This window comes from Streptomyces sp. NPDC016459, assembly GCF_040632845.1.
In the GTDB taxonomy this organism is placed as follows: domain Bacteria; phylum Actinomycetota; class Actinomycetes; order Streptomycetales; family Streptomycetaceae; genus Streptomyces.
This window is the reverse complement of sequence record NZ_JBEYCR010000004.1, coordinates 399,207-455,098: the sequence shown is the minus strand read 5'-3', so window position 1 is coordinate 455,098 and position 55,892 is coordinate 399,207. Positions and strand designations below refer to the sequence as shown.

52 protein-coding genes, 1 tRNA gene and 1 pseudogene (1 of these 54 only partly in view) are annotated in these 55,892 nt (G+C 71.4%); 24 read left to right on the top strand and 30 right to left on the bottom strand.

The window, feature by feature from the left end; translation table 11 throughout:
• Positions 1-174: 174 nt before the first annotated feature.
• The 11 genes from ABZ567_RS14505 to ABZ567_RS14455 form a co-directional block, all read right to left on the bottom strand.
• The gene (locus ABZ567_RS14505) at positions 175-588 is read right to left on the bottom strand and encodes a DUF3151 domain-containing protein (protein ID WP_360788675.1); all 414 of its coding nucleotides are present in this window, start codon (positions 586-588) and stop codon (positions 175-177) included.
• Between the two features lie 169 nt (positions 589-757).
• A complete protein-coding gene (locus ABZ567_RS14500) occupies positions 758-2,212 on the bottom strand; it encodes an MFS transporter (protein ID WP_360788673.1) in 1,455 nt (484 codons plus the stop codon).
• Between the two features lie 81 nt (positions 2,213-2,293).
• The gene (locus tag ABZ567_RS14495; protein ID WP_360788670.1) at positions 2,294-4,288 is read right to left on the bottom strand and encodes an Ig-like domain repeat protein; all 1,995 of its coding nucleotides are present in this window, start codon (positions 4,286-4,288) and stop codon (positions 2,294-2,296) included.
• A 132-nt stretch (positions 4,289-4,420) separates the two neighbouring features.
• Positions 4,421-5,581, bottom strand: coding sequence for a MalY/PatB family protein (locus tag ABZ567_RS14490; protein ID WP_360788667.1), 1,161 nt, complete (start codon positions 5,579-5,581; stop codon positions 4,421-4,423).
• A gap of 73 nt (positions 5,582-5,654) precedes the next feature.
• The gene (gene fbaA, locus ABZ567_RS14485) at positions 5,655-6,677 is read right to left on the bottom strand and encodes a class II fructose-bisphosphate aldolase (protein ID WP_360788664.1); all 1,023 of its coding nucleotides are present in this window, start codon (positions 6,675-6,677) and stop codon (positions 5,655-5,657) included.
• A gap of 222 nt (positions 6,678-6,899) precedes the next feature.
• Positions 6,900-7,439 (bottom strand): orotate phosphoribosyltransferase, encoded by a 540-nt coding sequence (gene pyrE, locus ABZ567_RS14480; RefSeq protein ID WP_360788661.1) that lies wholly within the window; start codon positions 7,437-7,439, stop codon positions 6,900-6,902.
• Positions 7,440-7,462: 23 nt separating this feature from the next.
• The gene (locus tag ABZ567_RS14475) at positions 7,463-8,248 is read right to left on the bottom strand and encodes an aldose 1-epimerase (protein WP_360788834.1); all 786 of its coding nucleotides are present in this window, start codon (positions 8,246-8,248) and stop codon (positions 7,463-7,465) included.
• Positions 8,249-8,310: 62 nt separating this feature from the next.
• Positions 8,311-9,324 (bottom strand): SRPBCC domain-containing protein, encoded by a 1,014-nt coding sequence (locus ABZ567_RS14470; protein ID WP_360788658.1) that lies wholly within the window; start codon positions 9,322-9,324, stop codon positions 8,311-8,313.
• A gap of 86 nt (positions 9,325-9,410) precedes the next feature.
• Positions 9,411-11,246, bottom strand: coding sequence for a spermidine synthase (locus ABZ567_RS14465; protein ID WP_360788655.1), 1,836 nt, complete (start codon positions 11,244-11,246; stop codon positions 9,411-9,413).
• Between the two features lie 75 nt (positions 11,247-11,321).
• Positions 11,322-11,840, bottom strand: a complete 519-nt coding sequence (locus ABZ567_RS14460; RefSeq protein WP_360788652.1) for a DUF2617 family protein — start codon at positions 11,838-11,840, stop codon at positions 11,322-11,324.
• A gap of 263 nt (positions 11,841-12,103) precedes the next feature.
• Complete coding sequence (locus tag ABZ567_RS14455) at positions 12,104-12,328, bottom strand: hypothetical protein (protein ID WP_360788649.1); 225 nt, start codon at positions 12,326-12,328, stop codon at positions 12,104-12,106.
• Positions 12,329-12,419: 91 nt separating this feature from the next.
• Between ABZ567_RS14455 and ABZ567_RS14450 the strand changes: the two genes are divergently transcribed.
• Complete coding sequence (locus tag ABZ567_RS14450) at positions 12,420-13,598, top strand: pyridoxal phosphate-dependent aminotransferase (protein WP_360788646.1); 1,179 nt, start codon at positions 12,420-12,422, stop codon at positions 13,596-13,598.
• Positions 13,599-13,688: 90 nt separating this feature from the next.
• Here ABZ567_RS14450 and ABZ567_RS14445 read toward each other — a convergent pair whose 3' ends face one another.
• Together ABZ567_RS14445 and clpB are read right to left on the bottom strand one after the other, a co-directional pair.
• A complete protein-coding gene (locus ABZ567_RS14445; protein WP_360788643.1) occupies positions 13,689-14,222 on the bottom strand; it encodes a YbjN domain-containing protein in 534 nt (177 codons plus the stop codon).
• Positions 14,223-14,315: 93 nt separating this feature from the next.
• On the bottom strand, positions 14,316-16,910 hold the full coding sequence (gene clpB, locus ABZ567_RS14440; protein ID WP_360788640.1) for an ATP-dependent chaperone ClpB: 2,595 nt from the start codon (positions 16,908-16,910) through the stop codon (positions 14,316-14,318).
• 123 nt (positions 16,911-17,033) lie between these two features.
• Here clpB and ABZ567_RS14435 point away from each other — a divergent pair, with 123 nt between their 5' ends.
• Complete coding sequence (locus ABZ567_RS14435) at positions 17,034-17,438, top strand: TIGR03618 family F420-dependent PPOX class oxidoreductase (protein ID WP_360788638.1); 405 nt, start codon at positions 17,034-17,036, stop codon at positions 17,436-17,438.
• Between the two features lie 149 nt (positions 17,439-17,587).
• Here ABZ567_RS14435 and ABZ567_RS14430 read toward each other — a convergent pair whose 3' ends face one another.
• Positions 17,588-17,908, bottom strand: a complete 321-nt coding sequence (locus ABZ567_RS14430) for a (2Fe-2S)-binding protein (protein WP_360788635.1) — start codon at positions 17,906-17,908, stop codon at positions 17,588-17,590.
• Entirely contained in the window at positions 17,905-18,165 is a 261-nt protein-coding gene (locus ABZ567_RS14425; RefSeq protein ID WP_360788632.1) for a hypothetical protein, read from the bottom strand. The genes ABZ567_RS14430 and ABZ567_RS14425 overlap by 4 nt, the downstream gene beginning before the upstream one ends.
• A 107-nt stretch (positions 18,166-18,272) precedes the next feature.
• On the opposite strand from ABZ567_RS14425, the gene ABZ567_RS14420 reads away from it, so the two are divergent.
• Both ABZ567_RS14420 and ABZ567_RS14415 read left to right on the top strand, forming a co-directional pair.
• A complete protein-coding gene (locus ABZ567_RS14420) occupies positions 18,273-19,316 on the top strand; it encodes a helix-turn-helix transcriptional regulator (RefSeq protein WP_360788629.1) in 1,044 nt (347 codons plus the stop codon).
• A 5-nt stretch (positions 19,317-19,321) separates the two neighbouring features.
• Complete coding sequence (locus tag ABZ567_RS14415; RefSeq protein WP_360788626.1) at positions 19,322-19,789, top strand: hypothetical protein; 468 nt, start codon at positions 19,322-19,324, stop codon at positions 19,787-19,789.
• Between the two features lie 64 nt (positions 19,790-19,853).
• Here ABZ567_RS14415 and ABZ567_RS14410 read toward each other — a convergent pair whose 3' ends face one another.
• From ABZ567_RS14410 to dnaK, 4 genes are all read right to left on the bottom strand, one after another.
• On the bottom strand, positions 19,854-20,297 hold the full coding sequence (locus tag ABZ567_RS14410; RefSeq protein ID WP_360788623.1) for a helix-turn-helix domain-containing protein: 444 nt from the start codon (positions 20,295-20,297) through the stop codon (positions 19,854-19,856).
• Positions 20,298-20,300: 3 nt separating this feature from the next.
• On the bottom strand, positions 20,301-21,479 hold the full coding sequence (gene dnaJ / locus ABZ567_RS14405; protein WP_360788621.1) for a molecular chaperone DnaJ: 1,179 nt from the start codon (positions 21,477-21,479) through the stop codon (positions 20,301-20,303).
• Between the two features lie 90 nt (positions 21,480-21,569).
• Positions 21,570-22,238, bottom strand: coding sequence for a nucleotide exchange factor GrpE (gene grpE, locus ABZ567_RS14400; protein ID WP_360788618.1), 669 nt, complete (start codon positions 22,236-22,238; stop codon positions 21,570-21,572).
• Positions 22,235-24,082 carry a molecular chaperone DnaK gene (gene dnaK / locus ABZ567_RS14395; RefSeq protein WP_360788615.1) on the bottom strand — a complete coding sequence of 616 codons (1,848 nt, stop codon included), beginning with the start codon at positions 24,080-24,082 and terminating at the stop codon, positions 22,235-22,237. The genes grpE and dnaK overlap by 4 nt, the downstream gene beginning before the upstream one ends.
• A 342-nt stretch (positions 24,083-24,424) precedes the next feature.
• Between dnaK and ABZ567_RS14390 the strand changes: the two genes are divergently transcribed.
• The 3 genes from ABZ567_RS14390 to ABZ567_RS14380 all read left to right on the top strand — a co-directional run bounded on the left by ABZ567_RS14390 (position 24,425) and on the right by ABZ567_RS14380 (position 28,358).
• Entirely contained in the window at positions 24,425-24,913 is a 489-nt protein-coding gene (locus ABZ567_RS14390) for a sugar transferase (protein WP_360788613.1), read from the top strand.
• A 107-nt stretch (positions 24,914-25,020) separates the two neighbouring features.
• On the top strand, positions 25,021-27,279 hold the full coding sequence (locus tag ABZ567_RS14385) for a (Fe-S)-binding protein (RefSeq protein ID WP_360788610.1): 2,259 nt from the start codon (positions 25,021-25,023) through the stop codon (positions 27,277-27,279).
• A gap of 146 nt (positions 27,280-27,425) precedes the next feature.
• Positions 27,426-28,358, top strand: coding sequence for a Yip1 family protein (locus ABZ567_RS14380; protein WP_360788608.1), 933 nt, complete (start codon positions 27,426-27,428; stop codon positions 28,356-28,358).
• 70 nt (positions 28,359-28,428) lie between these two features.
• On the opposite strand, the gene ABZ567_RS14375 is transcribed toward ABZ567_RS14380, so the two are convergent.
• Both ABZ567_RS14375 and dcd read right to left on the bottom strand, forming a co-directional pair.
• Complete coding sequence (locus ABZ567_RS14375; protein ID WP_360788606.1) at positions 28,429-28,926, bottom strand: phosphoribosyltransferase; 498 nt, start codon at positions 28,924-28,926, stop codon at positions 28,429-28,431.
• Between the two features lie 13 nt (positions 28,927-28,939).
• Positions 28,940-29,515, bottom strand: coding sequence for a dCTP deaminase (dcd, locus tag ABZ567_RS14370; protein WP_360788604.1), 576 nt, complete (start codon positions 29,513-29,515; stop codon positions 28,940-28,942).
• Between the two features lie 402 nt (positions 29,516-29,917).
• Between dcd and ABZ567_RS14365 the strand changes: the two genes are divergently transcribed.
• From ABZ567_RS14365 to ABZ567_RS14340, 6 genes are all read left to right on the top strand, one after another.
• Positions 29,918-29,988 (top strand) — tRNA-Gly (locus ABZ567_RS14365).
• Between the two features lie 334 nt (positions 29,989-30,322).
• The gene (locus tag ABZ567_RS14360; RefSeq protein ID WP_360788601.1) at positions 30,323-31,918 is read left to right on the top strand and encodes a sigma-70 family RNA polymerase sigma factor; all 1,596 of its coding nucleotides are present in this window, start codon (positions 30,323-30,325) and stop codon (positions 31,916-31,918) included.
• A 380-nt stretch (positions 31,919-32,298) separates the two neighbouring features.
• Positions 32,299-34,677 carry a non-reducing end alpha-L-arabinofuranosidase family hydrolase gene (locus ABZ567_RS14355; RefSeq protein ID WP_360788598.1) on the top strand — a complete coding sequence of 793 codons (2,379 nt, stop codon included), beginning with the start codon at positions 32,299-32,301 and terminating at the stop codon, positions 34,675-34,677.
• Between the two features lie 41 nt (positions 34,678-34,718).
• Positions 34,719-37,343 (top strand): RICIN domain-containing protein, encoded by a 2,625-nt coding sequence (locus ABZ567_RS14350; RefSeq protein WP_360788595.1) that lies wholly within the window; start codon positions 34,719-34,721, stop codon positions 37,341-37,343.
• A gap of 381 nt (positions 37,344-37,724) precedes the next feature.
• Positions 37,725-37,946, top strand: coding sequence for a hypothetical protein (locus ABZ567_RS14345; RefSeq protein WP_360788592.1), 222 nt, complete (start codon positions 37,725-37,727; stop codon positions 37,944-37,946).
• A gap of 48 nt (positions 37,947-37,994) precedes the next feature.
• Positions 37,995-38,198 (top strand): hypothetical protein, encoded by a 204-nt coding sequence (locus ABZ567_RS14340; protein ID WP_360788589.1) that lies wholly within the window; start codon positions 37,995-37,997, stop codon positions 38,196-38,198.
• Positions 38,199-38,346: 148 nt separating this feature from the next.
• Here ABZ567_RS14340 and ABZ567_RS14335 read toward each other — a convergent pair whose 3' ends face one another.
• Positions 38,347-39,051 (bottom strand): DUF4386 domain-containing protein, encoded by a 705-nt coding sequence (locus tag ABZ567_RS14335; protein WP_360788587.1) that lies wholly within the window; start codon positions 39,049-39,051, stop codon positions 38,347-38,349.
• A gap of 118 nt (positions 39,052-39,169) precedes the next feature.
• Between ABZ567_RS14335 and ABZ567_RS14330 the strand changes: the two genes are divergently transcribed.
• Positions 39,170-39,853, top strand: coding sequence for a TetR/AcrR family transcriptional regulator C-terminal domain-containing protein (locus ABZ567_RS14330; protein WP_360788584.1), 684 nt, complete (start codon positions 39,170-39,172; stop codon positions 39,851-39,853).
• 454 nt (positions 39,854-40,307) lie between these two features.
• Here the strand turns inward: ABZ567_RS14330 and ABZ567_RS14325 are convergent, their stop codons facing one another.
• Entirely contained in the window at positions 40,308-40,523 is a 216-nt protein-coding gene (locus tag ABZ567_RS14325; RefSeq protein ID WP_360788581.1) for a DUF6243 family protein, read from the bottom strand.
• A gap of 327 nt (positions 40,524-40,850) precedes the next feature.
• Positions 40,851-41,735: a LysR substrate-binding domain-containing protein gene (locus ABZ567_RS14320; RefSeq protein ID WP_360788578.1), complete on the bottom strand. Its 885-nt coding sequence runs from the start codon at positions 41,733-41,735 to the stop codon at positions 40,851-40,853.
• Positions 41,736-41,840: 105 nt separating this feature from the next.
• Here ABZ567_RS14320 and mgrA point away from each other — a divergent pair, with 105 nt between their 5' ends.
• Entirely contained in the window at positions 41,841-42,833 is a 993-nt protein-coding gene (mgrA, locus tag ABZ567_RS14315) for an L-glyceraldehyde 3-phosphate reductase (protein WP_360788575.1), read from the top strand.
• A gap of 195 nt (positions 42,834-43,028) precedes the next feature.
• Entirely contained in the window at positions 43,029-43,391 is a 363-nt protein-coding gene (locus ABZ567_RS14310) for a DUF952 domain-containing protein (protein ID WP_360788572.1), read from the top strand.
• A gap of 3 nt (positions 43,392-43,394) precedes the next feature.
• On the opposite strand, the gene ABZ567_RS14305 is transcribed toward ABZ567_RS14310, so the two are convergent.
• Positions 43,395-43,697 carry a DUF6213 family protein gene (locus ABZ567_RS14305; RefSeq protein WP_360788569.1) on the bottom strand — a complete coding sequence of 101 codons (303 nt, stop codon included), beginning with the start codon at positions 43,695-43,697 and terminating at the stop codon, positions 43,395-43,397.
• Positions 43,698-43,856: 159 nt separating this feature from the next.
• Between ABZ567_RS14305 and ABZ567_RS14300 the strand changes: the two genes are divergently transcribed.
• The 4 genes from ABZ567_RS14300 to ABZ567_RS14285 all read left to right on the top strand — a co-directional run bounded on the left by ABZ567_RS14300 (position 43,857) and on the right by ABZ567_RS14285 (position 45,974).
• Positions 43,857-44,267: a VOC family protein gene (locus tag ABZ567_RS14300; RefSeq protein ID WP_360788566.1), complete on the top strand. Its 411-nt coding sequence runs from the start codon at positions 43,857-43,859 to the stop codon at positions 44,265-44,267.
• A 79-nt stretch (positions 44,268-44,346) separates the two neighbouring features.
• Entirely contained in the window at positions 44,347-44,793 is a 447-nt protein-coding gene (locus tag ABZ567_RS14295) for an AraC family transcriptional regulator (protein ID WP_360788563.1), read from the top strand.
• Positions 44,794-44,798: 5 nt separating this feature from the next.
• Entirely contained in the window at positions 44,799-45,428 is a 630-nt protein-coding gene (locus ABZ567_RS14290) for a glyoxalase (RefSeq protein WP_360788560.1), read from the top strand.
• 54 nt (positions 45,429-45,482) lie between these two features.
• Complete coding sequence (locus tag ABZ567_RS14285; protein WP_360788557.1) at positions 45,483-45,974, top strand: DUF1801 domain-containing protein; 492 nt, start codon at positions 45,483-45,485, stop codon at positions 45,972-45,974.
• Here the strand turns inward: ABZ567_RS14285 and ABZ567_RS14280 are convergent.
• Positions 45,967-46,731, bottom strand: a complete 765-nt coding sequence (locus tag ABZ567_RS14280; RefSeq protein ID WP_360788554.1) for a DUF998 domain-containing protein — start codon at positions 46,729-46,731, stop codon at positions 45,967-45,969. The two genes, ABZ567_RS14285 and ABZ567_RS14280, sit on opposite strands and share 8 nt — an antisense overlap.
• A gap of 451 nt (positions 46,732-47,182) precedes the next feature.
• On the opposite strand from ABZ567_RS14280, the gene ABZ567_RS14275 reads away from it, so the two are divergent.
• Positions 47,183-47,386 carry a cold-shock protein gene (locus tag ABZ567_RS14275; RefSeq protein WP_030210008.1) on the top strand — a complete coding sequence of 68 codons (204 nt, stop codon included), beginning with the start codon at positions 47,183-47,185 and terminating at the stop codon, positions 47,384-47,386.
• A gap of 154 nt (positions 47,387-47,540) precedes the next feature.
• On the top strand, positions 47,541-47,819 hold the full coding sequence (locus ABZ567_RS14270) for an SCO5918 family protein (protein ID WP_360788550.1): 279 nt from the start codon (positions 47,541-47,543) through the stop codon (positions 47,817-47,819).
• A gap of 152 nt (positions 47,820-47,971) precedes the next feature.
• Here the strand turns inward: ABZ567_RS14270 and ABZ567_RS14265 are convergent, their stop codons facing one another.
• Both ABZ567_RS14265 and ABZ567_RS14260 read right to left on the bottom strand, forming a co-directional pair.
• Positions 47,972-48,331: a hypothetical protein gene (locus ABZ567_RS14265; protein ID WP_360788547.1), complete on the bottom strand. Its 360-nt coding sequence runs from the start codon at positions 48,329-48,331 to the stop codon at positions 47,972-47,974.
• 70 nt (positions 48,332-48,401) lie between these two features.
• Positions 48,402-49,004 (bottom strand): MBL fold metallo-hydrolase, encoded by a 603-nt coding sequence (locus tag ABZ567_RS14260; protein ID WP_360788545.1) that lies wholly within the window; start codon positions 49,002-49,004, stop codon positions 48,402-48,404.
• Positions 49,005-49,312: 308 nt separating this feature from the next.
• Here ABZ567_RS14260 and ABZ567_RS14255 point away from each other — a divergent pair, with 308 nt between their 5' ends.
• Positions 49,313-50,278 (top strand): helix-turn-helix domain-containing protein, encoded by a 966-nt coding sequence (locus tag ABZ567_RS14255; RefSeq protein ID WP_360788543.1) that lies wholly within the window; start codon positions 49,313-49,315, stop codon positions 50,276-50,278.
• Positions 50,279-50,404: 126 nt separating this feature from the next.
• Here the strand turns inward: ABZ567_RS14255 and ABZ567_RS14250 are convergent, their stop codons facing one another.
• Entirely contained in the window at positions 50,405-51,280 is an 876-nt protein-coding gene (locus tag ABZ567_RS14250) for an alpha/beta hydrolase (RefSeq protein ID WP_360788540.1), read from the bottom strand.
• Between the two features lie 189 nt (positions 51,281-51,469).
• Between ABZ567_RS14250 and ABZ567_RS14245 the strand changes: the two are divergent.
• Positions 51,470-52,376 (top strand): annotated as a pseudogene (locus ABZ567_RS14245) (ATP-binding cassette domain-containing protein).
• Positions 52,377-52,420: 44 nt separating this feature from the next.
• Here ABZ567_RS14245 and cobN read toward each other — a convergent pair.
• Positions 52,421-55,892, bottom strand: the 3' portion of a protein-coding gene (gene cobN / locus ABZ567_RS14240) for a cobaltochelatase subunit CobN (protein ID WP_360788537.1). It continues 146 nt past the right edge of the window; the window shows 3,472 of its 3,618 coding nt (coding positions 147-3,618); its start codon lies beyond the right edge, outside the window — the gene reads right to left on this strand; its stop codon occupies positions 52,421-52,423.

Here is a 55,892-nt window from a genome sequence, read left to right as displayed (position 1 = left end):
TCGGCCGGCGGTGGGGGAGAGGAGGTCGGGCCTCGGTACCGGCGTCTTCGGTCTGCGGTTCCCGGGATCGTACCGGCCCAGTCGAACAACATCGAACATCTGGGAGACGCTGGCCGGATTTCCCCCCTGACCCACGCTCGGGCAGGGGGAAAACACGGAGGCGTCAGGACGACGTCAGCCGAGCGTCTCCGCCGCGGTCTCCGAGGAGTCCCGCAGGAACGTCGTGCAGCGCTCGTACTCGTCCTTCTCACCGATCTCGCCGGCCGCGCGGGCCAGCGAGTGCAGCGCGCGCAGGAAACCCCGGTTCGGCTCGTGCTCCCACGGCACCGGACCGTGGCCCTTCCAGCCGTTGCGGCGCAGCGAGTCGAGGCCGCGGTGGTAGCCGGTACGGGCGTAGGCGTACGACTCGACGACCGAGCCGCGCTCGTACGCGTCGTCGGCGAGCTGGGCCCAGGCGAGCGAGGAGGTCGGGTACTTCGCGGCGACGTCCGCGGGCGCCGTACCGTTCGCGAGCAGCTCGCGCGGACCCGGGTCGTCGGGCAGGAGGGTGGGGGCCGGTCCCCCCAGAAGGTTCTCGTGGATGGCCATGGGGTCAGTCTGCCTCAGTCACGGCGGCCCGAAGGCCCCGCCCGGGACTCCCGCCCCGCCTCTCCCCCACCGGGCTCCCGCTCACGCCGCCGCGTCCCGCCGCCTCTCCCCCACCGGGCTCCCCTTCACGCCGCCGCGTCCCGCCGCCTCTCCCCCACCCGGCTCTCCTTCACGCCGACGCGTCCCGCTCCCCCGGTTCCAGCGGCGGCGACGTCACCCCGCAGTGCACCCGGCACCCCGGATGGCAGCCCGCCCGCGCCGGGGTGCGCATCGTCGTCCAGGCGAGCACCGCGCCCACCACCAGGATCCCCGCGCACATCGGCATCGCCCGTCGGAACGTGTCCCCGAACTCCGCCGCCGAGCGGTACGCCTCCGGGCCCATCCCCGCCAGCATCGGCAGCGCCGCCACCGCCAGCAGCCCGGCCGCCCGCGCCGCCGCGTTGTTGATACCGCTCGCGAGGCCCGCCCGCGCCACGTCCACCGAGGCTAGGACGGTCGCGGTCAGCGGGGCGACCAGGGCCGTCATCCCGAGCCCGAGCACCAGCAGGGCGGGCAGCACGTCCCGTACGTACGAGGCGTCCTCACCGACCCGCAGCATCAGGAGCATCCCCGCGGCGCACAGCAGCGGCCCCACGGTGAGCGGGATCCGGGGGCCGATCCGCTCCCCCAGCTCCCCGGACTTCGCCGAGAGCAGCAGCATGAGGACGGTCGTGGGCAGCAGGGCCGTACCGGCGCCGAGGGCCGAGTAGCCGGACACCACCTGGAGCTGGAGGGCCGCCAGGAAGAAGAAACCGCCGAACGCCGCGTACACGCAGAGCGTGACCAGGTTGACCGCCGTGAAGATGCGGGACGCGAAGATCGACGGCGGCACCATCGCGGACCCGCCGCGCCGCCGCTCCACCACCACGAACCCGGCCCCGACGACGATCCCGGCCGCCCCCGCCCACCAGGCCTCACCGATCAGCCCGTACGTCACGAACGCGAGCGCCGCCGCGCCCAGGACCGCGCCGAGGACGTCGAACCGGCCGCGCGCGGTCTCGTCGCGCGACTCCGGCACGTGCCGCAGGGCGACCGGTACGCAGAGGGCGGCGAGCGGCACGTTGAGCAGGAACACCCACCGCCAGCCGGGGCCGTCCACCAGCCAGCCCCCCACGAACGGGCCGATCGCCGCGCCGACCCCGCCGAAGCCGGACCAGAGCCCGACCGCCCTGGCCCGGTCGTCCTCGTGGAAACTGGCCTGGATCAGCGCGAGCGACCCGGGCGTGAGCAGCGCCCCGCCGACGCCCTGGAGGGCGCGGGCGGCGATCAGCACCCCGGCGTTCGGCGCGAGCCCGCACAGCAGCGAGGCGAGCGCGAACCACACCACCCCGATCACGAAGACCCGGCGCCGCCCGTACCGGTCACCGAGTGCCCCGCCGAGCAGGATCAGCCCGGCCAGCGTCAGCATGTACGCGTTGACCGTCCACTGGAGCGCGCCGAGGTCGGCGTCGAGGTCCTCCCCGATGTGCGGCAGGGCGACGTTGACGACGGTGGAGTCGAGCAGCGCCATCCCCGAGCCGAGGACGGTCGTGAACAGGATCCACCGCCCGGTCCCCGAGGCCATCCGCACGTCCCGCTCTCCCATGCCTGCATGGTCCCGCGAACGACGGAGCCCCGCCCGCCGGAATCCGAGGAGACGGCGGACGGGGCAGCGGTGACCGACGGGTCAGCGGGTGATGTTGAAGTACTTCCACGCGCCGTGGACCGTGGTGTTCACGTTGTCGCCGGAGACGCCGTCCACGTACGCCGTGCGGACCCGGGCGCGGATGCCGGCCGCTCCCGCGCCGTCGAACACGACGTACGCCATGCCGCCGCTGTTCAGCCGGACGAAGTCCTCGGAGCCGGTGCGCCAGGCGCCCGCGTACCAGACCTGGACCTCGTACTTGGTCTCGCGGCCCGGGTACGGGTTGTTCCACGCGGTGACCAGCACGTCGCCGGTCTGGTGGTACGACTGGTACCAGATGGTGCCGATCTTCGACCACTTGTAGTGCCGGGACAGCGAGGTCGCCACGCCGGCCCGGGTGTACACGGTCGACCCGACGTAGGCACTGCCGGAGCGGGTGTCACCGGCGAAGTACGCGGTCACCCAGGCGTCGCGGGTCATCCTGGTCGTCACCGACAGCTTGCCCGCCGAGTTGACCGTGCCGCGCTTGAGCAGCCGCTTGGGCTCCGTCCCGTACGGGTCGGCCCAGATCTCCACCACCCGGTTCCGGTACGACCAGCCGAGGGACGCCGTGTACGTCACGTCGGTGCCGTAGTTGACGGTGAGCCTGTTCCGGTCCAGCGTCAGCGGGGTCTTGAACGGGGTCACCTTGACGACCGCCGTGCCGCTCGCGCCCACGTGCGTGGCGTCGCCCGTGTACGCCACCCTGTACGTGACGTTCCCCGCCGCGGTCGGGGTGTCGGCGAACGAGAACGTGCCGTTCGCCCCGAGCTTCCTCGTCCCGAGCGCCTTGCCCTTCGGGAACTCGGCGTCGTACCGCGTCACGGTGAGCGGCGTGCCGGCCGGCAGCCCCAGCGTCGCCGCGACCGTGCCGGAGACGGTGACCGGCTTGAGGACCGCCACGGTGGCCGGGACCTTCACGGTGACCGTCGGCAGGGACTTGGTGGGCGTGTCCAGGACGTGCAGGCGGACGCTGTTGCCGCTGGAGGCCGAGGTCACCGCGAACAGGCGGCTGCCGCCCGGCTCCCAGGCGAGGGCACTCTGGGCGAGGCCGTCACCGCCGCTGCTGGTCCCGGTGCTGGGGAAGTCGTACTGCCGCACGGCCTTCGTCTCGCCCGGCCGGTAGACGAACACGTCCGGGTTGTACGGGGCGTCGGAGCCGGCCGCCACGGTGCCGTCGGGGGCGACGGCCACGGCGACGCCGTGGTACTCGCTGGCATAGGACGGCAGCTCGGCCATGTCGGTGGTCCGCCACACCCGGTGACGGTTGCCGGCGGTGGCCGTGATGAGCCTGCCGCCGTCCGGGGTGTAGGCGAGGTCGTTGGCCATGCCCACCGAACCGACGTCGGCTGCGGTCCGCGCGGTACGGGTCGCGGTCCCCGTGGACGCGTCGTACGCGCCGACCAGGAACCGGTGGTAGTACGAGGACATCGCCGCGAAGGCGTTCGGGTCCGTCGGCGAGGAGACGAGCCTCGGGGCGCCCGAGTAGCGCAGCTCGGAGTCCTGGGCCAGTGCCACCACGGGTTCGGCACCGGAGGTGTCGACCGACCCGATGTCGCCGTGGTCGCCGTTGCCGTAGCCGAACCAGATCTTGCCGCCCGCGAGAGCGACGTACTGCGGGTCGGTGCCCTCGCCCGTGGCGTACCGGGCCCGCTCGGTCACGGCCTGCGCGTCGAGGGCGACGACGGCGTCGGCGCCCGGGACCGCGGCGTACAGGCTCCCCGCGTCGGCGGAGAGCGCGAGCCCCGTGACCCCGGGCAGGCCGGTGACGGTGCTCAGCACCGTGCCCGCGAAGTCGGTCGCGACGACCTTCCCGAGGTACGGGTCGCTGATGAAGATCTTCCTGTGGACACCGTCCACCACCATGTCGCCCACGGACGACATCGGAAGGGCCTTACTGCTGTCGGCGGCCGCCTGGCCCGCCGTGCCCGCGACCAGCGCCGCGGAGCTGACAAGGACCGCGAGCGACGTCGCGGCCGAGAGAGTGCGCTTGCGCACGATGAAAGAGCCCCCCAAAGGCATGGTTCCGGCCCTCGGACTCGGGGCGCGGTGCACGCAGACTAGAACACGCCTGCGACACCCCGCCTCCCGGTATCCGCACCTCGCGTGACCGGGGCCGCAGCCGCCCCCTCAGGACTTCCGCAGCCGCCCCGCCGCCCGGACCAGGGCGTCCACTCCCCGCTCCGCCTTCTCCCGGGGGCAGCCGACGTTGAGCCGGACGAAGCCGGGCGTGCCGTACACCCCGCCCGGCATGATCGCGACCCTCTCCACCCGCACCAGCTCCTCCTGGAGCCGGGCCTCCTCGATGCCCAGCGGCCGGAGGTCGATCCAGGCCAGGTAACCGGCCTGCGGGGGCGTCCAGTCGACCTCCGGAAGGCCCGCCGCGAGGCGCTCCCCGACCATGCTCATCGTGCCCGCCACGTACCCGCGCAGGGCGTCCAGCCAGGCCGCGCCCTGCCGGTACGCCGCGATGTGGGCGGTCAGGGAGAGCACGGCGGGCGAGGCCAGACCCTCGCCCGTCTCCATCCGCCGGACGAAGGCCGCGCGCTCGTCGGGGTCGCCGATCAGCCCGTACGAGCCGGAGAGGGCCGGGAAGTTGAAGGCCTTCGTGCCCGAGGTGACCAGGGCCCAGCGGCGGCCCCGGCCGGCCCGCGCGATCCGGGTCCACGGGATGTGGCGGTGGCCGTCGGTGGTCAGGTCGGCGTGGATCTCGTCGCTGACGACGGCCGCGCCGTGGCGCTCGGCCAGTTCGGCGAAGACGGTGAGCTCCTCTTCCGTCCACACCCGGCCGGTCGGGTTGTGGGGCGAGCAGAGCAGCAGCATCCGGCTGTCCGGCCGGGCCAGCTCCCGTTCGAGGGCTTCGAGGTCCCCGACGGTCACGCCGCGCAGCTCGCGCCCGAGTCCGGCGACGGCCTTGCGGAAGCCGTCGTAGGCGGGGGTGTGCACGACGACCCCGTCGCCGGGTTCCGTCCACATGCGCAGGAGCTGCGAGAGCTGGTTGAGCACGGAGGGCGCGTACACCAGCGCGTCGGTGTCGATCTCGGTGGCGTACCGGCTCGCGTACCAGTGCCGGATCGCCCCACGGAACTCGCCGAGCCGCCAGTCGGTGTAGCCGAACACCCCGTGGTCGACCCGCTCGCGCAGGGCGGCGAGCACCTCGGGCGGGGAGGCGAAGTCCATGTCGGAGATGGTGAACGGAAGCAGGTCGGGCACGCCGAAGCGGTCCGCGATCCCGTCCCACTGGACCGACCAGGTGCCGTGCCGGTCTATCTCACGGTCGAAGTCGTACATCGGGCCTCCCCTCGACACGCGAAGGGCCCGGCACCTGAGAGGTGCCGGGCCCTTCGCTCACACGATCACGTCGTTACTTCAGCTTGGTGCCGGTCGAGCGCAGCGCCGCGCACGCCTCGGTCACGCGGACGGCCATGCCGGCCTCGGCCAGCTTGCCCCAGGTGCGCGGGTCGTAGGTCGACTTGATGCCGACCTCGCCGTCGACCTTCAGGACGCCGTCGTAGTTCTTGAACATGTGGTTGGCCACCGGACGCGTGAACGCGTACTGGGTGTCGGTGTCCAGGTTCATCTTCACGACGCCGTTCTCCAGCGCGGTGGCGATCTCCTCGGCCGTGGAGCCCGAACCGCCGTGGAAGACGAAGTCGAACGGAGAGGCCTTGCCGTACTTCTCGGACACGCCCGCCTGGAGGTCCTTGAGGAGCTCGGGGCGGAGCACGACGTTGCCCGGCTTGTAGACACCGTGCACGTTGCCGAAGGAGGCGGCGAGCAGGTAGCGGCCCTTCTCGCCCAGGCCGAGGGCCTCGGCGGTGCGGAGGGCGTCGTCGACGGTGGTGTACAGCTCGTCGTTGATCTCGTGGGTGACGCCGTCCTCCTCGCCACCGGTCGGGGTGATCTCGACCTCAAGAATGATCTTGGCGGCGGCGGCCTTGGTCAGCAGCTCCTGACCGATGGCCAGGTTGTCGGCCAGGGTCTCGGCGGAGCCGTCCCACATGTGCGACTGGAACAGCGGGTTGCGACCGGCCTTGACGCGCTCGGCGGAGACGTCGAGCAGCGGACGGACGTAACCGTCCAGCTTGTCCTTCGGGCAGTGGTCGGTGTGCAGCGCGACCGTGATGTCGTACTTCGCGGCGACGATGTGCGCGAACTCGGCCAGGGCTACGGCGCCCGTGACCATGTCCTTGTTGTACTGGCCGCCCAGGAACTCGGCTCCGCCGGTCGAGATCTGGATGATGCCGTCGCTCTCGGCCTCCGCGAAGCCGCGCAGAGCAGCGTGCAGGGTCTGGGACGAGGTCACGTTGATGGCCGGGTAGGCGAACTTGCCTGCCTTCGCCCGGTCGAGCATCTCGTTGTAGACCTCGGGGGTTGCGATGGGCATTCGTCCGCTCCTTGTGATGTGCGGGGTGTGTGCGTTGCTGTCCCTGACCTGGGGGCGACGTCATCGTCGACGCCCATCCTTCCAGACTCTCGTCCGGGCTCCCACGGGCATGGCACACCAAGGGGCGGAGTGTTTCACGTGAAACACTCCGCCCCTCGGCGAAAACGCAGGTCAGGACACCTGTCACCAGGGTCAGGTACCTAAGTCACGACTTCGCGGCGGTTACGCCAGGCCGAGATCGGCCAGCTGGTAGCCGGTGAGGTACGTCAGACCCGCCCGGGAGATGGCATCGGCGGCACCCCGGTCCACGATCGTGGCCACGGCGACGACCTCGCCACCGGCCTCGCGAACGGCCTCCACCGCGGTCAGCGGCGAACCGCCGGTGGTCGAGGTGTCCTCGACCACGAGACAGCGACGGCCCTTGACCTCCGTGCCCTCGATCCGGCGCTGCATCCCGTGCGCCTTCTGCGCCTTCCGTACGACGAAGGCGTCGAGGCGCTGCCCGCGCGCGGCGGAGGCGTGCAGCATCGAGGTCGCGACCGGGTCGGCGCCCAGGGTCAGCCCGCCGACACAGTCGAAGTCCAGGTCGGCCGTGAGGTCGAGCATGACCTGACCCACCATCGGCGCGGCCTCGCCGTCCAGCGTGATCCGGCGCAGGTCGATGTAGTAGTCGGCTTCCAGACCCGACGAGAGGGTCACCTTGCCGTGCACCACGGCCTTGTCCTTGATCTGTTGGAGCAGCTCAGCGCGTACGTCAGTCATGCCCCGAGCTTAAAGGGCACTGCTCACAGGCGGCGCCAGCTCCAAGTGCTCTCGACCTCCAGGGGGTCGATCGGGGTGACCAGGCGCGGGTGGGTGTTGAGGCCGTTCGGCGGGCCGGACTGCGGCTCGACGCAGACGGCTTCCTCGGGCTCGTCGTAGATCACGACCCAGGGCTCCCGGCTGGTGACCTTCAGCTCCAGCTCCTCCGGCCAGGTGAGGGTGACATCGACACCGTCGGGCATGCCGAAGCAGTCGTCCCACGGGCCGGGCAGGGGGTCGATCCGACGTCCGGTGGGGAGGTGGTCGTCACCACGCTCCTCCTGCCAGGCGGCGGTGAAACCGATGCGCACGTCCTGGCCGCCCTCGCCGAGGTTGCGCCGGAACCAGGGGTGCCAGCCCGCCTGGGCCGGGAAGGAGTCGTCGTAGGTCTCGATCCCGAAGCGCAGGGTGAGCGAGTCCTCGGCCAGCTCGAAGACCTGCGTCACCGTGCCCTTGTACGGCCAGGGGTCCCCGAGCTCACAGGTGAAGACGGCCTCGGTGTCGGACGTCCTGGCGGTCTTCCAGGCGAGGTCGCGGACGGTGCCGTGGATGGCGTGCGGGGCCGCGTTGACCGGCAGTCGGTGGGTGGTGGCCCCGTTGCGGAAGAGGCCGTTCCCGGTCCGGCCGCACCAGGGCACCATCGGGAAGCTCCCGTACCGCTCACCCTGGCGCAGCACCTCGGTGCCGCCGAGGCGCAGGCTCTCGATCCGGCAGCCGTTCTCGGGGCTGATGGTCAACTCGGCGTCGCCCGCCGTCAGTCGCGTCTGCATGCTCACCCCCCGACCCTAATCGTGCGGGGCCCCCTCCGTGGGCGACCCCTTCCGGACAGGTTTCAGCGGCGCCGGCGCAGCGCCCTGCCGACGACGACGGCGGAGGCGAGCGCGAGGGCCGCGGCGGGGGCGATCCACCGCAGGGTGGCACCGGCGCTCGACGCGTCGGGCGCGGGCACGGGGGCGTACCGCCCGCGCGGCGGGGCGTGGTCGACCTCCTCGGCGCTGCGCCCGATCATCGTCCGGCGGGCGTGGGCGGCCTCGGCGGCGGGCTGCGGGGCGGGGAAGGCGAGGGGGGTGTCGCCGAAGTCCTGGCCGAGGAGGGGGTCGAGGGAGGGCGGCGGAACGGGCGCGTCGAGGCCGGAATCCCGACGGGGCTCCTCGACCCCGTCGTCGACCCCGTCGTCGTCGGTATCGGGCTCGGGGGTGGTCTCCGCCTCGGGAGCGGGGGCAGAGGCGGGCTCGACGACGGGGGCGGTCTCGGGCTCAGCCGTGGAGACGGGCGCGGCCTCGGAGGCGGGCTCGGCCTCGCCCCCGGAGGAAGCCTCGGCCTCGGATACGGCCTCGGAGACGCCCTCGGAGGCACGCTCAGCCTCGGAAGCCGCTTCCGTCTCGGCCTCGGAGGCGGGCTCCGGTTCGCCCTCCCGTTCCTCCGCCATCGTCGTCAGCGCCTCCGCGAACCGGTCCAACAGGCGGGTGCCCGTCGTGGTGCGGGCCTCGTCCGGGGCCTCGGCCAGCCGGCCGTCCGCCGTCACGGCACCGGTGAAGCTCAGGGTGGTCCCCTCCGCCACCGGGGTGAGGACGACGGTGAGCGTCAGCTCCACCGTGCCCTTGCCCCGGGCCTCGGTGCCCTGGCCCCCGTAGGTGACGGCGTCGTCCTTCTCGACGATCGTCAGGGCGCCCCGGTAGGTGATGGTGTGGCCGCCGACCCGCACCTTGAGCCGCCCCGTGAGGGGGCCCGCCTCCGCGTCGGCGTCCCGCTGGAGGCCGGGTACGCAGCGCGCCACCCGGCCCGGGTCCGTGAGCGTCGCGCGCAGAACCTCGGCCGGGACCGGGACGAACACCTCATGCTCCATGGAAGCCGAGCCTACTCAGGCCGGGGCGCGGCGTCGCCTCTTCGGTGCCGGGCCAGACATCGGGGGCCCCACGCCCGCGGGACCCGTCAGCCCCCGTACCGCGGATGCACCAGCGTCGACGGCGGCAGTCCGCCGCTCCGGCGGCGCTCCGCGTGGCGGGCGGCCGTGTCCAGAAGGTCATCGTCGAGGGACCGCAGCCGGGGCGCGTCGGGGGCGAGGCCGAGGGCGGGCGGGCGGCTGCCCGGGACGGCCAGGAGGAAGCCCCAGTCGACGGGCCCCCGTCCCGTACCCCTGGCGCGGTCGGCGCGGTCCGGGCCGGCGGTGAAGACGGGGGCGCGGCCGCTCGCGCTGTACGGGCGGGTCGCGAAGCCGGCCGCGTGCAGGGTGGCGTCCACGGTCCAGTAGGTGCGGGGCCGGTCGGTGACGGACCCGGCGTGCACGGCGAGGCGTCCGGAGCGGGTGAGGACCTGGGACACGAGGCCGTAGAACTCCTGCGCGTACAGCTTGGTGCTGCGGGTGATCCCGGGGTCGGGCAGGTCGGAGATCACCACGTCGTACCGGTCCCGCACGGCCGTGGCGGCGTCCCGGAGCCAGTGGAAGGCGTCCGCGTGGACCACCCGGACGCGGGGGTCACGGAACGCCCGCGCGTTCAGCCGGGCGAGCGCCGGGTCCGTACGGGCGAGGCGGACGACCCCCGGGTCGAGTTCGACGACGGTGACGGAGCGGACCCCGGGGTAGCGCAGCACCTCGCGGGCGGCCATGCCGTCCCCGCCCCCGACGATGAGCACGCGCGTGTGCCCGCCGTTCATCGAGGGATGGACGAGCGCCTCGTGGTAGCGGTACTCGTCCCGACCGGAGACCCGGAGGCGTCCGTCGAGAAAGAGGTCGGGCGGGCCCCCGACGCCTCCCGTGACGACCACTTCCTGGAGTTCGGTGTGGACGGCGATCCGCACGTGATCGCCGTAGACCGCGCGGCGCGCCGCCTGTTCGAAGTCGTCGACGAGCACGGTCGCCGTGGCGAGGACGGCGAGGACCGACACGTTCACGGCCACGAGGAGGGTTCTGGAGCGGGGGGTGAGCTCGTGGTGGAACACCCACAGGACGAGGCCGCCGCCCGCCACCGCGTTGACCGCGCCGGTGACGAGGGCGCCGGTGAGCTGGCCGAGCCAGGGCAGCAGCAGGAAGGGGAAGGCGAGGCCGCCGACGAGCGCGCCGACGTAGTCGGCGGCGAAGAGGTCGGCGACCGTCCCGGCGGCGTCGTCCTGCTCCCCGGGCGGATCCTGCCGCCCGGAGCGTCCCGACCGTTCGGCCCGCACGGAACGGACGGAGGAGGCGGGAGAACGGACGGAGGAGGCGGCAGAGCGAACGGGGGAGCGGGCGGGCGAGCGGACGGAGGGACGGACGGGGGAACGGGCTGAGGGACGGACGGAGGACCGGCCGGCGCCCCCGGTCGCCCCGGCGGACCGCTGTAGCAGCGACATCAGGAGCGGGATCTCCGCGCCGATGAGCACCCCGATGGCGAGCGAGAACGCCACCACCACGTACCGCGGTTCGCCGAACCAGGCGAAGGCCGCGTACAGGACCATCGCCGAGCAGCCGCCGACGAGCGCGAGTCCCGCCTCGACCAGGCCGAAGCCGACGGCGGCCCGGCAGCGCAGCCGCTTGGCGAGGAGCGAGCCCACGCCCATCGCGAACACCATCACGGAGAGCACGACGGAGGCCTGGGTGACCGACTCGCCCGTCAAGGAGGAGGCGAGCGCGACCAGTTCGAGTTCGTAGACCAGACCGCAGGCGGCGCAGACGAAGGCGACCGCGAGGACCGGGAACCGTACCGCCCCGGGCGTCCCGCGCGGCGGTTCGGACCGCCGCACGGGCGCCCGCCGCACCCTCTTGGGTGGCATGGTCACGGTCGGCTCGATCATGCCCGTAACGCTACGTCACGACTCTCGCACCCTTTGTCACCCACACGAGTGCACCTGGGGCGTCGAGAGGGCGCATCAGAGCGTTGCGGGCATACGTGCGCCGATACGGGTCCTGGTCACCACCAACTGTCCCTCCTGCGGGTAGGCGTGCCAGGTGCGCCAGCGCACCTGACCCTCGTGACGCTGTGCCAGCATCGCCGTGAAGGCGTGCGGGGAGCCCGGGAAGGTGCCCGCGAGCCCGTTGGGATGGTCCGCGACGAGGGCGAGCAACTCCTGTGCGCGGCCCGCGAAGGAGCCGTGCGACAGCGTCTCGACGCGTGCGGCGAATTCGTACTCCCATCCACCGACGCGCCTGGAGACGCCGAGCGGGAGCGGGGTACTGCTGCCCGGCATGCAGGCGACGGTCTCCGAGCAGCTGCGGCCCTCCTCTTCCAGGAGGACTTGATGGGAGGCGCCGAGCAGTCTCAACTGGAGCTCGGCGCCGCCGAGTCGCAAGTCGAGCGTGGCCAGGGCGGGGAGCGGCTCGCGCCCGAGGGCCCAGGCCAGGTCGGCCGCGCGTGTGTCGGTGTAGGAGGTCTTCAGGGTGGTGAGCATGGGTCGGCTCCGCAAACACGGTTTGACGGGTGGGCCGGGGGCGCCCCGGAGAGGGTTCAGCGGGAGTGGGGATTCGCCGGCTCGGGTCCACACACGGTCCGAGGGCTGTCTCTGTCAGGAGCGAGAGAACCACGGACCCCGAGCGACTCGCAGCGGTTTTACCCAACTTGCTGTGTTTTCCAACCCCTTCGGGGAGCCCACAGTTCACTTGTTCAATCGAACTCGACCGACCGGTTCACACGGACCGCCCCCGTCCTGTGCTTTCAGTTCCCGCCGCCGCAGCCACCACCCCCGCAGCTCGACCCCCCGGAACCGCAGGAGCTGCTGCCCCCGCAGCCACCGCCCCCGCCGCCGTCGGCCCAGGTGCTGTGCCCCGACCGGCCGCCGCGCGGCCGGACGGCGCCTCGCGTGCTGTGGACGGCGGCCGCCACGCCGATGACGACCGCGATCACGAAGAGAGCGATGCCGGTCACGATGAAGAATTCCATCTGTACTACCCCCGTTCTTGTGTGCGGGGGAGATGCCCGATCCACCGGCGCGCCAAAGCGCACTTGAGCAAGTCCAGAGCTTGGCTTCAGGATGGCCGTCATGACACGACCGCCGCTCAACCGCCGCCTCGCCGAGTTCGGGACGACGATCTTCGCCGAGATGTCCGCGCTCGCCGCCAGGACCGGGGCGATCAACCTCGGTCAGGGCTTCCCCGACACCGACGGTCCCGAGGAGATCCGGGAGGCCGCGGTCCGCGCGCTGCGGGACGGTCGCGGCAACCAGTACCCGCCCGGCCCCGGCGTCCCCGAGCTGCGCTCGGCGATCGCCGACCACCAGCGGGAGCGGTACGGCCTGCCGTACGACCCGGACACGGAGGTGCTCGTGACCGCGGGCGCCACCGAGGCGATCGCGGCGGCGCTGCTCGCCCTGGTCGAGCCGGGTGACGAGGTGATCGCCCTGGAGCCGTACTACGACTCGTACGCCGCCTGCGTCGCGATGGCCGGCGGGACCAGGGTCCCCGTCACCCTCCGCCCGCACGAGGGGTCCTACGTCCTCGACCTGGACGAGCTGCGGGCCGCCGTCACCGACCGGACCCGGCTGATCCTCCTCAACACCCCGCACAACCCGACCGGCACCGTCCTCAGCCGGGCCGAACTGACCGCCGTCGCGGAGCTGGCGATCGAACGGGACCTGCTCGTCGTCACCGACGAGGTGTACGAGCACCTGGTCTTCGACGGGGCCGAGCACCTCCCGATCGCGAGCCTCCCGGGCATGCGGGAGCGCACGGTCACCATCGGCTCCGCGGGCAAGACCTTCTCGTTCACCGGATGGAAGGTCGGCTGGGTCACCGCGAGCCCCGAACTGACCTCCGCCGTCCGCTCGGCCAAGCAGTTCCTCACGTACGTCTCCTCGGGCCCGTTCCAGTACGCGATCGCCGAGGCCCTGCGGCTCCCGGCCGCCTACTTCGACACGCTCCGCGCCGACCTCCAGGCCAAGCGGGACCTGCTGAGCGAGGGCCTCGCGCAGGCGGGCTTCGAGGTCTACCGGCCGGCCGGCACCTACTTCGTCACCACCGACATCCGCCCGCTCGGCACCGACGACGGCTTCGCCTTCTGCCGCTCGCTGCCGGAGCGCGCCGGGGTCGTCGCCATCCCCAACGCCGTCTTCTACGACCACCGCGAGGCCGGCGCCCCCTTCGTCCGCTTCGCCTTCTGCAAGAAGACCGAGGTCCTGGAGGAGGCCGTCTCCCGGCTCAAGCGGCTGGGCTGAGCGACCGCGGCCGCGCGGCCCCGGACGTACGGGAGCCCGGCCCCCCTCTGGTGAGGGGGGCCGGGCTCCCGTGGGCGGTTCGGGGGAGGCTCAGGCCTCCTCGTCGCCGGCCTTCTCCTGGGGGGTCTCCAGACCGAACTGCTCGACGATCCACTTGTCGAACTCGATGGAGGCACGGACCCAGCTGACCGTGGAGGACACGAAGTGCTCCAGGGCGACGCCGGTGCCGATCAGCATCTGCGCCTCACCGATGAGGCGGAGGGTGGCGGAGCCGTCCTCCTCCTCGTGCAGGTGCGTGTAGACCTTCGGCCACAGGGTGCGGCGGTTCCAGTCGTCGATCGCGTCGAGGATCCGCGCGCGGTCGTCGGCCGAGTGCGGGCGGTCGTAGAACGTCCGCACCGAGAAGACCTGCTGCTCGTCCTCACCGCGGAACATGAAGTACGTGCGGAATTCCTCCCACGGCGCCGCGAGGTCACCCTCGTCGTCGACGACGTACTTCAGCTCCATCTGCTCGAGGAGCTGCTTGACGAGGTCCTGGTCGGGGACGACGGGGCCCGCCGGTCCTGCGGCCTGAGGCTGGGGCTGGCCCCCGAAATTCGGAATCGAGGACGGGTCGATGCTCACCGTGTATTTCCCTTCGTACGGATGCTCGCCATCCTCCCCCATCCCGGGCGGGTTGTGGCAACCCCGGGCCGGTCGGATGGCCGAGCATGACCGTCAGCGTCCCGCCGGTCCCACGGTCAGGCCGTCCCCGACACGGTCCACGCGGACCGTGTCGCCGTCCCGGACCTCGCCCGCGAGGATCTCCTTGGCGAGCCGGTCGCCGATCGCCGTCTGGATCAGACGGCGCAGCGGACGGGCGCCGTACGCGGGGTCGTTGCCCTCCTCGGCGAGCCACTCCAGGGCCTCATGGGTGACGTCCAGGGTGAGCCGGCGCTCGGCGAGCCGCTGCGCGAGGCGGTCGATCTGGAGCCGCGCGATCCGGCCGAGCTCGGCCCGGTCGAGGGCGGAGAAGATCACGAGGTCGTCGAGCCGGTTGAGGAACTCCGGCTTGAAGCTCGCCCGGACCACGTCCATGACCTGCTGCTTCTTGACCTCCTCCGAGGTCAGCGGGTCCACCAGGTACTGGCTGCCGAGGTTCGACGTGAGGACCAGGATGGTGTTGCGGAAGTCCACCGTCCGGCCCTGGCCGTCGGTGAGGCGCCCGTCGTCCAGGACCTGGAGCAGGACGTCGAAGACCTCCGGGTGCGCCTTCTCCACCTCGTCGAGCAGGACCACGCTGTACGGGCGGCGGCGGACCGCCTCCGTGAGCTGGCCGCCCTCCTCGTACCCCACGTAGCCGGGGGGCGCGCCGACCAGGCGGGCGACGCTGTGCTTCTCGCCGTACTCCGACATGTCGATGCGGATCATCGCCCGCTCGTCGTCGAAGAGGAAGTCGGCGAGCGCCTTCGCCAGCTCGGTCTTGCCGACGCCCGTCGGGCCGAGGAAGAGGAAGGAACCGGTGGGCCGGTCGGGGTCGGCGATGCCCGCGCGGGTCCGGCGCACGGCGTCGGAGACCGCCTGCACGGCCTCGGACTGGCCGATCAGCCGCCTGCCGAGCTCGTCCTCCATGCGGAGCAGCTTCTGCGTCTCGCCCTCCAGGAGCCGTCCGGCGGGGATGCCGGTCCAGGCGCCGACGACGTCCGCGATGTCGTCCGGGCCGACCTCCTCCTTGACCATGGTGTCTTTCGAGGACTCCTGCTGGGCCTCGGCCTCGCTCGCCTCCTCCAGCTCCCGCTCCAGGGCCGGGATCTCCCCGTACAGCAGCTTGGACGCGGTGTCGAAGTCGCCGTCTCGCTGGGCGCGCTCGGCGCGGCCGCGCGTCTCGTCGAGGCGCTCCTTCAGCTCACCGACCCGGTTGAGGGACTGCTTCTCCTTCTCCCACCGGGCGGTGAGGCCGCGCAGCTCCTCCTCGCGGTCCGCGAGGTCGCGGCGCAGCTTCTCCAGGCGCTGCTTGCTCGCCACGTCCGTCTCGTTCTTCAGGGCCAGCTCCTCCATGCGGAGCCGGTCGACCGAGCGCTGGAGCTCGTCGATCTCGACGGGCGAGGAGTCGATCTCCATGCGGAGCCGGGAGGCGGCCTCGTCGACGAGGTCGATGGCCTTGTCGGGGAGGAAGCGGGAGGTGATGTACCGGTCGGAGAGGGTGGCCGCGGCCACCAGGGCGGAGTCGTTGATCTGCACCTTGTGGTGGGCCTCGTACCGGCCCTTGAGGCCGCGGAGGATCGCGATGGTGTCCTCGACCGTCGGCTCGGCGACCAGGACCTGCTGGAAGCGGCGCTCCAGGGCGGGGTCCTTCTCGATCCGCTCGCGGTACTCGTCGAGGGTGGTCGCGCCGACCATGCGCAGCTCGCCGCGGGCCAGCATGGGCTTGAGCATGTTGCCCGCGTCCATGGCGGAGTCGCCGCCGGCGCCCGCGCCGACGACCGTGTGCAGCTCGTCGATGAAGGTGATGATCTGGCCGTCGCTCGCCTTGATCTCGGAAAGGACGGTCTTCAGGCGCTCCTCGAACTCGCCGCGGTACTTGGCCCCGGCGACCATCGCGCCGAGGTCGAGCGAGACCAGCCGCTTGTTCTTCAGCGACTCGGGCACGTCGCCCTTCACGATCCGCTGGGCGAGGCCCTCGACGACGGCGGTCTTGCCGACGCCGGGCTCACCGATGAGGACCGGGTTGTTCTTGGTGCGGCGGGACAGCACCTGCACGACACGCCGGATCTCGTGGTCGCGGCCGATGACCGGGTCCAGCTTGCCCTCGCGTGCGGCGGCCGTGAAGTCCGTACCGAACTTCTCCAGCGCCTTGTACTGCCCCTCCGGGTCGGCTGTGGTCACCCGGCGTCCCCCCCTGCTCTTCTCGAACGCGTCGAGCAGCTTCTTCGCGCTCGCGCCCTGCCGGTCGAGGATCTCACCGGCGGGGCCGCCCTTGGCCGCGATCGCGATGAGGAGGTGCTCGGTGGACAGGTAGTCGTCGCCGAGTTCCTTGGCCCGCCGGTCGGCGTCGGCGATCACCGCGAGGAAGTCCCGGTTGGGCTGCGGGGGCGCGACCGTGGACCCCGTGACGCTCGGCAGGGCGGCGGTCAGCCGCTCCGCGCCGGCGCGGACGACCGCCTGGTCGGCCTCGACGGCGGCGAGCAGGTCGGTGATGTTCTCGTTGTCCTGACCCGTGAGCAGCGCGAGCAGCAGGTGGGCGGGGGTCAGGTCCGCGTGCCCCTCGGACACGGCGCGGCTGCTGGCCGCGTTGATCGCGTCCCGGCTCCGGTTGGTCAGTTCGGCGTCCACGTGCGGTGCTCCTCCTCGAACGTCGTGGGTCCTCTCCCTTTATGACCTCTCCAGAGTACACAAAGTTGAGTCGGCACCGCTCAAGGTGTCACCCGGGGCTCCGCCCCGGGTAGTTTCCGGGGCATGGCGACCGACCCGAGGAACCCCACCGACTCGTACCTCAGCTTCTGGCGCGAGTACCACATGTGCACCCTGACCACCCCGCGCCCGGACGGCACCCCGCACGTCGTGGCGGTGGGCGTCACGTACGACCCGGAGAACGGGTACGCGCGGGTCATCACCAACAAGCACAGCCGGAAGGTCGCCAACGTCCTGGCGGCGGGCGCGGAGGGCGCGCGGGTCGCGGTCTGCCAGGTCGACAGGGGGCGCTGGGCCACCCTGGAGGGCGTCGCCCGCATCCGCACGGAGACGGAGGTCGTCGCGGACGCCGTGAACCGCTACGCGGAACGCTACGGACGGACGCCGGCCCCGAACCCGGACCGGGTCGTCATCGAGATCGCCCTCACGCGCGCGATGGGCCGCGCCTGATCCCGTACGGGAAGCCCCCCGCCGTCCGGCGAGTCCCCCGTCCGGGAGAAGTCCGGGGACAGCACAGCGGCGCCATCGCGTTTCAGGTCCGCGATGGCGCCGCTGTGTGGGGGAAGTGCCTGAGCGATCTACAACGACGGGGGAATCGCTCAGGCACTGCGGGGGGTGGCGGTGATGGTCTCGGGCTCGATCAGCCGGTGGTCCCGCTGGTCGAGGTTGACGAAGATCATGCCGTACCGGATGGCACAGCGGATGGGCTGCGGGGCGCCGCGGGGGCGGCGGAGGCAGCGGTAGGCGCGGACGTCCTCGTCCTGCTCCCGTGCCACCACGATCGGCTCCCCGAAGAGGGTGACCTTCAGCGAGTCGCCACGGTGGGGGATGGCCGTGGCGAGGTCGACGAAGTGCCATCCGGATCGGTAGGCCGAAGCCATCTCCCGGCGGAACCTGGGGTCGTCCGGCGGCACGGTCACGCGCCCGCGCCCTTGGGAGCGATCTCCCAGGACGGCTCGTAGGGGGCCGCGAGCACGACGCCTTCGGCGGAGCTCTCCCACGAGGGCTCGTCCGGGCCCGCCGGAACGGAGCGCGCCGGAGCGATCTCCCACGAGGGCTCGTCCCCCGCCACGGAGTGCGCCGGTGCGACCTCCCACGAGGGCTCGCCTACGGCGAGTGCGCCGAGAGCAGCCGCCGCAACGGCTATGGCGCTAAGTGCACGAACCATCCTGGTCATGGCCGATCTCCACCTCTTTTGATCACTACCTCCCCCCCGCGAGTAAGACGATGGCTCACGCACGCCCCCTTTCACCAGCCAAGCCGGGCATCATGTTCCTGTAATTCATGACCCTGAGGGGGGTGCAAATGAGGCGAGAGTGCGACGAGTCCGGTCATAAGCACAGTCACGGTGACCTATGCGACGTGGGCAAGGAGCTCTATGCGAACGCTCTCCGCACCGGGCGCATAGCCCGCGCGGACGCCGAAGCCGCCCCCTGCCTGAGGGCGCTCTCCCTCCTGCACCCGGACCCGGACGACAGCCAGTGGCTGCGTCCCGTACCGCCGGCGATCGCCCTCAGCCAGCTCGTGCACCCCATCGAGCAGGAGATACAGACCCGCCGTCAGCACGCCATCGCGCTCGCCGACGCTTTCGAGCCGTTCATGGCCCTCCACACGCAGGATCCTTCCGGCGTCCAGTCCATCACCGTCCTCGAAGGCCTCAGCGTCATCAACGCCGCCCTCGACCGCGCCATCAACGAGTGCACCGAGGAACTCCTCACCATCCAGCCCGGCAGCGGCCGCCGCCCCGAGACCCTCGAAGCGGCCCTGCGCCGCATGGAGCCCCTCCTCGACCGCGGTGTCCGGATGCGCACCCTCTACCAGCACACCGCCCGGCACCACCCCGCCACCCTCGCCTACGTCGAACGGGTCGCCCCCTACGGGCTGGAACTGCGCACCCTGGAAGAGATCGTCGACCGGCTGATCATCGTCGACCGCAAGGTCGCCTTCGTGCCCGCCCGCAGCGACCGCCAGGTCGCCCTCGAACTGCGCCACGAAGGCCTCGTCCAGTACCTCGTCGGCGTCTTCGACCAGTTCTGGCTGCACGGCGTGCCCTGGGAGGAGGAGATCCCCTACAGCCCCTCCGTCGACGGCATAGGGGGCGTCCAGCGCTCCATCGCCAAGCTCCTCGTCGAGGGCCATGTCGACGAGGCCATCGCCCGCCGCCTCGGCATGAACGTGCGCACCTGCCGCGCCCACATCGCCAAACTCGCCGCCACCCTCGGCAGCGGCAGCCGGGCCCAGCTCGGCTACCTCATCGCCCGGTCGGGCATCCTCGAAGGGGACGACCGGCCGGCGCGCCACCTGACCGGCATCGAACGGAACGCCTGACCACCGTGTACGTACAGATCGACCTCGACGCCCCCGCCGGGACCCTGCGGGTCTCCGGATACGGGCTGCCCACCGTGGAGCTCGTACGGGCCGCCGGGACCCGCCCCGACGCCCACACCCCCATCGGGACCCGCAGGGCCGCCCTCCTCGCGCTCACCGTGGACGGGGAGCCCGCCACCGTCCGGCCGGCCCGCGGACGGCTCCTGCGGCGCTCCTACCGGGTCGACGTACGGACCGGGGGCACGCGCTACCGGCTGATCCCCTGCGGGTACACCGAAAGCCGCCTCACCCGCGGCCGGCGACGGATCGGCACCCTCCTCAGCACGGGCGACGGCCGGGTCGTCGACACCTGGGAGCCCGGCGCGACCCCCCGCGACATCGCCCTCGGCACCGCCCTCGCCGCGGCCTTCGGGACGGGCGCCGCACCCTGGTTCGAGACCGTCGGCGACATCGTCTCCGAACTGATCCCCTGACCCCGTGACACGACGAGGCCCCCTCCGCCGGAACGGAAGGGGCCTCACCCACGGGGACACGCGCCTACTCGCCGCGCTTGGGGCGCCACACCACCAGGGCGCTCGCCTGCTGCACGTCCTGGTACGGCACCAGATCGCGCCGGTACGAGGCGTGCACCTGCGCCTCGCGCTGCCGCATCGCCGCCGCCGCGCCGTCGACCGCGGCCGACAGCTCGGCGATCCGGTTCTGCAACGCCGCGACCTGGTTCTCCAGCTCGATGATCCGCTTGATCCCGGCCAGGTTGATGCCCTCGTCCTGCGACAGCTGCTGCACCTGACGGAGCAGCTCGATGTCACGGGCCGAGTAGCGCCGCCCCCGGCCGGCCGTACGGTCCGGGGAGACCAGACCGAGACGGTCGTACTGCCGCAGGGTCTGCGGGTGCAGACCCGAGAGCTGGGCCGCCACCGAGATGACGTACACCGGCGACTCGTCGGTCAGTTGATACGGATTGCGTCGGCGCCCGTCCACGGGTCACGCTCCCTTCGCGGCCTGGAACAGCTCCGCCCGCGGATCCTCGGAGGCGGTCGCCTCGCGGTAGGTCTCCAGGGCGTCACGTGCCTTGTCGTCCAGTTCCTTCGGCACCGCGACCTCGACCGTCACGAGGAGGTCTCCGCGGGTGCCGTCCTTGCGGACCGCGCCCTTCCCCCGGGCGCGCATGGTCCGCCCGTTCGGGGTGCCGGCGGGCAGCTTCAGGGTGACCGGGGGGCCGCCGAGGGTCGGCACCTTGATCTCGCCGCCGAGCGCCGCCTCCGTGAAGGAGACCGGCACGGTGACGGTGAGGTTGTCGTCCTTGCGGCCGAAGACCGGGTGGGCGTCGACGTGGACGACGACGTACAGATCGCCGTTCTGCCCGCCGCGCTCGCCCGGCGCTCCCTTGCCGCGCAGTCGGATCTTCTGGTTGTCGCTCACGCCCGCGGGGATGCGGACCTGCATGGTGCGGGAGGACTTGGCCCGGCCGCTGCCCTTGCAGACCTCGCAGGGGTTCTCCGCGATCAGACCGCGGCCCTTGCAGTCCACGCACGGGTCGGTGAGCGAGAAGCCGCCGCCGCTGCCGCGCGAGACCTGCCCGGTGCCGACGCAGGTCGGGCACACCCGGGGGGTGCCGTTCTTGTCGCCGGTGCCCGAACACACCGTGCACGGCTGCTGGCTCGACATCCGCAGCGGTACGGTCGCGCCCTCGATGGCCTCGGTGAAGCTGAGCGTCACCTCGGACTCGATGTCCTGGCCGCGCCGCGGCTGGGTACGGGCCCCCGCACCCCCGCCGCGGTTGAACAGGCCGCCGAAGACGTCCCCGATCCCGCCGCCGCCGAAGCCGCCCGCTCCGGCGGGGCCTCCCTGGGCGCCGCCGAAGAGGTCGCCCAGGTCGAAGTTGAACGAGCCACCGCCCGGACCGCCGGCCCGGAGGCCGCCGTTCCCGAAGAGGGCGCGGGCCTCGTCGTACTCCTTGCGCTTCTTCGGGTCGCCGAGGACGTCGTTCGCCTCGGAGATCTCCTTGAAGCGTGACTCCGCCTTGCTGTCGCCCTTGTTGGCGTCCGGGTGGTTCTCGCGGGCGAGCTTCCGGTACGCCTTCTTGATCTCGGCGTCCGTGGCGTCCTTGGGGACGCCGAGGACCTTGTAGTAGTCCTTCTCGACGAAGTCCTTCGTGCTCATCGACGTCCCTCCTTCCGGACTGCTCCGGTGTGCGTCACTGGTCCGGTGACCGCCGGCGATCCGGCGGTCACCCCTGCTCCGACCGGCGCGTCACCCCTCGTCGGGGGCACCGCTCTCCTCGTCGGCCGACGTGCCGTCCTCCTTGGCCGGAGCCGCGCCCGGCTGGGGCTCGGCGACGGCCACGCGGGCGGGCCTGATGGTCCGCTCGCCGATCCGGTACCCGGGCTGCAGGATCGCCACGCAGGTCGTCTCGGTGACGTCCGGCGCGTACGAGTGCATCAGGGCCTCGTGGATCGTCGGGTCGAAGGGCTCGCCCTCCTTGCCGAACTGCTGCAGACCCATCTTGGCGACGACGGTCTCCAGCGATTCGGCCACCGACTTGAACCCGCCCACGAGTTCGCCGTGCTCACGGGCCCGGCCGACGTCGTCGAGCACCGGGAGCAGGTCGGACAGGAGGCCCGCGACGGCGATCTCCTTGACCGTGACCCGGTCCCGCTCCACGCGGCGGCGGTAGTTCTGGTACTCGGCCTGGAGCCGCTGGAGGTCCGCGGTGCGCTCGTCGAGCGCGGAACGGACCTGGTCCAGCTGGGCCGTGAGGCCCGCGACACCGGCACCGGCCGACTTCTGGCTGCTTTCGTCCCCGGCCGGGGCCGTCAGGTCCTCCTCCACGGAGGACTCGACGGTCTCGGCGGCGTCGTCAGGGGTGGCGCCGGAGGGGACGTCGGGCTTCTCCTCGAAGCCCGGGGTCTCCTCGGTCACGCCTGGCCACCCTTCTTGGGCTCGTCGTCGATGATCTCGGCGTCGACGACGTCGTCGTCGGCCTGGCCCTGCTGGCCGGCACCGGCGTCGCCGCCCGCGGCCTGCGCGCCCTGGGCGTCGGCGTACAGCGCCTGGCCGAGCTTCTGGGAGACGGCCGCGACCTTCTCGGTGGCGGTACGGATCTCCGCGGTGTCCTCGCCCTTGAGCTTCTCCTTCAGCTCGGCGAGCGCCGCCTCGACCTCGGTCTTGACGTCACCGGGGACCTTGTCCTCGTTGTCCTTGAGGAACTTCTCCGTCTGGTAGACGAGCTGCTCGCCCTGGTTGCGGGACTCGGCGGCCTCGCGGCGACGGTGGTCCTCGTCCGCGTACTGCTCGGCCTCCTGGCGCATCCGGTCGACCTCGTCCTTCGGCAGCGAGGAGCCGCCGGTGACGGTCATCTTCTGCTCCTTGCCCGTGCCCAGGTCCTTCGCGGTCACGTGCATGATGCCGTTGGCGTCGATGTCGAAGGCGACCTCGATCTGCGGGACGCCACGCGGGGCCGGCGGCAGACCGGTCAGCTCGAACATGCCGAGCTTCTTGTTGTACGCCGCGATCTCGCGCTCGCCCTGGTAGACCTGGATCTGCACGGACGGCTGGTTGTCCTCGGCCGTCGTGAAGATCTCGGACCGCTTGGTCGGGATCGTGGTGTTGCGCTCGATGAGCTTGGTCATGATGCCGCCCTTGGTCTCGATGCCGAGGGACAGCGGGGTCACGTCGAGGAGCAGGACGTCCTTGACCTCACCCTTGAGGACACCGGCCTGGAGCGCGGCGCCGATGGCGACGACCTCGTCCGGGTTGACGCCCTTGTTGGCGTCCTGACCGCCGGTCAGCTCCTTGACGAGCTCGGCGACGGCCGGCATACGGGTCGAGCCACCGACGAGGACGACGTGGTCGATCTCGGAGAGCTGGATGCCCGCGTCCTTGATGACGTTGTGGAACGGCACCTTGCAGCGGTCGAGCAGGTCCGAGGTCAGCTGCTGGAACTGGGCGCGCGTGAGCTTCTCGTCCAGGTGCAGCGGGCCCTCGGCGGACGCCGTGATGTAGGGCAGGTTGATCGAGGTCTCGGTCGAGGACGACAGCTCGATCTTCGCCTTCTCCGCGGCCTCGCGGAGACGCTGGAGAGCCATCTTGTCCTTGGCCAGGTCCACGCCGTGACCGTTCTGGAACTGCGTCACCAGGTAGTCGACGACACGCTGGTCCCAGTCGTCACCACCGAGGTGGTTGTCACCGTTGGTGGCCTTCACCTCGACGACGCCGTCACCGATCTCCAGGAGCGACACGTCGAAGGTGCCGCCACCGAGGTCGAAGACGAGGATCGTCTGGTCGTCCTTGTCCAGGCCGTACGCCAGGGCGGCGGCGGTCGGCTCGTTGACGATGCGCAGGACGTTGAGGCCCGCGATCTCACCGGCCTCCTTGGTCGCCTGACGCTCGGAGTCGTTGAAGTACGCCGGGACGGTGATGACCGCGTCGACGACCTTCTCGCCCAGGTAGGCCTCGGCGTCGCGCTTCAGCTTCTGCAGGATGAAGGCGCTCATCTGCTGCGGGTTGAAGTTCTTGCCGTCGATCTCGATCTTCCAGTCGGTGCCCATGTGGCGCTTGACCGACCGGATGGTCCTGTCGACGTTGGTGACGGCCTGACGCTTGGCCACCTCGCCGACGAGCACCTCGCCGTTCTTCGCGAAGGCGACGACGGACGGCGTGGTCCTGGCGCCCTCGGCGTTGGTGATGACGGTGGGCTCGCCGCCTTCCAGAACGCTGACGACGGAGTTAGTCGTGCCCAGGTCGATGCCGACCGCACGTGCCATTTCGGTTCCTCCAGCTGACGTACTTGAGTGGATCTGACTCAAGGATGCATGACGACCCCGTTCGCGTCAACAGACCTGAGTGGAGTGGACTCAACTCTTCGCTTGCTGACGCGCTCATGCCCAGCTGCCGCGCGCGTCGATCCGGGACCGGGCGGGGTGCGACATGAGAGAGTCCGTGTGCTCCTTGCCGGGCAAAGCAGGCATATTCCACGAATATCCCATGATTCTCGGATACCCGAGATCTCGGATACCCACGGCTCCCCGGTTACGCACGGTTTTCGGTTATGCACGGTTTTCGGTTTACGCACGGTTCTCGGTCGACGCTCGAAAGGGTGTGGGGAAATGACGGCCAAGCGGACGTTCGACCTCATGGGCGGGCTCGCCCTCCTCGTACTGCTGTCCCCGCTGCTCGCCGCCGTCGCCGTCTCCGTCGCCGCCGGCTCGGCGTCCCCCGGCCACGGGGTCCTGCGCCGCCGCACGGTGGCCGGCCTCGGGGGGACCCCCTTCACGATGCTGACCTTCCGCACCCGGAGTCCGCTGGCCGCGCTGCCGCTGCTGCTGCACGTCGTCGGGGGCCGGATGTCCCTGGTCGGTCCGTGCCCGTTGGCCCCCTCCCACCGCGAGTGCACGGGCGAGGGACGCCGTCGGCTCTCCGTACGCCCCGGCGTCACCGGCCCGTGGCAGATCAGCGGGCGCTCGGACCTGCCGTGGGAGGAACGGGAGCTGCTCGACCTCCACTATGTGGACCACCACTGGCTGGGAATGGATCTGGAGATCCTTGCGCGTACGCTTCCAGCAGTACACAGGCGTCGCGCGGCAAGGTTTGCCTGAGCGACACATATCACCGCGAGCGCCGCTACAGCGCGGGGCCGCGACCGGGTAATCTCAGCAGGAACTCAATAAGTTACCGCTTAGTAGGCCCGCCCGAGGAGCCCTTCATGCAACTCGCAGCGATCATCGTGTCGATCGCCATCACGGTGGTGGCCGTCGCGCTGTTCGGCCGCGCCACCGTGCAGATCTACCGCTTCGTGCGGCTCGGTCAGCCGGTGCCCGCCGGCACGCGTACCGGTGACCCCACACAGCGCACCATCACGCTGGTCAAGGAGTTCCTCGGCCACACACGGATGAACCGCTGGGGCATCGTCGGCTTCGCGCACTGGTTCGTCGCGGTGGGCTTCTTCTCCCTGCTCCTGACGATCGTCAACGCCTTCGGCCAGCTCTTCCAGGCCGACTGGCTGATCCCGATCATCGGCGACTGGCTGCCGTACGAGATCTTCACCGAGTTCCTCGGCCTGATGACGGTCCTCGGCATCGTGACCCTGATCGTGATCCGGCAGCTCAACAGGCCGACCAAGGCGGGCCGCAAGTCCCGCTTCACCGGCTCCAAGACCGGACAGGCCTACTTCGTCGAGGCCGTCATCCTCATCGTCGGCGCCTGCATCATGACGCTGCGCGCCCTCGAAGGCGTCCAGCACCACGTGACGAGCTGGGAGCCCGGCTTCTTCGCCTCGTACCCGCTGATCGCGCTGCTCGACGGTCTGAGCCTCAGCACCATCCAGCACCTCACCTACTTCGTCGCCGCACTCAAGATCGTCACGTCCTTCACCTGGATGATCACGGTCTCGCTCAACACGAACATGGGCGTCGCCTGGCACCGCTTCCTCGGCTTCCCGAACATCTGGTTCAAGCGCGAGGCCGACGGCTCCACCGCCCTCGGCGCGCTCCAGCCGATGAGCACCGGCGGCAAGGAGATCGACTGGGAGGACCCGGCCGAGGACGCCGTCTTCGGCGTCTCCCAGGTCGAGCAGTTCTCCTGGAAGGGCATCCTCGACTTCTCCACCTGCACCGAGTGCGGCCGCTGCCAGTCGCAGTGCCCCGCCTGGAACACCGGCAAGCCGCTTTCCCCCAAGCTCCTCATCATGTCGCTGCGCGACCACGCGCACGCCAAGGCGCCGTACCTGCTCGCGGGCGGCGGCAAGGACATGGAGGGCAACGAGAAGGCGACGGCCGAGCAGCTCAAGGACGTCCCCGCCTCCGCCATCGCCGAGGCCGAGCGCCCCCTCATCGGCACCGCCGAGGAGAACGGCGTCATCGACCCCGACGTGCTGTGGTCCTGCACCACCTGCGGCGCCTGCGTCGAGCAGTGCCCGGTCGACATCGAGCACATCGACCACATCGTCGACATGCGCCGCTACCAGGTGATGATCGAGTCCGCGTTCCCGTCCGAGGCGGGCACGATGCTCAAGAACCTGGAGAAGAAGGGCAACCCCTGGGGCCTGGCGAAGAAGCAGCGCGTCGAGTGGACCAAGGAGGTCGACTTCGAGGTCCCGATCATCGGGAAGGACGCGGAGGACCTCTCGGAGTTCGACTACCTGTACTGGGTCGGCTGCGCCGGCGCCCTGGAGGACCGGGCCAAGAAGACCACGAAGGCCTTCGCTGAACTGCTCCACATGGCGGGCGTCAAGTTCGCGATCATGGGCGGCGACGAGAAGTGCACCGGTGACTCTCCCCGCCGCCTGGGCAACGAGCCGCTGTTCCAGCAGCTCGCCCAGGAGAACGTCGCCATGCTGAACATGGCGTTCGGCGAGGACGACGAGGACCCGGAGACGAAGAAGCCGAAGTCGGCCAAGCGGATCGTCTCGACCTGCCCGCACTGCTTCAACACCATCGCCAACGAGTACCCGCAGCTCGGCGGCGAGTACGAGGTCATCCACCACACCCAGCTGCTCCAGCACCTCATCGACGAGGGCAAGCTGGTCCCGGTGACCCCGGTCGACGGTCTGATCACCTACCACGACCCCTGCTACCTGGGCCGTCACAACAAGGTCTACACGCCGCCGCGCGAGATCATGTCCGCCGTCCCCGGCCTGCGCCAGCAGGAGATGCACCGCCACAAGGAGCGCGGCTTCTGCTGCGGCGCCGGTGGTGCCCGGATGTGGATGGAGGAGCGGATCGGCAAGCGCATCAACAACGAGCGCGTCGACGAGGCCCTGTCCCTGAACCCGGACATCGTCTCCACCGCCTGCCCGTTCTGCCTCGTCATGCTGACCGACTCGGTCAACGGCAAGAAGAACGACGGCAAGGCCAAGGAGTCCGTCCAGGTCGTGGACGTGGCCCAGCTGCTCCTCGAGTCGGTGAAGACCCCGGCGGACCCGGAGCCGGAGCCGGCCACCGAGGAGCCGGAGCCGGCGGTCTGAGCCCGAGCCTGACGGTGGAGGGGCCGCCCCGCGTGATCGCGGGGCGGCCCTTTCCGTGCGGGCCACCCCTTAGGGGATGTCACAGCTCAGTGGCAAGGAGCCGCCCGAGGAGCGCTCGCACGGCGGAAGCGGGTACGTTCGACGACGTGGCTGGATTCAGGAACGGACGCGGCCGGGACAACCGCCCCCCGCAACAACAACCGCAGCAGGCGCCGCACGGGTACAACGCGGCCCCGCCGCCGTACCCGCAGCAGCAGTGGCAGCAGGGCCAGGGCCCCGCGCCGTACGGACAGCAGGGGCAGCAGCAGGCGTACGGACAGCAGGGCCGGCAGGGCCAGCAGCCTCCGTACGGCCGGCAGGGGCAGCAGGGCCGGCAGCAGCCGTACGAGGAGCCGGAGTACTTCGGGGAGCCGTACGGCCAGCCGCAGCACCCCCACGCGGCCACGGCGAACAACCCGGGCCACACCCAGATGTTCAGCGTCGACGACCCGTACGGCCACGGCGCGGGCCACCACGCCCCGCCGCCCGTCCCCGTCGGCCCCCGGCTCCCCTGGAAGGGCCTCCTGAGCGGCATCGTGCTGCGCCCGGCGGACACGTTCCTGCGGATGCGGGACCACGCCGTCTGGGGCCCGGCCCTGGTCGTGACCTTCCTCTACGGGCTGCTCGCGATCTTCGGTTTCGACAAGGCGCGCGAAGAGGCGATCAACGCGACCCTGTCGACGGCGATCCCGTACGTCCTGATGACCGCCCTCGGCTTCGTCGTCGGTGGACTCATCCTGGGCGCGGTCACGCACACCCTGGCGCGGCAGCTGGGCGGTGACGGGGCCTGGCAGCCGACCGTGGGCCTCTCCATGCTGATCATGTCGATCACGGACGCGCCCCGACTGGTCTTCGCGCTGTTCCTGGGCGGCGAGAACGGCCTCGTCCAGGTGGTCGGCTGGCTGACCTGGCTGGCGGCCGGAGCGCTCTTCACTCTGATGGTGAGCCGCTCGCACGACCTGCCGTGGCCGAAGGCGCTGGGCGCGTCGGCGATCCAGCTGGTGGCGCTGCTGAGCCTGATCAAGCTGGGCACGCTGTAAGCGTCCTCGCACGGCGTATGAGAAGGCCCCCACCGCACGAGGTGGGGGCCTTCTCCGTACCGCGCACGGGTCAGGCGTCGAGGACCTGGCCCTCGCGCCTGACGACGGGCGGCTCGACGGACCAGGGGAAGTTGATCCACTCGTCGGTCTTCTTCCACACGTACTCGCACTTCACCAGGGAGTGCGACTTCTCGTAGATGACGGCCGAGCGGACCTCGGCGACGTGGTCGACGCAGAAGTCGTGGACGAGCTTGAGGGTCTTGCCGGTGTCGGCGACGTCGTCGGCGATCAGCACCTTCTTGTCGCTGAAGTCGATCGCGTTGGGAACGGGCGCGAGCATGACCGGCATCTCGAGCGTGGTCCCGACCCCGGTGTAGAACTCGACGTTCACCAGGTGGATGTTCTTGCAGTCCAGGGCGTAGGCCAGGCCGCCGGCGACGAAGACACCGCCGCGGGCGATGGACAGGACGACGTCGGGCTCGTAACCGTCGTCGGCGATGGTCTGCGCCAGCTCGCGCACCGCGCGCCCGAAACCCTCGTACGTCAGGTTCTCGCGTACTTCACTCATGCCTGCGACCGCCTCACACCTGGGTCCGATGGAAGTTCATGAACGAACGGGAGGCCGTCGGCCCCCGCTGGCCCTGGTACCGGGAGCCGTACCGCTCGCTGCCGTACGGGAACTCGGCGGGCGAGCTGAGCCGGAACAGGCAGAGCTGCCCGATCTTCATGCCCGGCCAGAGCTTGATCGGCAGGGTGGCGAGGTTCGACAGCTCCAGGGTGACGTGCCCGGAGAACCCGGGGTCGATGAAGCCGGCGGTCGAGTGGGTGACGAGCCCGAGCCGCCCGAGGGAACTCTTCCCCTCGAGACGCGACGCGATGTCGTCCGGGAGGGTGATGACCTCGTAGGTCGAGGCGAGCACGAACTCGCCGGGGTGGAGGATGAACGCCTCGTCACCCTCGGGCTCGACCTCACGCGTCAGGTCGAACTGCTCGACGGCGGGGTCGATGTGGGGGTAGCGGTGGTTCTCGAACACCCGGAAGAAGCGGTCAAGCCTCACGTCGATGCTCGAGGGCTGCACCATGGATTCGTCGAACGGGTCGATGCGCACGCGTCCGGCATCGATCTCGGCCCGGATGTCCTTGTCTGAGAGAAGCACGCCCCCACGATACGCAGAGGGCGCGGACCTGCCCCAATCGGCAGGCGTCCGCGCCCCGGCACCCGGTCAGCGGCGCTCGAGCTCCACCGGCACCGCATGCCGCAGCCGCGCACACCGCGGACACCGAATGAGCCGCCCGGGCCCGATCCGCCCGGCCCCGAGCTGCTGCAACGGGAACGAGGCGGTACTGAACACATGCCCTTCGGCACAACGGACGACGGTGCGCTCCATCGAACCCATCAAGTCCCTTCCCCTACACACGTGCTGGACGAGCAGCCACATTAGGGGATGAACAGGACACCCTCCAGGCGGCACTCCGCACCCGAAAACGGAGCAGCTTCGCCTCAAGTGGCGCATGGGGTACAGTGTGCAACGATGCGGCACGGATCACCCGGCCGCTGTGCGGATGTAGTTTAATGGTAGAACATGAGCTTCCCAAGCTTATAGCGCGGGTTCGATTCCCGTCATCCGCTCTTGAACGAAGCCCCAGGTCAGCGACCTGGGGCTTCGTCGTTGTCCGTAGCGCCAGCTTCGACGTCCTCGGCGCGAACCTCGCTGACGGGGTGAGGGCGAAGCACACCCACGCGCCCTCGACCAGAATGCGCTCGGTGTCACCGTGGACCGCCGGGCTGTGAACGACCACCTCACTCCCGTCCCCACGCGCCGTACCGGGCCCCGGTCGGCACGGGCCGGTCCGTTGGCCCAGGGCTCGGGCCTTGGCCGCATAGCTTGCCGACGCTAAGGTGAGGCGCCGTACTCGGCGGATCGCTTCCCTGAGGGAAAATCGCTCCCCTGAGGGAGGTGGGGATGGGGCTCGTGGACGCGGATCACGTGGGGCTCGTCGTCGCGGCGCAGGCCGGGGACGCGCGGGCGCGCGAGGAGCTCATCGCCGCGTACCTGCCCTTGCTCTACAACATCGTCGGGCGATCGCTGAGCGGACATGCCGACGTCGACGACGTCGTCCAGGAGACCCTGCTGCGCGTGGTGCGCGACCTGCCTGCGCTGCGTGCTCCGGAGAGCTTCCGGTCCTGGCTGGTGGCGATCGCACTGCGCCAGATCAACACCCACTGGCATCGGCAGAGCACCTTCGCCGGACGGACCACCGTCATCGACGAGGCACGCCAGATACCGGACGTCGGCGCGGAGCCCGAAGACGTGACGATCACGCGTCTGCATGTGTCCGATGAGCGTCGTCAGGTCGTCGAGGCCGGACGGTGGCTCGATCCGGACCATCGGGCGCTGCTGTCCCTGTGGTGGCAGGAATGCGTCGGCTCGCTGAGCCGTGAGGACATCGCCGCCGCGACGGGGCTCACGGTCGCCCACGCCGGAGTCCGCCTGCAGCGTATGCGCGAGCAGTTGGAGCAGAGCCGGACGATCGTCTCCGCGCTGGAGGCCGATCCGCGCTGTCCGCAGCTCGACGAGACCGTCGTCGGCTGGGACGGGCTCCCCGCGTCGGTATGGCGCAAGCGGATCGCGCGGCATACCCGCGGCTGCCCGGTCTGCACGGCGACGACGACAGAACGGGTTCCGGCGGAACTACTGTTCCGCAGCCTCGCGACGCTGGCCGTCCCAGTCGGCCTCATCGCCGCGCTGGCCGCCAAGGGCCTGCTGTCGGGTACGACCGCGAGCGCCGCCGGGCTGGCCACGGCACACGCCGCCGCCGGCACGGCGACGGCGACGGCGAGCGCGGGAGGCAGTCTGCACAGTGCTCTGATCGGCACACTCCACGCGGCGACCGCTCATCCACTGGTGAGCCTCGCCGCCGGCGCGGTGCTCATCGCCGGGACCGCCACCTACGCGACCTGGCCCGAACCGGCGCATCGTGAGCCCGGCGTCATCGCCGCCGCGCCCACGGTCGCCAACCCCACGGTCGCCAACCCCACGGTCGCCACTCCCACGCCGATCCCGTCGCGCACCACCACGTCGGCCGAACCGTCCCCGGCGAGTCCGTCCGCCTCGGTGGGCACCGTTCCGCCGGGCGCGCAGTCGCTGGAGTCCGTGGACCAGCCCGCCCTGTACCTCACGCATGCCGGCGACTTCGCGACGCTCGGCCGAGTCTCCACGTCCAGCAGCACGCAGACGCGGCAGCGGGCCACCTTCACGGTCATCGGGGGGCTGGCCGACCCACGGTGCGTCACCTTCCGTGCTGCGGACGGCCGGTACCTCCGCCACCATTACCTGCGGCTCCGGCTGAGCAGCGACGACGGCAGCGACCTGTTCCGTGAAGACGCCACTTTCTGTCCGCGCCCCGGGGCGGTCGCCGGGTCGGTGACCCTGCACGCGCACAACTATCCCGGATCGGTCCTCCGCCACCGCGACGGCGGCGTCTGGCTCGACGGCTCCGACGGCACTCGGGCCTTCGCCGGCCAGGCTTCCTTCATCCTGCGCAGGTCCTGGGCCTGAGCCCGCTCCTTGAGCATGTGATCCGGCTTCGGTCCGCAGCCGTCGACGGCTGCCGCCATTCCGAAAACCTTCACCGGTGATCAGGGCGGCGCGCCCTGTCCCCAGTGACGACCAGACCGCGGGGCTTGGCATAACGCTTTCTGCCCGCGAGATGCATCACTGAGCAATCGTCCGGACGGCGCGACTTTTCCGTTACGAGACGGCGAGTGCGGAGGCCTCCCTTGCATGGGGTGCTCTTCCCGCCGCTCACCAAAACGGGCGGGCGTGGCGGGTTCCCCGATATCCCCCTTGCCTTATCCCCGGAAGAAAGCCCCTCCCATGACGCGACACGCCCCCACGATCACGGCACCCAGGGTGACCCGCGACCCCCGAGGAGAATCATGAAGGGCCTGCACCGGCTCAGCCGGCGTCGCCGAACAGTGACGGTAGGACTGTCGGCCGCGGCGGTGGTGGCCGGAGTCGTGACGCTCCTCCCCAGCTCCGCCGGAGCCGCGAACCTGAGTACGCAGGCGGCCCCCTCGGACAGGTACTTCGGCACCGCAGTGGCCGCCGGCAGGCTCGGCGACTCGGCGTACACCGCGATCGCCGACCGGGAGTTCAACATGATCACCCCGGAGAACGAGATGAAGTGGGACGCCGTCGAGCCGTCCCGCGGCAACTTCAACTTCGGCCCCGCCGACCGCATCGTCGACCGTGCGAAGGCGAACGGCCAGCGCGTGCGCGGCCACACCACGGTCTGGCACTCGCAGCTCCCGGCCTGGGTCGGCTCGATCGGCGACGCGAACACGCTCCGCAGCGTGATGAACCGCCACATCACCACCACGATGACCCACTTCAAGGGCAAGATCTACGCCTGGGACGTGGTCAACGAGGCGTTCGCCGACGGTCCCGGCGGCCGGCTCCGCAGCTCGGTGTTCCAGAAGGGTCTGGGCAACGGCTTCATCGAGGAGGCGTTCCGCACCGCCCGTGCGGCCGACTCCTCGGCCAAGCTCTGTTACAACGACTACAACATCGAGAACTGGTCGGACGCCAAGACCCAGGGCGTCTACAGAATGGTCAAGGACTTCAAGTCCCGCGGCGTTCCCATCGACTGCGTAGGGCTCCAGAGCCACTTCGGAGCGGGCGGCCCGCCGGCGAGCTTCAAGACCACCCTGGCCAACTTCGCCGCCCTGGGCGTCGACGTCCAGATCACCGAGCTGGACATCGCCCAGGCATCGCCCACCCACTATGCCGACGCGGTCAAGGCCTGCCTGTCCGTGCCCCGTTGCACCGGCATCACGGTGTGGGGCGTGCGTGACAGCGACTCCTGGCGCACCGGCGAGAGCCCGCTGCTGTTCGACGACAACGGCAAGCCCAAGCCCGCGTACGCCGCCGTCATGAGTGCCCTCAGCTCCGGCTCGGGTACCACCCCGGGCAAGCCGGGCGACGGTGCCGGTACTGGCACCGGTACGGGGGAGATCAAGGGCGTGGCGTCCGGCCGGTGTATCGACATCCCCGCCTCCACCACCGTCAACGGCACCCAGGCGCAGCTGTGGGACTGCAGCGGCCAGGCCAACCAGCGCTGGACCCACACCGCCGGCAAGCAGCTGAAGATCCACGGCGACAAGTGCCTGGACGCCAAGAGCAAGGGCACCTCCAACGGCACCGCGGTGATCGTCTGGGACTGCAACGGCGGCACCAACCAGCAGTGGAACATCCATACCAACGGCACGATCACGGGCGTCCAGTCCGGGCTGTGCCTCGATGCCGTCGGCGCGGCCACCGCCAACGGCACCAGAATCCAGCTGCACGCCTGTGGGGGTGTCGGCAACCAGAAGTGGACCGCCCCGTCCGGATCGGGCGGCGGCACGTGCGCGCTTCCGTCGACGTACAAGTGGAATTCGACGGGTGCCCTGGCGCAGCCTGCGAACGGGTGGGCCTCGCTGAAGGACTTCACCCACGTGGTGCACAACGGCAAGCACCTGGTCTACGGGTCGAACTTCAACGGATCGAAGTACGGCTCGATGACGTTCAGCCCCTTCACCAACTGGTCGGACATGGCGTCCGCCGGACAGAGGGCGATGAGCCGGCCCGCGGTCGCGCCCACGCTGTTCTACTTCGCGCCCAAGAAGATCTGGGTCCTCGCGTACCAGTGGGGCCAGTGGCCCTTCATCTACCGCACGTCGGGCGACCCCACCGACCCCGACGGCTGGTCCGCGCCGCAGCCGCTGTTCACCGGCGGTATCCCCCGCACCGACTCTCCCACCGGCCCGATCGACCAGACCCTGATCGCCGACGACCAGAACATGTACCTGTTCTTCGCCGGTGACAACGGCAAGATCTACCGGGCGAGCATGCCGATCGGGAACTTCCCGGGCAACTTCGGCTCGTCGTACACGACGGTCATGAGCGATACGGAGGCCAAGCTGTTCGAGGCCCCCCAGGTCTACAAGGTCCAGGGCCGGCAGCAGTACCTCATGATCGTCGAGGCGAAGGGTGCGAACGGGCGCTACTTCCGCTCGTTCACGGCCTCGAGCCTGAGCGGTTCGTGGACCCCGCAGGCCGACGGCGAGAGCAGCCCCTTCGCGGGCAAGGCGAACAGCGGTGCCACCTGGACCAACGACATCAGCCACGGTGACCTGATTCGCGACAATCCCGACCAGACCATGACCATCGACCCCTGCAACCTGCAGTTCCTCTACCAGGGCAAGTCCCCCACCGCGGGCGGTCCCTACGACCGACTGCCCTACCGGCCGGGTGTCCTCACCCTGCAGCGCTGACTGCCCGATCCACGGTCATACGCAAGGAGAAACAACCCCCCATGAAGAACCCCACGAACCGTGGGCGCCGCGGGCGTTACCGCCGTCGCTGGACCGCGACCGGACTGCTGCTCGGAGCGCCCGCCCTCGTCGTGCCGTATCTCTTGTTCGTGCAGGACGACTCGCAGGCCGCGACGGTCGACGGCAATGCCTACTACCGCCTGATCTCCGTACGCAGCGGCAAGGCGCTGGACGTCAACGCCTTCTCCACCGCCGACGGCACCCGCATCCAGCAGTGGACCGACCAGAACACCGCCAACCAGCAGTGGAAGCTGCGACCCGCCGGGGACGGCTACTACGAGCTGGTGAACCGCAACAGCGGCAAAGTGCTGGGCATAGCGGGCGGTTCGTCCGCCCAGGCGGCCGCCGCCGAGCAGCAGACCGACAGCGCCTCCGCCTCCCAGGAGTGGCGGATCGACGAGGTGAGCGGTTCCGACGCCGTCACCTTCACCTCTCGCGGGAGCGGCCAGGTCCTGGACGTCTCCGGCGGCTCCACGGCCGAGGGCGCGGTGGTCATCCAGTATCCCGGCAAGGGCAGCACCAACCAGCAGTGGAAGCTGGTGAAGACGGCCGAGTCCCAGACGGCCGGAAGCGGACCGTATGTGTGGAAGAACGCCCAGGTGGTGGGCGGCGGTTACGTCACCGGCCTGGTGTTCAACCCGCGTGCGAAGGGCCTGTTGTACGCGCGCACCGACATGGGCGGCGCCTACCGCTGGGACACCGCGGCCGAGCAGTGGATGCCGCTGACCGACTGGGTCGGCGAGAAGGACTGGAACCTGCTGGGCATCGATGCGCTGGCCACCGACCCCGTCGACCCCGACCGGCTCTACCTGGGGGCGGGCACCTACACCAACAGCTGGGCGGGCAACGGCGCGATCCTGCGCTCCACCGACAAGGGCCGCACCTTCGAGCGCACCAACCTGCCCTTCAAGCTGGGCGGCAACGAGGACGGCCGCGGGGCGGGCGAGCGGCTGGCGGTCGACCCCGCGAACAACGCCAACCTGCTCCTCGGCAGCCGCAGGAACGGCCTGTGGCGCAGCACCGACCACGGCATCACATGGAGCCAGGTCTCCTCGTTCCCCGTCAAGGACGGGGCGGGCAGCGGCGGTGGCATCTCCTTCGTGACGTACGGCCCGGCCGGCAGCAGGACGGTCTACGTCGGCGTCGCCGACAGGTCCACCTCCCTGTACCGCTCCACCGACGGCGGCAGCACCTGGCAGGCCGTCTCCGGGCAGCCCGCAGGCCAGATGCCGCAGCACGGCGTGCTCTCCGGTGACGGATCGCTGTACCTGACGTACACCAACAACCTCGGTCCCAACGGCGTGACGGCGGGCTCGGTGTGGAAGCACACGCCGGCCAACGGGGCGTGGAAGGACATCTCCCCGTCCCAGGGCTCCTACGGGTTCTCCGGTCTGGCCGTCGACCCGCAGAAGCCGTCCACGGTGATGGTCACCACCCTCGACCGCTGGTGGCCCGAGGACGAGGTCTACCGGACCACCGACGGCGGTACGACGTGGAAGGCACTGGCCGCCACGTCGGAGCGGGACGCCTCTGCCGCTCCTTACGTCGGGACCGGCGTCGGGCACTGGATGACCGCCCTGGCCATCGACCCCTTCGACTCCGGGCACGCGCTGTACGGCACCGGCAGCGGCATCTGGCGCAGCAAGGACGCCACCACCACCGACAGCGGCGGCACCAGCCACTGGACCGTGGGGTCCCGGGGTCTGGAGGAGACCGCGCTGATGGACGTGATCGCCCCGCCCGGCGGCGCCACCGCCCTCACCGCCATGGGCGACCTGGGCGGTTTCCGCCACGACTCCCTGACCGAGGTGCCCGCCGGGCGGCTGGACAACCCGATGATGATCACCAGTACGGACATCGACTTCGCCCAGTCCTCTCCCTCGCTGATGGTCCGCGTCGGCCGTGGCGGCACGCAGGACGGCGCCTACTCCACCGACGGCGGCAGCAGTTGGAACGGCTTCAAGGCGGAGCCGGTGGCCAGCGCCGACAGCGGCCGGGTCGCGCTCGCGGCGGACGGCTCCACCATCGTCTGGACCCAGGCCGGCCAGGCCCCGTACCGCTCGACCGACAAGGGAGCGAGCTGGTCGAAGGTCAGCGGCCTGGGCACCGACGCCGTGGTCGTCGCCGACCGCTCCTCGGCCAAGACCTTCTACTCACTGTCCGGCGGCACGCTCCACGCCAGCACCGACGGCGGCGCGACCTTCACCGCCCGCTCCACCCACCTGCCCGCCGGCCGGCTCACCGCCGTCCCCGGCATCGCCGGGGACCTGTGGATCGCCGGCCATGACAAGGGGCTGCTGCACTCCACCGACGGCGGTCGCACCTTCACCACGCTCAACACGGTGAAGTCCGCCTCCGCCCTCGGCTTCGGCAAGGCCGCGCCGGGCGCCTCCTACCAGGCTCTGTACCTGATCGGTACCGTCAAGGACGTCACCGGCGTCTTCCGCTCCACCGACAAGGGCGCCACCTGGGTCCGCGTCAACGACGACGCCCACCAGTGGGGCAGTATCGGCGCTGTCGGCGTCGTCACCGGCGACCCCGACACCTTCGGGCGCGTCTACATCGGCACCAACGGACGCGGCCTCCAGTACGGCGACCCGTCCTGATCCCGACGCCCGAGCGGGGCCGCAGGCACAACGGCCCGCGGCCCCGCCATGGCTGAGGGAGGACGCCTCCTCGCCCCCTCGACGGGACGCCGTGCCACCACGTGCCAGTAGGGGTGGTACAGCGGTCAGCAAGGGGCCCTGCGAAGCATCCAGGACGAGGCCATCCGCGCACGTTCCTGCAGGTCAGGCGCAATGCGCGCGTCCAAGCACCGGGTGGCTCCCAAGCTTATGGCGCGGGTTCGATTCCCGTCGTCCGCTCCACAGCAAAGCCTCAGGTCAGCGGCCTGGGGCTTGTTGCCTTTCGGCGAGACCCTTCTCAGCTACCGTGCGCTGCGGACGTGAACGGCCGTAGCGGGTACGCGTGGGCGCATACTGGCAGCAATGACAAAGCCCAGTGCACCGAAGCGCTTTTTGCCCACCAGCCCCTTCAAAGCCCCGGCCATGCCGCCTCCCAAGCAGTTCGCCGTAGGCGATCAGGTCACACACGACGTGTACGGCCTCGGCCGGGTCATCGGCATAGAGGAGGGGATCGCGGCGGTCGTGGATTTCAACTCGACGCAAGAGCGGATCTTGAGTCCGTACGCCAAGATGAGCAAGCTGTAGGACCGCCGTGCCCGGTCACGGCACACGAGACCCGTTCACGGCCCCGCAATGAAGAGGACCCCTGTCATCGACCTGACCTCGCCGTTCTCCGCTCCGGAAGGAGCGCCCCCCTGTGCCGCTGCGACATCACCGCATCCCACCACGAACCCCTTCCAGGCGCCCGACTTCGGGGAGATCGAAGCCTTCCTGCTCGACGAGGACGCGCAGGAGTCCGCCTCTGGCACGAGTGCGGCTCGACGCGAGGCGGGCTAGCTCCCACTCGTGACGACGGCTTCGGCGTCGGGCCACGAGGCGTATCCGTTGCCGTCCCCCTCCACGGCGTGCGCCGACCAGCTCCGTGCGGGTGTGACGGACTCCGGTCGCCTCGTAGCGGACGGCACGGGCGTCAAGCTGGTCGGCCTCACCGGCGGACACCCGTCGGCTCGGCCGCTTCTCCGTCCGCCCGGAACGCGGCGCCCGAACCGGGCCCGAACCCCCTGACGATCAGCCACCCGGCCAACGCGAGCTCCCAGGCGAACACCGGGAGCGCGGCGGACGCCCCCGCCACGGAGAGCTGCTCGTAGGCCCCGAACATCACGGCGACGGCCGATGCGCAGATCAGCGGTCCGCCGACCAGCCCGAGCACGGCGATGAAGCGCGGTACGAGCCGTGCGCGGTACGCCAGGTAGGCGAGCAGGACGGTGTTCAGGCCGAGGGCGATGTTGGGGCCGAGCAGGAACGTCCAGTCGTGCACGGCCACCAGCGCGGCATCGGCGCCGTCCGCCGCTCCCCCGTCCCGCCGCAGGGTGACCAGCGCCAGGACCGCGACGATCCCGACGGTGATGACGGCCCCCTCCAGCAGCCGCCCGAAGGCGTACCCGAGCGCGAGCCCCTCACCGTGGCGCCGCAGGACGGGGAACAGTGCCGCCCCGGTACCGGCCACCGCCACCACCAGCACCACCTCACAGAGCGCCCCGAGCAGCGCCCGCGTGTCGGCGCCCTGTGCGAGCCGGCCGTCCGCCGCGCCCAGCAGGGGGCGGTACAGGACCGCCCCGGCTATCGCGGCGGCCTCGGTCAGCAGGAACAGCGACCCGGCGGCCACCGCGGTTCTCCGGTCCGGACTCATCTTCTCTGTACCCCTCACTCGGTGGCAGGTGTACGCCGTACACCTGCCAGCGACCATAGGTGTACGGCGTACACTCGTCAAGGAGGAGGCCGTCGATGAGGGAAGGGACCGAACCGGAATGACCCGGCAGGAAGCCACGCGCACGCAACGGATCCCCCTGAACAGGGACCGCGTCCTGCGCGCCGCCGTCGCGCTCGCCGATGCCACCGGCATCGACGCGCTCAGCATGCGCAAGCTCGCGCAGGAGCTGGACGTCGTACCCATGGCCCTCTACAAGCACGTGGCCAACAAGGAGGAGCTGCTCGACGGCATGGCCGACGCCGTCGTCGCCGAGATCGACCCGCCGGCCGCGGGTCCCGACTGGCGGCGCGTGGTCCGCGGGCGGATCCTCTCGGCCCGGCAGGTCCTGTTGCGCCACCCCTGGGCGGTCCGGGTCATCGAGTCGCGGACCGGCCCCACCCCGGCCGTGCTCGCGTACGTGGACTCGATGGCCGGGATCTTCCGGGACGGCGGCCTCTCCGCCGACCTCACGCATCACGTCATGCACGCGATGGGCAGCCGCCTCCTCGGCTTCAGCCAGGAACTGTTCGACACCTCGGGCCCCTCAGGACCGCCGGACCCCGGGCTGGCGGCGCGCTACCCGAACATCGCGGAACTGGCCGCGACGGCCGCACACGACGGGGCGTCCACGGTCGGTGGCGGCTGTGACGACCAGTTCGAGTTCGAATTCGCCCTGGACCTCCTCCTGGACGGCTTCGAAAACCTCCGCCGCCAGGGGTGGACGTCCACGCGGGAGGCGTAGCGGGTGCGGGGGGCATCAGAAAGGGCAGCGCCCTGAAGCCTTGTGTTGCCGGATGCTGCCCGCACACCCGTCAGTCCCGCGACAGGGGGCACGCGGAGGGCACGAACCCCCGCATGGTCTCGCAAGAGGTCCCGCATGAGCCCTCTGGCGTGCGTCTCCTCCGTCCTCCACCACTGCAGGCCGGTACAGGCTCCGAGCCGAGGCCCCGTATCGGAATCACCCGGCCGCCTCCCCCGCGTGCGGCATAGGCAGGACTGATCACCGGGCGTCGAGCACAGTGAGAATGTGCCGCATCTCCGAGAAGCCAGTCGTGCCCCAGCCGCGCCTCTCGGGGCGGTGAACCAGGTCAGCGACCCGGGGCTTCGTCGTCGTCCCGAACTTTTGGGACCCGCACGCCAGGGCTGGCTGTACGTGCGGCTGCCCCGGTGTGCTGTCGTCCGGCGGCGGCGGTGCGTCAGCTCTGGGCGGTGTCGTCGCCCGTCTGCCCGGCGTCCTCGGCCGTGCCTGCCTTCTCGCGCATCTTGCGCACCAGCTCCGCCTTCTGGTCGGCGGCACCCTGGCGGTCGAGGTTGCGGTGCGGGCCGTTGTTCTGCCGCTCGGCGCGGGACAGCCGCTTGCGCTGGCCGCCGCCCTGGCCCACGGGGTTGTTGATGTTCTTGCTCACGGTCATGGGTTCTCCCGGTAACGAGGTGGAGTGATCTGCGGATTCATCGATGGGGGACGGGCGCGGCGACGGCGAAGGGCGTCAGCAGGAACCCATCACGCTCTCACTCGTGAATCGGCGCCTGGAAGAACATGACAAAGACGTTACCCGGTCCCTCAGGCCCCGCACACCAAACCCGTCCACGGTCATGCCGTCGTTGCCCTCCGGGCTCCAGGACTCCTCCGAGAAAGGCCGGTCCCCCATGTCCGTCGACCAGAACTCCTGGGACGCCGCCGTACGCCACCTGTACAGGGACCCGGTCGCGTACATCGCCACGAGCCCGGGTCCAGGTCGTCACAGCCCGCCCGTCCGCAGGAGCGTCATCAGGGCGCGGGCGGCCGGGCTGGTGGTTTCCGGGGGCGGGAGCAGGGCCACCGTCTCGTAGACCGCCGGGCCCGTGCCCTTCAGGGGGATCGCGGTCAGCGCCTCGCGCTTGTGGCGGAAGTGGTGGGGGACGGCGGCGACGCCGAGGTTCTCGTCGACCAGGTCCAGGAGGCTGTGCACGTCGTTCACCTCAAGGGCGACCGCGCGGCGCACCCCCGCCGTGGCGAACGCCGTGTCCGTGGCCTGACGCGGCCCCCAGTCGGGGTGGAAGTCGACGAACACCTCCCCGGCCACGTCCTCGGGCGAGAGGGCCGGCCCGGCCGTGGCGAGCCGGTGCTCGGGGTGGCACAGCAGGGTCATCGGTTCGGCCGCCAGCGACACCGACCGCAGCTGGTCCGTGTCCGCGCGCGTGCGGTACGCGAACGCCAGGTCGAGGCGACCGGCCGCGACCTCCTCGGCCAGGTCGGGCGAGCCGGACTGCCTCAGCCGGATCTCCACGTCCGGGTGCCGCCGCCGGAACGCGGCCAGGAGTCCCGGCGTACGCACCCCCGCGATGCACTGCTCGGTACCGAGGGCGAGCGTGCCGCGCAGCACGCCCTGCACGGCGGCGACCGCCTCGTGCGCCGCCCGCACCTGCGCCAGGATCCGCTCCGCCTCGACGAGCAGCGCCCGCCCGGCCTCCGTCAGCGTCACCCGGCGCGTGGTCCGTACGAACAGCGGCGCCCGCAGCTCCCGCTCCAGGGCCCTGATCGACGCCGACAGGCCCGACTGGGACACCAGGAGCCGTTCGGCGGCCCGGGTGAAGTGCCGGTCCTCGGCGACGGCGACGAAATGCTGGAGGTGTCGGAGTTCCACGATTCAGAAGCCTAGACGCTGAATTCCATCGGATTCTCCTGTTGGACGCATGGCCGCGGAGCGGAGGAGATTGGAGCCACCGCCCCCTCCGTCCCTGGAGTCACGTTGTACACCGCACACCCCGACCGTTACACCGCCATGCCCTACCGGCGCACCGGACGCAGTGGGCTGAAGCTCCCCGCCCTCTCGCTCGGCCTGTGGCACAACTTCGGCCCCGACCGCCCCGCCGAGACCCAGCTCGCCATCCTGCGCCGCGCCTTCGACCTCGGCATCACCCACTTCGACCTGGCCAACAACTACGGGCCGCCGCCCGGCGCCGCCGAGTCCGCCCTCGGCGACGCCCTGCGGACCGACCTGGCGCCCCACCGCGACGAGCTGATCATCTCCACCAAGGCCGGCTACCTGATGTGGCCGGGCCCGTACGGTGAATGGGGCTCGCGCAAGTACCTGCTCGCGTCGCTCGACCGGAGCCTGACCCGCCTCGGGCTCGACCACGTCGACGTCTTCTACTCGCACCGCTTCGACCCGGAGACTCCGCTGGAGGAGACGATGGGCGCCCTGCACTCCGCCGTCCAGCAGGGCAAGGCCCTCTACGTCGGCGTCTCCAACTACTCCGCCGAGCAGACCCGCGAGGCCGCCCGCATCCTCGGCGAACTCGGCACCCCGCTCCTCATCCACCAGCCCCGCTACTCGATGCTCGACCGGCGCCCCGAGGACGAGGGCCTGCTCGACGCCCTCGACGAGCTCCAGGTCGGCTCCATCGCCTACTCGCCGCTGGAGCAGGGCCTGCTCACCGGCCGCTACCTGGACGGCATCCCCGAGGACTCGCGGGCCGCGAGCGACAGCCCCTTCCTGAACCGGGACGCCGTCACCGAGGACCTCGTGGCCCGGCTGCGCACCCTGAACGACATCGCCGCCGCCCGCGGCCAGACCCTGGCCCAGCTGGCCCTCGCCTGGGTGCTGCGCGGCGGCCGCGTGACCTCCGCCCTCGTCGGCGCGAGCAGCACACGCCAGCTCGAGGACAGCGTGGCCGCCATCGGCAACCTCGACTTCGCCGAGGAGGAGCTGGACCGCATCGACGCGGTGGTCCGCCCCTGATCCGTTTCGTTGCGAGAGCGGGAGCACCCCTGAGTCGTCGAGAGCCTGGGGCTCCTGAGTCGTCGAGAGCCGGGGGCCCTTGATTCGTCGAGAGCCGGGGCGCCCCTGATTCGTCGCGGGAGCGGTGGTCCGCCCCGCAGCCGCCCCCACGGCCGGGCGATACGGCGGCCACCGCGGACCGTGGGAAAATGGGCCATGATCTACCACGTCGTGACCGCCGACGAGTGGAACGCCCACCCGGACGCCCCGTACGCGCCCGCCTCCCTCGCGGAGGAGGGGTTCGTCCACTGCTCCCCCGACGTGGAGACGACCCTCGCCGTCGTCAACGCCTTCTACCGCGACACCCCGAAGCCGCTCCTCGCGCTGCTCCTGGCCGAGGACCGGCTCACCTCCCGGGTGGAGTTCGAGGCGGCGGCTCCCGTCCCGCCGCCCGGGGTCGACGCGGACGTCCTGTTCCCCCACGTGTTCGGGCCGGTCGACCGCGAAGCCGTCACCCAGGTCCTGGAGGTCCGGTGGGACGGGGACGGGCGCGCCACGGGCCTCGCCGACCCCGCCTGAACCTCAGGGCGGGGGCGGTGCGTCCCCGCTGCCCCGGCGGCCGCCTCCGCGCGGCGGGGGTTCGCTCGCCGGACGTCTGACCGCGATGCACTCGACGTCGATCTGGTCGGCCAGGTCGCTCAGCTGCCGCGCCAGGGCCAGCGCGGTCCTGGGGTCGAGTTCCGTGTCGCCCGCCCGGGCCGACCGCAGCCAGCCCGCGGCGACCCGCCGCAGGAGACCGGTCACCTTCGTCGCGGGGATCAGCAGCTCTCCGCGCGAGGCGTAGACCAGGGGTATCGACGCGTTCGAGGCGTTCGACGCGTTCATCGTGAACCGACCTCCGCCGCAGCAGGGACGTACGGGACGTGGGTGCCGTGGTCCGGCCCTCGGGGGGCGGTTGCCCGCGACCGTCGGCGCTACACACGGGCCCGCCCGTGGATCAGGAATCGAGAAGCGCGGGGGGTCGCCCGCCACTAGCTTGTGGCCATGGACCTCACCATTCACACCACCGTCCTTCCGCACGACGACCCGGACGCCTCCCTCGTCTTCTACCGCGACGCCCTCGGCTTCGAGGTGCGCAGCGACGTCGGGCAGGGCAGGACCCGCTGGATCACCGTCGGACCCGTCGGGCAGCCCGGTACGTCGATCCTGCTCGCGCCGCCCGGCGCCGATCCGGGGATCACCGAGGCCGAGCGGCGCACCATCGCCGAGATGATGGCCAAGGGCACGTACGGCTGGATCCTGCTCGCCACCCCGGACCTCGACGGCACCTTCGAGAAGGTCCAGGCGGCGGACGTCGAGGTCGTCCAGGAGCCGACCGAGCAGCCGTACGGCGTCCGCGACTGCGCCTTCCGCGACCCCGCCGGCAACCTCGTCCGCATCCAGGAACTCCGCTGACAGGAGCCGCGCCCGGAGCTCCGAACCGTTGGTCCGTTGATCCGCTGAAAGGGTTCTCCTCATGTGTCATCCTGCGTGGATGAGCGCACTGAACGAGGCGCAGCGCCTGAGTGATCTCGCCCGGTTGCGACGTGTCCGCGACCGGATGGACCGGGAGTACGCGCAGCCGCTGGACGTCGAGGCGCTCGCACGCGGCGTGAACATGTCGGCCGGGCACCTCAGCCGGCAGTTCCGCCAGGCCTACGGCGAGTCGCCGTACTCCTACCTCATGACGCGCCGCATCGAGCGCGCCATGGCCCTGCTGCACCGTGACGACCTCAGCGTCACCGACGTCTGCTTCACGGTCGGCTGCTCCTCGCTCGGCACCTTCAGCACCCGGTTCACCGAGCTCGTCGGCGTGCCGCCCAGCGTCTACCGGCGTCAGGTCGCGGACGCCGGGGCCGGGCTGCCGTCGTGCGTGGCCAAGCAGGTGACGCGACCCGTCAGGAATCGAGAAGCACCGGCGGGCACCCCCCGCCTAGCGTGAATCCCATGAACGCCATCGCATCCGTCACCCTCGAGGTGGCCGACCTCCAGGCCGCCGACCGCTTCTACACCGCCTCCGGTCTGGGCACCCATGTGCGCCTGCGGGCCACGGACGCGCCGACCACCGGCTTCCGCGGGTTCACGCTCTCGCTCACGGTGTCCCAGCCCGGCGACGTCCGGCTCCTCGTCGAGGCCGCACTCGACGCCGGCGCCACCGTCCTCAAGCCCGTCTCGAAGTCCTTCTGGGGCTACGGCGGGGTCTTCCGGGCCCCGGACGGCACCGTCTGGAAGGTCGCCACCTCGGCGAAGAAGGACACCGGCCCGGCCACCAGACGCGTCGACCAGGTCGTCCTCCTCCTCGGGGCCACGGACGTGGCGGCGAGCAGGACGTTCTACGTCGAGCACGGCCTCACCGTCGCGAAGAGCTTCGGCAGGAAGTACGTCGAGTTCGCCGCCGCCGGTGACAGCCCCGTCAAGCTCGCCCTGTACGGGCGCCGCGCCCTCGCCAAGGACGCCGGCGTCCCGGTCGACGGCGAGGGATCCCACCGGGTCGTCCTCGGCGGCGACGGCACGGCTGCCTTCACCGACCCGGACGGGTTCGCGTGGGAGGCCGCCGCCGTGGCCGCCACCTCCTGACCGTCATCCGACCATCCGGCTGACCACCCGGCCGGCCTTCCGAGAGGACCTGTCATGCCGAACACCAGCTCGTCCACCAGGAGCAGCAGCGCCGGCAAGAGCGGCGGCGAGAAGTACGACGGCTTCACCGCGGAGGAGCGCGAGGCGATGAAGGAACGCGCCAAGGAGCTCAAGGCGAGCGCGCGACGCGACGCACGGTCGGCCAAGGCCAGGGCCGACGGGGACGCCGAGGTGCGCGCCAAGATCGCCGAGATGCCCGACGCCGACCGTGTCCTCGCCGAACGGATCCACGAGATCGTCGCCGCGAGCGCGCCCGACCTGGCGCCGAAGCTCTGGTACGGGATGCCCGCGTACGCCAAGGACGGCAAGGTCGTCTGCTTCTTCCAGAGCGCGGAGAAGTTCAAGACGCGGTACGCCACGCTCGGCTTCAGCGACCTGGCGCGGCTCGACGAGGGCGCCCTGTGGGCGACCAGCTTCGCCCTGACCGAACTGGGCGCCGCCGACGAGGCCCGTATCGCCGCGCTCGTCGAGAAGGCCGTCAGCTGACACCGTCGGCGCGGAGGCGGGCCGTGGCGGCCGACAGCCAGCACAGGCCCACGGCCGCGCCGGCGGTGAAGGCCGTGACCGTGGCACCGGAGGCCGCGAAGCCGGCGATTACCGCTGCCGGGGCGAGGCGGGAGCCGAGGGCCCAGGCCCGGTCGCCCCGGGCGGTGAAGACGCGGGCCAGGAGCAGGAACGCGGCGCACAGGGCGAGGTAGCCGACCATGCCGCTGAGCATGTGGACGGCGCCGTGCGCGCTGAGCGTGGGCGTCTCGGGGGCGCCGGCCGGGAATTCGGCCCCCGCGTCGGCGGGGAACACGGCGGCGGCCGCGAACGACGCGCCGAACACCCCGGCCAGTACCGGGGCCCAAGTCCCGCCGGGGACCGCGTGCAGCGTCCGGCGCAGGCCGACCGCCCCGGTGACGAGCAGGGCGGCGGCGAGCAGGAAGTTCAGCGTCTGGATCCATCCCTGGTCCCCCAGGGCGAGCTGGCTGATCGCGTTGCGGGTGAAGGAGAAGCCGTCCCGGGTGAGCCCCTGGACGAGGCCCACGACGAGGAACAGCGGCCCTCCGACGACCCCGCCGAGCAGCAGCCGACGCGCCGGGGGACCGGCCGTGAGGGCGGGCGGGGTGGCAGAGGCCGTGGCGGGAGGAGGGACGGTGGCGGGGGCCGGTCCGAGGGCGGTGGCGGGTGTGGTGTCAGGCGTGGGGGCGGGCGTCGGGGCGGGCGCGGGGTCGAGCGTCGGGCCGGGCGTGGCGGGCATGGCGGTCGGGCCTTCCTCGTCGGGTCAGGAACGCTGCGGGCGTGGGGAGTTGACCGCGTTCTCGTACTCTTGACCTGCCTCCGGGAGCGCGATCATCGACAAGGGGGCGTGACCTGCGTCACCAGCGCCGACGGGCCCGGCCGGCGGCTCCGGGCGGGCGAATAGGGCGGGCTAGCCCCGCGTGAATTCACGGCGACGCGAGGTGAAAATTTGTCATGTAAACACACGGGATGCGGGTGGTCGCAATTCTTCACCGGGCGCACCCCGCGCCACCGTGCTAGTGTCGATATCAGTTGCAGTTGTGGGTCCCGAACGTACGAGTGCCCCTTCCGGTTCTTCCGGCGCTGGGCACCCTTTTTCATTTCCGGGCTTTTTCCGGGCGGGGCGATCATCGCGGCGACAGGAGCACACAGGGTGTGGGCTCCGGGCACTGCCCCGAAGGAGAAATGACATGGCTACTGGCACCGTGAAGTGGTTCAACTCGGAAAAGGGCTTCGGCTTCATCGAGCAGGACGGTGGCGGCCCCGACGTCTTCGCCCACTACTCGAACATCGCCGCCCAGGGCTTCCGTGAGCTGCAGGAAGGCCAGAAGGTGAGCTTCGACATCGCGCAGGGCCAGAAGGGCCCGACCGCCGAGAACATCGTCCCCGCCTGAGGCCAGGCGCTGACGCGTAGCACGAGCTGACGAGCTGAGGCCCGCACCTTTGGGGTGCGGGCCTCAGCTCTTTGCACCTCTCGCCGGGCTGCGGGAATTTCCTGCCCGGCCCCCTTCAGTACCGTATCTGGACCACTTCTCCGCAGGAGTCACCATGCGCTGTGTCATCGCACGCTTCCCCTTCGAGCTGACCAAAGCCGGCGTGCTCGAATCGATGAAGGGCGTCAAGCCCGAGCCGGCCGTCGGCGACGTCGTCGTCATCGGCCGCCGTCAGTTCCCCGTGAAGCAGGTGGGTGAGGTCGTCACCCGCCAGGACCGCCGCGATTTCAGCGCGGGTGAGGTCGTGCGCGCGATGACCAAGCTCGGCTTCACCTGCCTCACCGTCCCCGCCGAGCAGCCCGCCGCGCCGTCGGACACCACTGACGCCATCTGACCGCCTTCTGACGTCTACGGACACCCGGCGATGTGATTCCGGGTGGCTGTCGACGTCTTCTGGCGTCTCCTGACGCCCGCTGGGAGCGGGCGGCGCGGCCGCGTGAGTACGGCTCTCCTCCGCCGCCGCCCGCCGTCGCACCCGTGCGGGGATCAGTGGTCGGAGTAGCGGAAGTCGCCCACCGTCCAGGCGCTGACGTCCGAGAGGGCGACCCGGTACATCCCGCCGGTCTCCGGGATGCCCACCGTCCCCTGGAGGATCCGGGCGAGGTGGAAGTGCAGATGGGTCGGTGGCCCTTCCGCGCGGGCGGAGGGGCTGAAGACATGGGAGAACTCGCCAAGGCGGGCCGAGTCCGTCAGGACCTCCGAGACGCGCTGTCTCCAGAGGGCTTCCGGGGCCAGCCGACCGGTGAGGACCGCACCCCCCACGACCACGGTCAGGGACATCTGATTGCTCTGCGTGGACTCCACCGTGGCGGCGATGTCAACGAGCAGCTCGTCAGGCTTCGACATGAAAGCCGATTCTAGAGGTGTCCAGGCGCCGCCATCGGCCTCGGGGGGAACACCCGTGCCCCCGGACCCGCTAGCGAGGTGCCGAGTCGTCCGCCGGGAACGCCGGACCATGGCCCGGGACGATCACGTCGGCCGTGGCGAGGACGCGGAGGCGCGAGTCCTTCAGGACGGTGTGGTCCGGGGCCACCGGGTCCTCCACGGGGCCGTCGGGGCGCCACCAGAGGTCGCCCACGAAGGCGATGACACCGGCTTCGGTGCCCGCGAGAAGGGTGATGTCCTCGGGGCTGTGGCCGGGGGTGCGGATCAGCCGCAGCGACGGGGCCAGCTCGTGGCCCTCGGCGTCGCGGTCGGTCCACCGGTCGTTCTCGTAGACCGCCTTGTGGTCGTGGACCCGGGCCCGGCCGAAGAGTCCGACGTTCATGGTGTTGTCGGGGTGGTGGTGGCTCAGCACGACGTCGGTGATGTCGTCGGGCCCGAGCCCGAGTGCGGCGAGCGGGCCGAGGATCCGGTCGCGGCTCGCCACCATGCCGGGGTCGACGATCACGTGCCGGTCGCCGTCCCGTACGTAGGAGACGGTGGCGGCGACGCCGGGGCCGGTGGAGAGCGTGTAACCGGTGGTCAGGATCGTGTACGCGGCGGTGCGGGCGCGCGGCGCGTCGGCGTGGTGTGTCATGCCCCCGAGTCTTCCGCCGGGCGCGGATCGGCACGAGTGGCCGCACTGCCACCCATCGCGGGAATCGTGCCAGGGTGTTCCGGCGGCGGTGGGTGAGGGCCTACGAACGGGCGGGCTTGCGGGCTTGCGGGCTTGCGGGCTTGCGGGCTTGCGGGCTTGCGGGCTTGCGGGCTTGCGGGCTTGCGGGCTTGCGGGCTTGCGGGGGCATGTCAGCCCACGGTGCCGCGCCCGGCATCGGGACCCCGGGCCCGGCACCCCGCGCCCGGCCTCCGGCACCACGCGCGCGCGTGCGTGTCAGACTCGCCCCCATGCAGCCGCCCTTCGTGACCGTCGCCGCCTACGCCCCGCACGGGGTCGGGATGCTCGGGGCCGGCATCGTCTCCGAGGTCTTCGACGCGCGCGGTGGGGACCTGCCCCGTTTCGACTTCGCGCTCTGCACCGACCGTCCGGGGACCGTCCGCACCGACGTCGGACTGCCGCTGGTCGTCGAGCACGGTCTGGAGCGGCTTGCGACGGCCGACCTGGTGATCGCCCTGCCCTGGGCGGAGTTCCGTACGCCCCCGGCACCCGCCGTACTGGACGCGCTGACCGCGGCGCACGCGCGCGGGGCCCTGGTCGCCGCCCACTGCGTCGGCGCGTTCGCGCTCGCCGCGGCCGGGCTGCTCGACGGGCGGCGGGCCACCACCCACTGGCGGTTCGCCGGGCTCCTGGCCGAGCGCCACCCGGACGTCACCGTCGAACCCGACGCGCTCTACGTCGACCAGGGCCCGATCGTCACGGGCGCGGGCGCCGCCGCCGGCTTCGACCTGTGCCTGCACCTGCTGCGGAGGGAGTACGGCGCCACCACCGCCAACGCCATCGCCCGGGACCTGGTGCTCCCCTCCCACCGCGACGGCGGCCAGGCCCAGTACCTGGCCACCCCCGTCCCCGAGGACAGCCGGGACGAGCGGCTCACCGACGTCCTCGCCTGGGCCCGGGAGAACCTGCACGAGCCGCTCCCCGTGGCCGAGTTGGCCCGGCGGGCGCTGATGAGCCGACGCTCCTTCGCGCGACGGTTCACCGCCTCGACCGGCACCACCCCGCACGCGTGGCTGCTGTCCCTGCGCCTCGGCCGCGCGGAGGAGCTCCTGGAGACCACGGACCTCCCGGTCGAGGAGGTCGCCCGTGCGGTCGGCTTCGGCAGCGCGGCGGTGCTGCGCGCCCAGTTCGTACGGCGCCGGGGGGTCCCGCCCCGCTCCTACCGCCGTTCCTTCACCCGTACGCCCACCGCCTGAGGCCGCGCCGGTCCCGCGAACTCCTCGCCCGTCGGACCATGTCCACGCGCCTCCGCCGCCGCCTCGCGCAACCGGGAGCTCAGGCGGGCGCCGCCCCGTGTCGAAGGACCGGCGCGCGTCCGGTCGTCAGTCCCGGTCGTCGTTCAGGACCGCGCGCAGCGTCTCGGCGAACTCCGCCGGGGCGCCGTGCTGCCCGAACTCACCGCCCAGGAAGCCTCCGTGGTGGCTCGGGAAGAGGGTGAGCGGGGTGCCGAGGCCCTCGGCGACGGCGGCCGCCGCGCGGGCGGCGAACTCGCCCTCGGACTCCTTGCCCGCGGCGACGACGATCCGTGTCGGCGCGGCGCGCAGGGCGGTCAGGTCGGGGCGGTAGGAGGTGCAGCCACGGATGTTCTGGCCGAGCAGCGGGTCACCGCGCGAGCCGTCGTCCTCGGTCGGCAGGCCGAACGCGGCCGGGGAGGGGGCGGGCTCGTCGGTCCGGTTCGCCGGGAACGGGCCCTTGCGGCTCGTCACGGCGAGGAACGCGGCCATCCCGGGTCCCCAGCCCTCCCGCAGATAGGTCGCGTGGACGCCCGCGCAGGCTTCGAGCGCCGCCTCCCGGTCCGGGAGGAGCTGCGCGGTCGGCGGCTCGTGCGCGACGAGGGTGTGGACGAGGTCCCCGCGCCGGGCCACCAGGGCGAGGGCGTTGACGGCGCCGCCGCTGCTGGCGAAGAGGTCCACGGGGCCGGAGCCGAGCGCCTCGATCAGCCGGACCAGGTCGTCGGCGTGCTCGTCGGGGAGTGACTCCGCCGCGCCGTCGGTGCGCTCGCTGCGGCCCACCCCGCGCGGGTCGTAGGTGACGACGGTCCGGTCGGGGAAGTGGGAGGCGAGCGTGGTGAAGCCGGTCGCGTCCATGGGGGAGCCGATGAGCATCAGGGGGCGGTCGTCGGTCCCGGTGCCGGGGCGCACGTCGTAGCGCAGGGTCGCGCCGGCGGTGTCCAGGGTCCGGGTGTCGGTCTCGGCCATGGGTCTCTCCTCGGTGGTGGGACGGTCATGGGGTAGACCCCCGCCCCCGCCGGAACTCATCGGTGAAGCGCCCGGCGACGGGACGAGACGAAACGTCTTGCCGAGGGTCCGCGCCTGCCGTACCTTCGAGGAGGCAACGAGACGAGACGTCTCGTTGCATTCCGTTCCCCGGCGTACAGGAGGCAGCCCTTGTTCCGTGTCCGACTCATCGCTGTCAGCAGGCGCCACGACCACCGGACCGGTCTCCGGACCGTGCTCCACCGGGTCTCCCTCACCGTCCGCCCCGGCGAGCGCGTCGGCGTCGTCGGCGACAACGGCTCCGGGAAGTCCACCCTCCTCCGGCTCCTCGCCGGACAGGAGGCCCCCGACGACGGCACGGTGACCGTCGACGCCCCCGGTGGCCTCGGCCACCTCGCCCAGACCCTGGACCTCCCCCCGACCGCCTCCGTCGGGGACGCCGTCGACCACGCCCTCGCGGACGTACGGGAGCTGGAGCGGGCGATCCGCGCCGCCGAGGACGCCCTCGCCGTGACCGGTGACCTCACCGGATACGCGGACCGGCGTACGGGTCGACGGCCGGCTGCGGCTCGACGCGCTCCACCTGGACGCGGGCGAGCGGCTCCTGGTCACCGGGCCGAACGGCGCCGGGAAGACCACCCTCCTGAAGGTCCTGGCGGGTGAACTCGCGCCGGACGCCGGCACCGTGAGCGCCCCGGGCCGGGTCGGACTGCTGCGTCAGGAGACGGCCCCGCCCGCCGACCCCCGTACGGTGGGCGAGGCCTTCGGAGCGGACCGCGCGGACGAACTGCTCGCGCTCGGTCTCTTCTCCGCCGGGGACCTGACGACCCCGGTCCGGTACCTGTCGACGGGACAGCGCCGGAAACTGGAACTGGCACGGCTCGTCACCGAGCCCGCCGATCTGCTCCTCCTCGACGAGCCGACCAACCATCTGGCCCCGGCGCTCGTGGAGGAGATCGAGGCCGCGCTCGCGCTGTACCGGGGCACGCTGGTCGTGGTCAGCCACGACCGGCGGCTCCGGGCGGGCTTCCGGGGCCGCCGTCTCGAACTTGCCCCGGAGTCCCTGGTCATGAGCTGACGCGCCCGGAGAGTCCCGTCCGGCCCGCCACGCCCCGTACAGGTCTAGTCGTCGTCGCCTTCGAGGTCGCCCTCGGTCTCCAGGAACACCTGGCGCAGGGCGGCCAGCGTCTCCGGGTCCGGCTTCTCCCACATGCCGCGCGACTCGGCTTCGAGGAGCCGCTCCGCGATGCCGTGCAGCGCCCACGGGTTGGCCTCCTTCAGGAAGGCCTGGTTCTCCGGGTCGAGGACGTACTCCTGCGTCAGCTTGTCGTACATCCAGTCGGCGACCACGCCGGTCGTGGCGTCGTACCCGAAGAGGTAGTCGACCGTCGCCGCCAGCTCGAACGCGCCCTTGTAGCCGTGGCGGCGCATCGCCTCGATCCAGCGCGGGTTGACGACACGCGCGCGGAAGACCCGGGAGGTCTCCTCGACGAGCGTGCGGGTGCGGACGGTCTCCGGGCGGGTCGAGTCCCCGATGTACGCCTCGGGGGCCGTGCCCTTCAGGGCGCGGACCGTGGCCACCATGCCGCCGTGGTACTGGAAGTAGTCGTCCGAGTCCGCGATGTCGTGCTCGCGGGTGTCGGTGTTCTTCGCGGCGACCGCGATCCGCTTGTACGCCGTCTCCATCTCGGCCCGCGCCGGGCGCCCTTCGAGCCCGCGCCCGTACGCGTACCCGCCCCACACCGTGTACACCTCGGCGAGGTCCGCGTCCGTCCGCCAGTCACGCGAGTCGATCAGCTGGAGGATGCCCGCGCCGTACGTGCCGGGCCGGGAGCCGAAGATACGGGTGGTGGCGCGCCGCTCGTCGCCGTGCTCGGCGAGATCGGCCTGCGCGTGCGCCCGTACGAAGTTCTCCGAAGCGGGCTCGTCCAGGGCCGCCACAAGCCGTACGGCGTCGTCCAGGAGGCCGATGACGTGCGGGAACGCGTCCCGGAAGAAGCCCGAGATCCGCAGCGTGACGTCGACGCGCGGACGGCCCAGCTCCTCCGGGGGGATGGGTTCGAGGCCGTTCACCCGGCGCGAGGCCTCGTCCCACAGCGGGCGGACGCCGAGCAGGGCGAGCGCCTCCGCCACGTCGTCGCCCGCGGTGCGCATGGCGCTGGTGCCCCACAGGGAGAGGCCCACGGACGTCGGCCACTCGCCGTTGTCGGTGCGGTAGCGCTCCAGGAGGGAGTCGGCGAGCGCCTGCCCGGTCTCCCAGGCCAGCCGGGACGGCACGGCCTTCGGGTCGACCGAGTAGAAGTTCCGGCCGGTCGGCAGGACGTTGACCAGACCGCGCAGCGGCGAGCCGGACGGGCCCGCCGGGACGAAACCGCCGTTCAGGGCGTGCACGGCGTGCGTCAGCTCGTCGGTGGTGGCGGCCAGGCGCGGCACGACCTGCTCACAGGCGAAGCGGAGCACGGCGTGCACCTCGGCGCCGTAGGCGGCGGCCACGGTCGGGACGGCGTCCACGGACCACTCCGCCGCCTCCATCGCCTCGACCAGCTCGCGCGCCTTCGCCTCCGCCTCGTCGGCGGTGGTGCGGGTCGCGGCCGACTCGTCGAGCCCCAGCGCCTCGCGCAGGCCCGGGAGCGCCTGCGTACCGCCCCAGATCTGGCGGGCGCGCAGGATGGAGAGGACCAGGTTGACGCGGCCCTCGCCCTCCGGGGCGCCGCCGAGGACGTGCAGGCCGTCGCGGATCTGGGCGTCCTTGACCTCGCACAGCCAGCCGTCGACGTGCAGCAGGAAGTCGTCGAAGCCGTCGTCCTCCGGGCGCTCCTGGAGACCGAGGTCGTGGTCGAGCTTCGCGGCCTGGATCAGCGTCCAGATCTGGGCGCGGATCGCGGGCAGCTTCGCCGGGTCCATGGAGGAGATCTGCGCGTACTCGTCGAGCAGCTGCTCCAGGCGCGCGATGTCGCCGTACGAGTCGGCGCGGGCCATCGGCGGCACCAGGTGGTCGACGAGGGTCGCGTGGACGCGCCGCTTGGCCTGGGTGCCCTCGCCCGGGTCGTTGACGAGGAACGGGTAGATCAGCGGGATGTCACCGAGGGCCGCGTCGGGGCCGCAGGCGGCGGACAGGCCGGCGTTCTTGCCGGGCAGCCACTCCAGGTTGCCGTGCTTGCCCAGGTGGACCATGGCGTCGGCGCCGAAACCGCCGTCCTCGGCGCGGGCGGCGATCCAGCGGTAGGCGGCCAGGTAGTGGTGGGACGGCGGGAGGTCGGGGTCGTGGTAGATCGCGATCGGGTTCTCGCCGAAGCCGCGCGGCGGCTGGATCAGGATGAGGAGGTTCCCGCGCCGCAGGGCCGCCAGGACGATGTCGCCCTCCGGGTTGCGGGAGCGGTCGAGGAACATCTCGCCGGGCGGCGGGCCCCAGTGCTCCTCGACGTGCGTCCGCAGCTCCTCGGGGAGGGTCGCGTACCAACGCTTGTAGTCGGCGGCCGGGATGCGGACCGGGTTGCGGGCGAGCTGCTCCTCCGTCAGCCAGTCCTGGTCGTGGCCGCCGGCCTCGATCAGGGCGTAGATCAGCTCGTCGCCGTCGCCGGAGACCAGGCCGGGAAGCTCCTCGGCGGGCCCGAAGTCGTACCCCTCCGCGATCAGTCGGCGCAGGAGGGAGACGGCGGAGGCGGGGGTGTCCAGGCCGACGGCGTTGCCGATGCGGGAGTGCTTCGTCGGGTACGCGGAGAGGACGAGCGCCAGCTTCTTCTCGGCGTTCGGGATGTGCCGGAGCCGGGCGTGCCGGACGGCGATCCCGGCGACGCGGGCGGCACGTTCGGCGTCGGCCACGTACGCGGGCAGACCGTCCTCGTCGATCTCCTTGAAGGAGAACGGGACGGTGATCAGGCGGCCGTCGAACTCGGGCACGGCGACCTGGCTGGCGGCGTCCAGCGGCGAGAGGCCCTCGTCGTTCTCCTCCCACGCGGACCGCGAACCGGTCAGGCACAGCGCCTGGAGGATCGGCACGTCGAGCGCGGCGAGCGCCCCCGCGTCCCAGGCCTCCTCGTCGCCGCCGGCCTGCGCCTGCGCCGGCTTGGTGCCGCCCGCCGCGAGGACGGTCGTGACGATGGCGTCGGCGCCCCGGAGGGTGTCGAGCAGCTCCGGCTCGGGGGCGCGCAGGGAGGCGACGTACAGCGGGAGCGGCCGCGCGCCGGCGTCCTCGATCGCGTCGCACAGGGTGCCGATGAAGCCGGTGTTGCCGCTCATGTGGTGGGCGCGGTAGTAGAGCACGGCGATGGTCGGGCCGCTCTCGTTCCGCGCGGTCCGGTCGAGCGGGCCCCAGGTGGGGGCGGCGGCCGGGGCCTCGAAGCCGTGGCCGGTGAGCAGGACGGTGTCGGAGAGGAAGCGGGCCAGCTGCTCCAGGTTCCCCGGGCCGCCGTGCGCGAGGTAGGCGTGGGCCTCGGTGGCGACGCCGATGGGGACGGTGGAGGCCTCCATCAGCTGTGCGTCGGGGGCCTGTTCGCCGCTGAGGACGACCACGGGCCTTCCGGCGGCACGGACCGCGTCCAGGCCCTCCTCCCAGGAACGGAGACCGCCGAGGAGCCGGACGACGACGAGGTCG

Bases quoted from the DNA above. Each gene is read 5' to 3' on its own strand.
- pyrE (WP_360788661.1), bottom strand. From the start codon at position 7,439: ATGACTGACGTACGCGCTGAGCTGCTCCAACAGATCAAGGACAAGGCC.
- ABZ567_RS14465 (WP_360788655.1), bottom strand. From the start codon at position 11,246: ATGATCGAGCCGACCGTGACCATGCCACCCAAGAGGGTGCGGCGGGCG.
- ABZ567_RS14500 (WP_360788673.1), bottom strand. From the start codon at position 2,212: ATGGGAGAGCGGGACGTGCGGATGGCCTCGGGGACCGGGCGGTGGATC.
- ABZ567_RS14390 (WP_360788613.1), top strand. From the start codon at position 24,425: ATGACGGCCAAGCGGACGTTCGACCTCATGGGCGGGCTCGCCCTCCTC.
- ABZ567_RS14330 (WP_360788584.1), top strand. From the start codon at position 39,170: ATGACCCGGCAGGAAGCCACGCGCACGCAACGGATCCCCCTGAACAGG.
- ABZ567_RS14420 (WP_360788629.1), top strand. From the start codon at position 18,273: ATGACCCTGAGGGGGGTGCAAATGAGGCGAGAGTGCGACGAGTCCGGT.
- ABZ567_RS14455 (WP_360788649.1), bottom strand. From the start codon at position 12,328: ATGGAATTCTTCATCGTGACCGGCATCGCTCTCTTCGTGATCGCGGTC.
- ABZ567_RS14295 (WP_360788563.1), top strand. From the start codon at position 44,347: ATGAGCGCACTGAACGAGGCGCAGCGCCTGAGTGATCTCGCCCGGTTG.
- ABZ567_RS14305 (WP_360788569.1), bottom strand. From the start codon at position 43,697: ATGAACGCGTCGAACGCCTCGAACGCGTCGATACCCCTGGTCTACGCC.
- ABZ567_RS14350 (WP_360788595.1), top strand. From the start codon at position 34,719: ATGAAGAACCCCACGAACCGTGGGCGCCGCGGGCGTTACCGCCGTCGC.
- ABZ567_RS14265 (WP_360788547.1), bottom strand. From the start codon at position 48,331: ATGTCGAAGCCTGACGAGCTGCTCGTTGACATCGCCGCCACGGTGGAG.
- ABZ567_RS14360 (WP_360788601.1), top strand. From the start codon at position 30,323: ATGGGGCTCGTGGACGCGGATCACGTGGGGCTCGTCGTCGCGGCGCAG.
- dnaK (WP_360788615.1), bottom strand. From the start codon at position 24,082: ATGGCACGTGCGGTCGGCATCGACCTGGGCACGACTAACTCCGTCGTC.
- ABZ567_RS14285 (WP_360788557.1), top strand. From the start codon at position 45,483: ATGCCGAACACCAGCTCGTCCACCAGGAGCAGCAGCGCCGGCAAGAGC.
- ABZ567_RS14385 (WP_360788610.1), top strand. From the start codon at position 25,021: ATGCAACTCGCAGCGATCATCGTGTCGATCGCCATCACGGTGGTGGCC.
- ABZ567_RS14300 (WP_360788566.1), top strand. From the start codon at position 43,857: ATGGACCTCACCATTCACACCACCGTCCTTCCGCACGACGACCCGGAC.
- ABZ567_RS14375 (WP_360788606.1), bottom strand. From the start codon at position 28,926: ATGAGTGAAGTACGCGAGAACCTGACGTACGAGGGTTTCGGGCGCGCG.
- ABZ567_RS14340 (WP_360788589.1), top strand. From the start codon at position 37,995: ATGAAGAGGACCCCTGTCATCGACCTGACCTCGCCGTTCTCCGCTCCG.
- ABZ567_RS14475 (WP_360788834.1), bottom strand. From the start codon at position 8,248: ATGCAGACGCGACTGACGGCGGGCGACGCCGAGTTGACCATCAGCCCC.
- fbaA (WP_360788664.1), bottom strand. From the start codon at position 6,677: ATGCCCATCGCAACCCCCGAGGTCTACAACGAGATGCTCGACCGGGCG.
- ABZ567_RS14275 (WP_030210008.1), top strand. From the start codon at position 47,183: ATGGCTACTGGCACCGTGAAGTGGTTCAACTCGGAAAAGGGCTTCGGC.
- ABZ567_RS14435 (WP_360788638.1), top strand. From the start codon at position 17,034: ATGGCGACCGACCCGAGGAACCCCACCGACTCGTACCTCAGCTTCTGG.
- dnaJ (WP_360788621.1), bottom strand. From the start codon at position 21,479: ATGAGCACGAAGGACTTCGTCGAGAAGGACTACTACAAGGTCCTCGGC.
- ABZ567_RS14450 (WP_360788646.1), top strand. From the start codon at position 12,420: ATGGCCGTCATGACACGACCGCCGCTCAACCGCCGCCTCGCCGAGTTC.
- ABZ567_RS14280 (WP_360788554.1), bottom strand. From the start codon at position 46,731: ATGCCCGCCACGCCCGGCCCGACGCTCGACCCCGCGCCCGCCCCGACG.
- ABZ567_RS14355 (WP_360788598.1), top strand. From the start codon at position 32,299: ATGAAGGGCCTGCACCGGCTCAGCCGGCGTCGCCGAACAGTGACGGTA.
- ABZ567_RS14460 (WP_360788652.1), bottom strand. From the start codon at position 11,840: ATGCTCACCACCCTGAAGACCTCCTACACCGACACACGCGCGGCCGAC.
- ABZ567_RS14310 (WP_360788572.1), top strand. From the start codon at position 43,029: ATGATCTACCACGTCGTGACCGCCGACGAGTGGAACGCCCACCCGGAC.
- ABZ567_RS14335 (WP_360788587.1), bottom strand. From the start codon at position 39,051: ATGAGTCCGGACCGGAGAACCGCGGTGGCCGCCGGGTCGCTGTTCCTG.
- ABZ567_RS14425 (WP_360788632.1), bottom strand. From the start codon at position 18,165: ATGACCAGGATGGTTCGTGCACTTAGCGCCATAGCCGTTGCGGCGGCT.
- ABZ567_RS14505 (WP_360788675.1), bottom strand. From the start codon at position 588: ATGGCCATCCACGAGAACCTTCTGGGGGGACCGGCCCCCACCCTCCTG.
- ABZ567_RS14270 (WP_360788550.1), top strand. From the start codon at position 47,541: ATGCGCTGTGTCATCGCACGCTTCCCCTTCGAGCTGACCAAAGCCGGC.
- ABZ567_RS14260 (WP_360788545.1), bottom strand. From the start codon at position 49,004: ATGACACACCACGCCGACGCGCCGCGCGCCCGCACCGCCGCGTACACG.
- ABZ567_RS14255 (WP_360788543.1), top strand. From the start codon at position 49,313: ATGCAGCCGCCCTTCGTGACCGTCGCCGCCTACGCCCCGCACGGGGTC.
- ABZ567_RS14250 (WP_360788540.1), bottom strand. From the start codon at position 51,280: ATGGCCGAGACCGACACCCGGACCCTGGACACCGCCGGCGCGACCCTG.
- ABZ567_RS14490 (WP_360788667.1), bottom strand. From the start codon at position 5,581: ATGTACGACTTCGACCGTGAGATAGACCGGCACGGCACCTGGTCGGTC.
- ABZ567_RS14345 (WP_360788592.1), top strand. From the start codon at position 37,725: ATGACAAAGCCCAGTGCACCGAAGCGCTTTTTGCCCACCAGCCCCTTC.
- ABZ567_RS14470 (WP_360788658.1), bottom strand. From the start codon at position 9,324: ATGGAGCATGAGGTGTTCGTCCCGGTCCCGGCCGAGGTTCTGCGCGCG.
- ABZ567_RS14325 (WP_360788581.1), bottom strand. From the start codon at position 40,523: ATGACCGTGAGCAAGAACATCAACAACCCCGTGGGCCAGGGCGGCGGC.
- ABZ567_RS14290 (WP_360788560.1), top strand. From the start codon at position 44,799: ATGAACGCCATCGCATCCGTCACCCTCGAGGTGGCCGACCTCCAGGCC.